General features: G+C 25.8%; 62 protein-coding genes and 1 pseudogene (1 of these 63 running past the window's edge). 13 read left to right on the top strand and 50 right to left on the bottom strand.

Features of this window, described 5'->3' with window-relative positions; all coding sequences use genetic code 11:
• The 4 genes from mnmH to gdhA form a co-directional block, all read right to left on the bottom strand.
• A protein-coding gene (gene mnmH, locus AC4FQW_RS00315) for a tRNA 2-selenouridine(34) synthase MnmH (RefSeq protein WP_303128372.1) crosses the window boundary here: on the bottom strand, positions 1–396 show its beginning. 642 nt of this gene lie to the left of the window's left edge; 396 of the gene's 1,038 nt are visible here — the first part of the coding sequence; its start codon is at positions 394–396; the stop codon falls past the left edge of the window.
• 116 nt (positions 397–512) lie between these two features.
• Entirely contained in the window at positions 513–1,010 is a 498-nt protein-coding gene (tpx, locus tag AC4FQW_RS00310; protein ID WP_491146748.1) for a thiol peroxidase, read from the bottom strand.
• 212 nt (positions 1,011–1,222) lie between these two features.
• Positions 1,223–2,611, bottom strand: coding sequence for a glycosyltransferase family 2 protein (locus tag AC4FQW_RS00305; protein ID WP_303128367.1), 1,389 nt, complete (start codon positions 2,609–2,611; stop codon positions 1,223–1,225).
• A 226-nt stretch (positions 2,612–2,837) separates the two neighbouring features.
• Complete coding sequence (gene gdhA / locus AC4FQW_RS00300; protein ID WP_491146747.1) at positions 2,838–4,184, bottom strand: NADP-specific glutamate dehydrogenase; 1,347 nt, start codon at positions 4,182–4,184, stop codon at positions 2,838–2,840.
• A gap of 161 nt (positions 4,185–4,345) precedes the next feature.
• On the opposite strand from gdhA, the gene uvsE reads away from it, so the two are divergent.
• On the top strand, positions 4,346–5,584 hold the full coding sequence (uvsE, locus tag AC4FQW_RS00295; protein WP_491146746.1) for a UV DNA damage repair endonuclease UvsE: 1,239 nt from the start codon (positions 4,346–4,348) through the stop codon (positions 5,582–5,584).
• Between the two features lie 30 nt (positions 5,585–5,614).
• On the opposite strand, the gene AC4FQW_RS00290 is transcribed toward uvsE, so the two are convergent.
• The 4 genes from AC4FQW_RS00290 to AC4FQW_RS00275 all read right to left on the bottom strand — a co-directional run bounded on the left by AC4FQW_RS00290 (position 5,615) and on the right by AC4FQW_RS00275 (position 9,602).
• On the bottom strand, positions 5,615–6,217 hold the full coding sequence (locus tag AC4FQW_RS00290; RefSeq protein WP_491146745.1) for a DUF2238 domain-containing protein: 603 nt from the start codon (positions 6,215–6,217) through the stop codon (positions 5,615–5,617).
• 16 nt (positions 6,218–6,233) lie between these two features.
• A complete protein-coding gene (locus AC4FQW_RS00285) occupies positions 6,234–7,202 on the bottom strand; it encodes a rhomboid family intramembrane serine protease (protein WP_303128357.1) in 969 nt (322 codons plus the stop codon).
• A 99-nt stretch (positions 7,203–7,301) separates the two neighbouring features.
• Positions 7,302–9,098 carry an oligoendopeptidase F gene (gene pepF / locus AC4FQW_RS00280; protein ID WP_491146744.1) on the bottom strand — a complete coding sequence of 599 codons (1,797 nt, stop codon included), beginning with the start codon at positions 9,096–9,098 and terminating at the stop codon, positions 7,302–7,304.
• Positions 9,099–9,197: 99 nt separating this feature from the next.
• Positions 9,198–9,602, bottom strand: a complete 405-nt coding sequence (locus AC4FQW_RS00275; RefSeq protein ID WP_491146743.1) for a DUF6762 family protein — start codon at positions 9,600–9,602, stop codon at positions 9,198–9,200.
• A 159-nt stretch (positions 9,603–9,761) separates the two neighbouring features.
• Here AC4FQW_RS00275 and AC4FQW_RS00270 point away from each other — a divergent pair, with 159 nt between their 5' ends.
• The 3 genes from AC4FQW_RS00270 to AC4FQW_RS00260 all read left to right on the top strand — a co-directional run bounded on the left by AC4FQW_RS00270 (position 9,762) and on the right by AC4FQW_RS00260 (position 11,697).
• Entirely contained in the window at positions 9,762–10,139 is a 378-nt protein-coding gene (locus AC4FQW_RS00270; RefSeq protein ID WP_491146742.1) for a hypothetical protein, read from the top strand.
• Positions 10,140–10,211: 72 nt separating this feature from the next.
• Entirely contained in the window at positions 10,212–10,886 is a 675-nt protein-coding gene (locus AC4FQW_RS00265; protein WP_491146741.1) for a metal ABC transporter ATP-binding protein, read from the top strand.
• Positions 10,887–10,902: 16 nt separating this feature from the next.
• Positions 10,903–11,697 carry a metal ABC transporter permease gene (locus tag AC4FQW_RS00260; protein ID WP_303128339.1) on the top strand — a complete coding sequence of 265 codons (795 nt, stop codon included), beginning with the start codon at positions 10,903–10,905 and terminating at the stop codon, positions 11,695–11,697.
• A 16-nt stretch (positions 11,698–11,713) separates the two neighbouring features.
• Here AC4FQW_RS00260 and AC4FQW_RS00255 read toward each other — a convergent pair whose 3' ends face one another.
• Positions 11,714–12,133, bottom strand: coding sequence for a Fur family transcriptional regulator (locus AC4FQW_RS00255; RefSeq protein WP_303128336.1), 420 nt, complete (start codon positions 12,131–12,133; stop codon positions 11,714–11,716).
• Positions 12,134–12,402: 269 nt separating this feature from the next.
• Between AC4FQW_RS00255 and AC4FQW_RS00250 the strand changes: the two genes are divergently transcribed.
• Entirely contained in the window at positions 12,403–13,620 is a 1,218-nt protein-coding gene (locus AC4FQW_RS00250; RefSeq protein WP_491146740.1) for a 6-phosphofructokinase, read from the top strand.
• 44 nt (positions 13,621–13,664) lie between these two features.
• Here AC4FQW_RS00250 and AC4FQW_RS00245 read toward each other — a convergent pair whose 3' ends face one another.
• Positions 13,665–13,931: a hypothetical protein gene (locus AC4FQW_RS00245; RefSeq protein WP_491146739.1), complete on the bottom strand. Its 267-nt coding sequence runs from the start codon at positions 13,929–13,931 to the stop codon at positions 13,665–13,667.
• 24 nt (positions 13,932–13,955) lie between these two features.
• Positions 13,956–15,260, bottom strand: coding sequence for an aminotransferase class V-fold PLP-dependent enzyme (locus AC4FQW_RS00240; protein WP_303128330.1), 1,305 nt, complete (start codon positions 15,258–15,260; stop codon positions 13,956–13,958).
• Between the two features lie 135 nt (positions 15,261–15,395).
• Here AC4FQW_RS00240 and AC4FQW_RS00235 point away from each other — a divergent pair, with 135 nt between their 5' ends.
• Positions 15,396–15,935, top strand: coding sequence for a hypothetical protein (locus AC4FQW_RS00235; protein ID WP_303128328.1), 540 nt, complete (start codon positions 15,396–15,398; stop codon positions 15,933–15,935).
• An 8-nt stretch (positions 15,936–15,943) separates the two neighbouring features.
• Positions 15,944–16,564: a DUF4397 domain-containing protein gene (locus AC4FQW_RS00230; protein ID WP_491146738.1), complete on the top strand. Its 621-nt coding sequence runs from the start codon at positions 15,944–15,946 to the stop codon at positions 16,562–16,564.
• Positions 16,565–16,607: 43 nt separating this feature from the next.
• Here the strand turns inward: AC4FQW_RS00230 and AC4FQW_RS00225 are convergent, their stop codons facing one another.
• Complete coding sequence (locus tag AC4FQW_RS00225; protein ID WP_303128317.1) at positions 16,608–17,213, bottom strand: TetR/AcrR family transcriptional regulator; 606 nt, start codon at positions 17,211–17,213, stop codon at positions 16,608–16,610.
• Between the two features lie 148 nt (positions 17,214–17,361).
• Between AC4FQW_RS00225 and AC4FQW_RS00220 the strand changes: the two genes are divergently transcribed.
• Complete coding sequence (locus tag AC4FQW_RS00220; protein WP_491146737.1) at positions 17,362–19,296, top strand: ABC-F family ATP-binding cassette domain-containing protein; 1,935 nt, start codon at positions 17,362–17,364, stop codon at positions 19,294–19,296.
• Between the two features lie 37 nt (positions 19,297–19,333).
• Here the strand turns inward: AC4FQW_RS00220 and AC4FQW_RS00215 are convergent, their stop codons facing one another.
• From AC4FQW_RS00215 to AC4FQW_RS00205, 3 genes are all read right to left on the bottom strand, one after another.
• Positions 19,334–19,810 carry a dUTP diphosphatase gene (locus AC4FQW_RS00215; protein ID WP_303128313.1) on the bottom strand — a complete coding sequence of 159 codons (477 nt, stop codon included), beginning with the start codon at positions 19,808–19,810 and terminating at the stop codon, positions 19,334–19,336.
• An 89-nt stretch (positions 19,811–19,899) separates the two neighbouring features.
• Complete coding sequence (locus AC4FQW_RS00210; RefSeq protein WP_491146736.1) at positions 19,900–20,280, bottom strand: SpaA isopeptide-forming pilin-related protein; 381 nt, start codon at positions 20,278–20,280, stop codon at positions 19,900–19,902.
• A 68-nt stretch (positions 20,281–20,348) separates the two neighbouring features.
• Entirely contained in the window at positions 20,349–21,614 is a 1,266-nt protein-coding gene (locus AC4FQW_RS00205; RefSeq protein WP_491146735.1) for a uracil-xanthine permease family protein, read from the bottom strand.
• A 349-nt stretch (positions 21,615–21,963) separates the two neighbouring features.
• Between AC4FQW_RS00205 and AC4FQW_RS00200 the strand changes: the two genes are divergently transcribed.
• On the top strand, positions 21,964–22,665 hold the full coding sequence (locus tag AC4FQW_RS00200; protein ID WP_303128306.1) for a polysaccharide deacetylase family protein: 702 nt from the start codon (positions 21,964–21,966) through the stop codon (positions 22,663–22,665).
• Between the two features lie 221 nt (positions 22,666–22,886).
• On the opposite strand, the gene AC4FQW_RS00195 is transcribed toward AC4FQW_RS00200, so the two are convergent.
• The 8 genes from AC4FQW_RS00195 to AC4FQW_RS00160 all read right to left on the bottom strand — a co-directional run bounded on the left by AC4FQW_RS00195 (position 22,887) and on the right by AC4FQW_RS00160 (position 28,483).
• Positions 22,887–23,009: a hypothetical protein gene (locus AC4FQW_RS00195; protein WP_303128305.1), complete on the bottom strand. Its 123-nt coding sequence runs from the start codon at positions 23,007–23,009 to the stop codon at positions 22,887–22,889.
• A gap of 121 nt (positions 23,010–23,130) precedes the next feature.
• A complete protein-coding gene (locus AC4FQW_RS00190) occupies positions 23,131–23,319 on the bottom strand; it encodes a DUF4250 domain-containing protein (protein WP_303128304.1) in 189 nt (62 codons plus the stop codon).
• A 21-nt stretch (positions 23,320–23,340) separates the two neighbouring features.
• Positions 23,341–24,096, bottom strand: coding sequence for a carbohydrate deacetylase (locus tag AC4FQW_RS00185; RefSeq protein ID WP_491146734.1), 756 nt, complete (start codon positions 24,094–24,096; stop codon positions 23,341–23,343).
• Positions 24,097–24,118: 22 nt separating this feature from the next.
• Positions 24,119–25,450 carry an MATE family efflux transporter gene (locus AC4FQW_RS00180; protein WP_303128296.1) on the bottom strand — a complete coding sequence of 444 codons (1,332 nt, stop codon included), beginning with the start codon at positions 25,448–25,450 and terminating at the stop codon, positions 24,119–24,121.
• A 239-nt stretch (positions 25,451–25,689) separates the two neighbouring features.
• The gene (locus AC4FQW_RS00175; protein WP_303128290.1) at positions 25,690–26,052 is read right to left on the bottom strand and encodes a C-GCAxxG-C-C family (seleno)protein; all 363 of its coding nucleotides are present in this window, start codon (positions 26,050–26,052) and stop codon (positions 25,690–25,692) included.
• A 318-nt stretch (positions 26,053–26,370) separates the two neighbouring features.
• Positions 26,371–27,237 carry a tRNA 2-thiocytidine biosynthesis TtcA family protein gene (locus AC4FQW_RS00170; protein WP_491146733.1) on the bottom strand — a complete coding sequence of 289 codons (867 nt, stop codon included), beginning with the start codon at positions 27,235–27,237 and terminating at the stop codon, positions 26,371–26,373.
• A gap of 84 nt (positions 27,238–27,321) precedes the next feature.
• Positions 27,322–27,888 carry a DUF3867 domain-containing protein gene (locus AC4FQW_RS00165; RefSeq protein WP_303128284.1) on the bottom strand — a complete coding sequence of 189 codons (567 nt, stop codon included), beginning with the start codon at positions 27,886–27,888 and terminating at the stop codon, positions 27,322–27,324.
• Positions 27,889–27,976: 88 nt separating this feature from the next.
• Positions 27,977–28,483 (bottom strand): hypothetical protein, encoded by a 507-nt coding sequence (locus tag AC4FQW_RS00160; RefSeq protein WP_491146732.1) that lies wholly within the window; start codon positions 28,481–28,483, stop codon positions 27,977–27,979.
• A 175-nt stretch (positions 28,484–28,658) separates the two neighbouring features.
• Here AC4FQW_RS00160 and AC4FQW_RS00155 point away from each other — a divergent pair, with 175 nt between their 5' ends.
• The gene (locus AC4FQW_RS00155) at positions 28,659–28,808 is read left to right on the top strand and encodes a hypothetical protein (RefSeq protein WP_491146731.1); all 150 of its coding nucleotides are present in this window, start codon (positions 28,659–28,661) and stop codon (positions 28,806–28,808) included.
• A gap of 30 nt (positions 28,809–28,838) precedes the next feature.
• Here AC4FQW_RS00155 and AC4FQW_RS00150 read toward each other — a convergent pair whose 3' ends face one another.
• The 12 genes from AC4FQW_RS00150 to AC4FQW_RS00095 form a co-directional block, all read right to left on the bottom strand.
• A complete protein-coding gene (locus AC4FQW_RS00150) occupies positions 28,839–29,600 on the bottom strand; it encodes a sirohydrochlorin cobaltochelatase (protein WP_491146730.1) in 762 nt (253 codons plus the stop codon).
• Between the two features lies 1 nt (position 29,601).
• Positions 29,602–30,888 carry a glutamate-1-semialdehyde 2,1-aminomutase gene (hemL, locus tag AC4FQW_RS00145; RefSeq protein ID WP_303128271.1) on the bottom strand — a complete coding sequence of 429 codons (1,287 nt, stop codon included), beginning with the start codon at positions 30,886–30,888 and terminating at the stop codon, positions 29,602–29,604.
• Between the two features lie 13 nt (positions 30,889–30,901).
• On the bottom strand, positions 30,902–31,867 hold the full coding sequence (hemB, locus tag AC4FQW_RS00140) for a porphobilinogen synthase (RefSeq protein ID WP_303128269.1): 966 nt from the start codon (positions 31,865–31,867) through the stop codon (positions 30,902–30,904).
• Position 31,868: 1 nt separating this feature from the next.
• Positions 31,869–33,341 (bottom strand): uroporphyrinogen-III C-methyltransferase, encoded by a 1,473-nt coding sequence (gene cobA / locus AC4FQW_RS00135; RefSeq protein ID WP_491146729.1) that lies wholly within the window; start codon positions 33,339–33,341, stop codon positions 31,869–31,871.
• Positions 33,342–33,358: 17 nt separating this feature from the next.
• Positions 33,359–34,228 carry a hydroxymethylbilane synthase gene (gene hemC, locus AC4FQW_RS00130; protein WP_303128265.1) on the bottom strand — a complete coding sequence of 290 codons (870 nt, stop codon included), beginning with the start codon at positions 34,226–34,228 and terminating at the stop codon, positions 33,359–33,361.
• Positions 34,229–34,237: 9 nt separating this feature from the next.
• Positions 34,238–34,912, bottom strand: a complete 675-nt coding sequence (locus AC4FQW_RS00125) for an NAD(P)-dependent oxidoreductase (RefSeq protein WP_491146728.1) — start codon at positions 34,910–34,912, stop codon at positions 34,238–34,240.
• Positions 34,870–36,066 carry a glutamyl-tRNA reductase gene (gene hemA, locus AC4FQW_RS00120; protein WP_491146727.1) on the bottom strand — a complete coding sequence of 399 codons (1,197 nt, stop codon included), beginning with the start codon at positions 36,064–36,066 and terminating at the stop codon, positions 34,870–34,872. Before hemA ends, AC4FQW_RS00125 begins: the two co-directional genes overlap by 43 nt.
• Before the next feature lie 244 nt (positions 36,067–36,310).
• Complete coding sequence (asrC, locus tag AC4FQW_RS00115; protein ID WP_303128249.1) at positions 36,311–37,282, bottom strand: sulfite reductase subunit C; 972 nt, start codon at positions 37,280–37,282, stop codon at positions 36,311–36,313.
• Positions 37,283–37,295: 13 nt separating this feature from the next.
• Positions 37,296–38,090 (bottom strand): anaerobic sulfite reductase subunit AsrB, encoded by a 795-nt coding sequence (gene asrB / locus AC4FQW_RS00110; protein ID WP_491146726.1) that lies wholly within the window; start codon positions 38,088–38,090, stop codon positions 37,296–37,298.
• Entirely contained in the window at positions 38,080–39,099 is a 1,020-nt protein-coding gene (gene asrA / locus AC4FQW_RS00105) for an anaerobic sulfite reductase subunit AsrA (protein ID WP_303128244.1), read from the bottom strand. The genes asrB and asrA overlap by 11 nt, the downstream gene beginning before the upstream one ends.
• A gap of 13 nt (positions 39,100–39,112) precedes the next feature.
• Positions 39,113–39,886: a formate/nitrite transporter family protein gene (locus AC4FQW_RS00100; RefSeq protein ID WP_303128241.1), complete on the bottom strand. Its 774-nt coding sequence runs from the start codon at positions 39,884–39,886 to the stop codon at positions 39,113–39,115.
• A 53-nt stretch (positions 39,887–39,939) separates the two neighbouring features.
• Positions 39,940–40,623, bottom strand: a complete 684-nt coding sequence (locus AC4FQW_RS00095) for a Crp/Fnr family transcriptional regulator (RefSeq protein ID WP_491146725.1) — start codon at positions 40,621–40,623, stop codon at positions 39,940–39,942.
• Positions 40,624–40,764: 141 nt separating this feature from the next.
• Between AC4FQW_RS00095 and AC4FQW_RS00090 the strand changes: the two genes are divergently transcribed.
• Complete coding sequence (locus AC4FQW_RS00090) at positions 40,765–41,406, top strand: undecaprenyl diphosphate synthase family protein (protein ID WP_491146724.1); 642 nt, start codon at positions 40,765–40,767, stop codon at positions 41,404–41,406.
• A gap of 69 nt (positions 41,407–41,475) precedes the next feature.
• On the opposite strand, the gene AC4FQW_RS00085 is transcribed toward AC4FQW_RS00090, so the two are convergent.
• The 3 genes from AC4FQW_RS00085 to AC4FQW_RS00075 form a co-directional block, all read right to left on the bottom strand.
• Complete coding sequence (locus AC4FQW_RS00085; RefSeq protein ID WP_491146723.1) at positions 41,476–42,828, bottom strand: sodium-dependent transporter; 1,353 nt, start codon at positions 42,826–42,828, stop codon at positions 41,476–41,478.
• A 283-nt stretch (positions 42,829–43,111) separates the two neighbouring features.
• A complete protein-coding gene (yidA, locus tag AC4FQW_RS00080) occupies positions 43,112–43,927 on the bottom strand; it encodes a sugar-phosphatase (RefSeq protein WP_303128225.1) in 816 nt (271 codons plus the stop codon).
• A gap of 49 nt (positions 43,928–43,976) precedes the next feature.
• Positions 43,977–44,531, bottom strand: coding sequence for a TVP38/TMEM64 family protein (locus tag AC4FQW_RS00075; RefSeq protein WP_491146722.1), 555 nt, complete (start codon positions 44,529–44,531; stop codon positions 43,977–43,979).
• A 214-nt stretch (positions 44,532–44,745) separates the two neighbouring features.
• Between AC4FQW_RS00075 and ytaF the strand changes: the two genes are divergently transcribed.
• Positions 44,746–45,366: a sporulation membrane protein YtaF gene (gene ytaF / locus AC4FQW_RS00070; RefSeq protein WP_303128220.1), complete on the top strand. Its 621-nt coding sequence runs from the start codon at positions 44,746–44,748 to the stop codon at positions 45,364–45,366.
• Between the two features lie 122 nt (positions 45,367–45,488).
• Here the strand turns inward: ytaF and AC4FQW_RS00065 are convergent, their stop codons facing one another.
• From AC4FQW_RS00065 to AC4FQW_RS00030, 8 genes are all read right to left on the bottom strand, one after another.
• Positions 45,489–45,905: a DUF3785 family protein gene (locus tag AC4FQW_RS00065; protein ID WP_303128211.1), complete on the bottom strand. Its 417-nt coding sequence runs from the start codon at positions 45,903–45,905 to the stop codon at positions 45,489–45,491.
• Between the two features lie 46 nt (positions 45,906–45,951).
• The gene (locus AC4FQW_RS00060) at positions 45,952–47,052 is read right to left on the bottom strand and encodes an iron-containing alcohol dehydrogenase family protein (RefSeq protein ID WP_491146721.1); all 1,101 of its coding nucleotides are present in this window, start codon (positions 47,050–47,052) and stop codon (positions 45,952–45,954) included.
• A gap of 116 nt (positions 47,053–47,168) precedes the next feature.
• Positions 47,169–48,596 carry a DEAD/DEAH box helicase gene (locus AC4FQW_RS00055; protein WP_491146720.1) on the bottom strand — a complete coding sequence of 476 codons (1,428 nt, stop codon included), beginning with the start codon at positions 48,594–48,596 and terminating at the stop codon, positions 47,169–47,171.
• Between the two features lie 103 nt (positions 48,597–48,699).
• Entirely contained in the window at positions 48,700–49,887 is a 1,188-nt protein-coding gene (gene hydF, locus AC4FQW_RS00050; protein ID WP_491146719.1) for a [FeFe] hydrogenase H-cluster maturation GTPase HydF, read from the bottom strand.
• Positions 49,888–49,905: 18 nt separating this feature from the next.
• Positions 49,906–51,285: a [FeFe] hydrogenase H-cluster radical SAM maturase HydG gene (hydG, locus tag AC4FQW_RS00045; protein ID WP_491146718.1), complete on the bottom strand. Its 1,380-nt coding sequence runs from the start codon at positions 51,283–51,285 to the stop codon at positions 49,906–49,908.
• A gap of 79 nt (positions 51,286–51,364) precedes the next feature.
• The gene (gene hydE, locus AC4FQW_RS00040; RefSeq protein WP_491146717.1) at positions 51,365–52,477 is read right to left on the bottom strand and encodes a [FeFe] hydrogenase H-cluster radical SAM maturase HydE; all 1,113 of its coding nucleotides are present in this window, start codon (positions 52,475–52,477) and stop codon (positions 51,365–51,367) included.
• 14 nt (positions 52,478–52,491) lie between these two features.
• A complete protein-coding gene (locus tag AC4FQW_RS00035; RefSeq protein ID WP_303128191.1) occupies positions 52,492–52,740 on the bottom strand; it encodes a TM1266 family iron-only hydrogenase system putative regulator in 249 nt (82 codons plus the stop codon).
• Between the two features lie 266 nt (positions 52,741–53,006).
• Positions 53,007–53,519: a hypothetical protein gene (locus AC4FQW_RS00030; RefSeq protein ID WP_491146716.1), complete on the bottom strand. Its 513-nt coding sequence runs from the start codon at positions 53,517–53,519 to the stop codon at positions 53,007–53,009.
• 182 nt (positions 53,520–53,701) lie between these two features.
• On the opposite strand from AC4FQW_RS00030, the gene AC4FQW_RS00025 reads away from it, so the two are divergent.
• A complete protein-coding gene (locus AC4FQW_RS00025) occupies positions 53,702–54,589 on the top strand; it encodes a GGDEF domain-containing protein (protein ID WP_491146715.1) in 888 nt (295 codons plus the stop codon).
• Between the two features lie 30 nt (positions 54,590–54,619).
• Here AC4FQW_RS00025 and AC4FQW_RS00020 read toward each other — a convergent pair whose 3' ends face one another.
• The 4 genes and pseudogenes from AC4FQW_RS00020 to AC4FQW_RS00005 form a co-directional block, all read right to left on the bottom strand.
• The gene (locus AC4FQW_RS00020; RefSeq protein WP_303128182.1) at positions 54,620–55,513 is read right to left on the bottom strand and encodes a DUF368 domain-containing protein; all 894 of its coding nucleotides are present in this window, start codon (positions 55,511–55,513) and stop codon (positions 54,620–54,622) included.
• 146 nt (positions 55,514–55,659) lie between these two features.
• Entirely contained in the window at positions 55,660–56,661 is a 1,002-nt protein-coding gene (locus tag AC4FQW_RS00015) for an inorganic phosphate transporter (protein ID WP_303128180.1), read from the bottom strand.
• Positions 56,654–57,280 carry a DUF47 domain-containing protein gene (locus AC4FQW_RS00010; RefSeq protein WP_303128178.1) on the bottom strand — a complete coding sequence of 209 codons (627 nt, stop codon included), beginning with the start codon at positions 57,278–57,280 and terminating at the stop codon, positions 56,654–56,656. Before AC4FQW_RS00010 ends, AC4FQW_RS00015 begins: the two co-directional genes overlap by 8 nt.
• A 277-nt stretch (positions 57,281–57,557) precedes the next feature.
• Positions 57,558–57,671: pseudogene (locus AC4FQW_RS00005) on the bottom strand (NADH peroxidase); the annotation flags it as partial.

Below are 57,671 nucleotides of genomic sequence, written 5' to 3'. Positions count from 1 at the left end.
TTCATTTATATAATTTCTATAAGCTTTGTATCCACCTCTTAATTTATATACCTTTATACCCAATGAATATAATAAAGAATATATACTTCCGCTTCTCATTCCACCCCTTGAGCAAAATACTATAATTTTTTTATTTCTTATCTTATATAAATCTTGCATCTTATTAAAAATTTCTGGAAGTCTCTTTGAAATAAATTCAATCCCTTTACTTCTTGCTTCTTCTACTGACTTTCTAACATAAAGAGTACCTACTTCTGCCCTTTCATCATCTAAAAGAACTGGTATATTTATTGCTCCCTTTATTGTTGATTTATTAAATTCACTTTCGCTTCTAACATCAACAAAAATACAATTTTTATCATCTGCTATTTTCTCGTAATCTATTATGTTAAACATATCAAAACTCCTATTCAAATTATTAACCATTCTATTCTATCACATTTTTATCAAATTAAAAAAGAAAAAAAGTCGTACATATGTTTGTACGACTTTTTTAAGTTAATATTAATTTATTATTTACTTAAGTTATCTAAAACCTTTAAAACTTTATCATAATTTGGATGATCACTTACATTTTCACAATATTCTGTATATATAACTTTATTATCTTCATCAACAACAAATACTGCTCTTGCTAAAAATCCTACTTCTTCTATGTATACACCATAGTTTTCTCCAAAACTTCTATCTTTATAGTCTGATAAAGTAATTACATTATCAACATCTTCAGATCCACACCATCTAGCTTGAGCAAATGGTAAATCTACTGAAACTACATATATTGTAGTATATTTATATTTTTCTGCTTCTTTATTAAATCTTTTAACCTCTAAATCACATACTGGTGTATCTATTGATGGAACAGTTAAAAATACTCTTTTACCTTTTGTATCTTTTAATGTAACTGGTTTTAAGTCAACGTTTGAAACTATAAAATCTGGTGCTTCTTGACCAACTCTAATTTCACTTCCTCTTAATGTTACCTTTTCTCCATTTAATTTTATATTCATATAAATCTCTCCTTCTCATATTTTTTATATAATATCTCTTTTTATTTAACAATCATTATTTATAAATATATTATACAATTAACCAAAATAATTTCAATATAAATTTTTTTAATATTTTATTAATTGAAAAATCTATAAACAACAATATTATTATTATCAAAACTATTTATTTTTATTAAAAAAAGATTTAAGGTAAAAAACCTTAAATCTTTTTATAAATCGCATATCTCAACATTTCTTACGTGTTTAGTATGGCTCCATTCTTTATTATTTTTATTTAGTATACCTTGAATTGTAATTGGAATCCAAGTTAAAGTATACAATCCATATAATAGGAATCTTATAAATAATATTAAACCACTTTTTCCTAAAGCAATAAATGTAATTATAAGCATAATTAAATTAAATAATGCAGTTACAATCCAAAAGGCAAACTGGCCATCTAACATGCTTGATAATATTGGTAATATAAATACATTCATTGAATATATAAATATTATCGCAAAGAATCCCATTGAAACTTTTTTCTCTAATTTTAAAACTAAAGGTGTTACTAAGAATTGACAAATTATAAATACTTTCCATCCAATATCACTAAATACATTACTTATTACAAATATATCTGATGTTCCAAAATTACCTTGAATTAATGTAAGTATAGCTGATGCCGCTAATAAAAGTGTTACAAATGGTTGTAATACATAAAGTGCACAATCAAACATATACCATTTTCTCTTTTTAATAGATTCTTTTATTAATTTAAAGAAATATCTTGATGATACATCAGCAAACCCTTGCATCCATCTTTTTCTTTGTGACCATGATTGCTTCAAAGTTAATGGTTTTTCATCAAATATTCTTGCATCATGTGCCCAACCAACCTTCTCTCCATGAGATACAAGTTTACAAGTAAACTCTAAATCTTCTGTAAGGCATGTTGCACCCCATCCTAATTTTTGTAACATATTTGTATCTATAGCAAATCCAGTACCACCTAATTGATTTGATAATCCAACATTATTTCTTGATAATTGGAACATTCTATTTTGTGACCAGAATGCTATTGAATATGAAGTTGCAATCCAAGAGTCATTTGGATTTTTACTATCTATATATCCTTGTACAACTTTATATCCTTCTAACATCTTTGAGTTTATTTCTTTTAAAAAGTCTTCATGAACTAGATTATCTGCATCAAATATACATATAGCGTCATATTTATCATCCATTTTAAAAAGTTTATCAAACATCCACTCAAGAGCGTATCCTTTACCTCTCTTGTCTTTATTAAAACGTTCAAAAACATTTGCACCATGTTTTCTTGATATTTCCGCAGTTTTATCTGTACAGTTATCAGCAATTACAAAAACATCATATAATTCTTTTGGATAATTTAGTTTTTGCATACTATCAATAAGTTTGCCTATAACTACTTCTTCATTATGTGCCGCTACAATCATAGCAAACTTTTTAGTTGGCGTATAATTTTTCTTTTCTTTTTTTCTGTATAGCCCAAAGAAAGCCAATACTAAATAATACATAGTTATGAAAAATACTAAGAATTGAAAAATTGCTGTTACGGCATAAATTATCTTTCCCATTAAATTCACTCCTAATGACAAATGGAAATTCTTCCCCATTCATTTTTCTATTTTCTCTAAAATACATCCTTTTAAATATAATTCAATATAACATAAAAATCAAGTATATAAAAATTAAATTTATTTAAGAATTTATAGTTAATTTTCCATTTTATAAATTTATGTTTGACTTTCTTATAATTATAAAAAATAGGTTTAGAATTTACTAAACCTATTCTTACATATATTATACTATTCCTTGTGTAACCATTGCTTCAGCAACTTTTAAAAATCCTGCTATATTTGCTCCCATTAATAAATTTCCTTCTTCTCCATACTCCTTAGCTGCATCTCTTGAGTTTATATATATATTTCTCATAATGTCTTTAAGTTTTTCTATAACTTCATCTTTAGTCCATGATAATCTCATACTATTTTGTGACATTTCAAGAGCTGAACATGCAACCCCTCCAGCATTTGCTGCTTTAGCAGGTCCAAACATTACATTATTATTTTGAAATACTTCTATAGCTTCCAAACTTGATGGCATATTAGCTCCTTCTGCAACTAACAATACTCCATTTTTAACAAGTATTTCTGCTGACTCTTTATTTATTTCTCCTTGCGTTGCACATGGAAGAGCTATATCACATTTTATTTTCCATATATTTCTGTGACCTTCTTCATATTTTGCAGTTTTAACATAATCTATATATTCTTTTATTCTACCTCTTTTAACTTCTTTTATTTCTTTTACAACATCTAAATTAATTCCATTTTCATCATATATGTATCCATTTGAATCACTAAGTGCAACAACTTTTCCACCTAATTCTTTTACCATTTCTGATGCATATATAGCAACATTTCCTGAGCCTGATATTACAACACTTTTATTTTTAAAACTATCTCCTTTATCTCTTAGCATTTCATCTACAAAATATACTAATCCATAACCTGTAGCTTCTTTTCTTCCAAGACTTCCACCGTAAGTTAAGCCTTTTCCTGTTAATACACCTTGCTCACTTAAATTTCTTATTTTTTTATAATATCCATACATGTATCCTATTTCTCTTGCTCCAACTCCAATATCTCCAGCTGGTACATCTATATCGCTGCCTATATGTCTACAAAGTTCTGACATAAAGCTTTGACAAAATCTCATGACTTCCATATCAGACTTTCCTTTTGGATCAAAATCTGATCCTCCCTTGCCACCACCTATTGGTAATCCTGTAAGTGAATTTTTAAATATTTGCTCAAAACCTAAAAACTTTATTATACTTTGATTTACTGATGGATGGAATCTAAGTCCTCCCTTGTATGGTCCTATTGCACTATTAAATTGAATTCTAAACCCTCTGTTAACTCTAACATTTCCTTCATCATCAACCCAAGGTACTCTAAAGAAAATTTGTCTTTCTGGTTCTACAATTCTTTCTAATATTCCATTTTTAATAAACTCTGGATTTTTATCTAATACAGGAACTAAAGAATTTAATACCTCTGTTACTGCATCTATAAATTCGTTTTCACCATAGTTTCTTTGCTTTACTAATTCTAATACATTTTCTACATATTTTTGTCCATTCATAATTTAAGCCCCCTTAAATATTTTATTTATATAATACAACTTTTCTATATAATTTTCCATATAATTATATATTTTTAAAAATTATTCCTTTAAATTCATGAATTTTTTCTATAATAGTTTCTAAAACTATATATAAAAATAAATATGCTTGGAGAGTAATTATGAAAATAGGTTATGCATGTATCCCTTTAAAAATACCAAATAGAACTAATAGAAGTTTTTCAATAAAAAACTATAATGAAACATTACTTATAGAAAAAATTAATTCAAACTTAGATGACCTTTTAAAAATTTTAAAATATAATATATCGAATGATATATATTTATTTAGAATCGCTTCTGATATTATACCTTTTGGCAGTCATCCTATAAACAATTTTAATTGGAGTTATGAATTTAAAGATAAACTAAAAATTATAGGTAATTTTATTAAAAAAAATAATATAAGAGTTTCTATGCATCCTGGTCAATACACAGTAATAAATAGCAATAACTCTGATACAGTAAAAAAATCTATAAAGGATTTAGAATATCATACTAAATTTCTAGATAGTTTTGACTTAGATAATAAACATAAAATAATTTTGCATATTGGTGGTATATATAATGATAAGCCCACAGCAATAAATAACTTTATAAATACTTACAACTCTCTTCCTTTAAATATAAAAAATAGATTAGTTATAGAAAATGATGAAAAAAACTATAGTATTGATGATTTAATATATATTAGTGAAAAATGTTCTATACCAATAGTTTATGATAATTTGCATAATTATTGCTTTAAGGGATTTTATGAAAATCCATGCTCAATTTTAAGTAAAATAAAACACTCTTGGAAATGTACTGATGGAAATATAAAAGTTCATTACAGCGAACAAGATATTAATAAAAAACAAGGTTCTCATTCTTTTACTATAACTTCTCAAAAAATATTAGATTATATTTTAGAAACTCAAAATTTTGATATAGATATAATGCTAGAAGTTAAAGATAAAGATTTTTCAGCAATAAAAGCTATTAATTTATTTAAAGAATATAATAAATTAACTAATATATTAGATATAAAAAATGAACTAACCACTTATGAATTTTATTTAAAAGAAAAAGATAAATTTGCTTATGAAAAAGGAGAATACTTATTAAATACTTATGGATTTAATAAATTCTATTCATTTATAGAAAGCCTTTATTATAAAACTTCAAATGAAGATACTTATATATTAGCATTGAAAGAAATATATTTTAAATTAGAACCTTTATTATCTAACTTTGAAATAAATCATTTTAATAAATTAATACAAAATAAGGACTTTATAAAAGGAAAAAATTATTTATATAAATTATGCCAAAAGAAAAATTTATATAATATGATTTCTATGTATTATTTTTATGTTTAAACAAAAAAGTAGGAGAAAAAACTCCTACTTTTAATCTTCTATTTCCTTAACTATTTTATCTAAAATTTTAAACTTCTTTCCTTTTGTATATAAATAAATCGGAATTGATACTATTATCCCACTTAAACTACCAAGTATAATATCATACATAGTATCATGTAACCCATTTTGTGCCATAAGTCCAAATAATTGATCTGTAGTAAACTCCCATATCTCCCACGCTCCTGCTGATGCAATAGAAAACATAATAGTAAATATTACAACAGCTATACTTTTTGAATTTTTATTTTTTATTCCAAATAAAAATACATAAAGTGCAAATCCAAATATACCTATTAGAAAGCCTGATGCAAAGTGAAGTATTTTATCATAGCCATTTATGGAATAAAAATCTAATACATTGGCTAGATACATTGAAAAGAATATAAAAATAATAACACAAACATAAAGCATTTTACATTTTTTTAAGAAAGTAAATTTAAATAGTAATTTAACCCCAATAACTGTAGCAATTATAAGTAATATTCTAGGAAATTTTACTCCACCTCTATATATAAAATCCCAGATACCTGTTATTGCTACTAAAACAATAAATCCATAAGTTATTATACTATCATAGCTTAACTTTTTCATCTTATTACTCTCCTTTCTAATCTCTATCTTTATATAAGAATATTGACAGTATAAATCCTCCTAAAAATCCGCCTATATGACCTAAATTATCTATACTTGTTGATGTAAATCCAATATAAAGATTTAAAACTATAACTGCTATAATATTTCCTAAAGTACCTCTTTGAAGATGTTTTCTTTCTTTAATTGCAAAATATAAGAAAGCTCCTAAAATACCAAATATAGCTCCTGATGCCCCAACTGATATAGTCATAGGTGCTAACATATAACTTAAAATACTTGATGTTAATGCTGATAATATATAAATACTAATGTATTTCTTCCAACCATATATCTTTTCAACAACTGTACCTACTATATATAAAGAATACATATTAAATAATATATGCATTATTCCTCCATGTAGAAATGCTGCTGTTAAAAGTCTAAAAATCTGTCCTTTATTTATTAAATAATTTACTTTTGCTCCACATTCAACTAAAACAATAGTATTTATATCAATAATACTTTTTGATAATATAGCTGTTATTATAAAGATAATTACATTAATTAATATAAGTATCATTGTAACAGGATATTCTTTAAATATTTTAACTCTTTTATTTATATCATTTTCTTTATCTATAATATTAATACATTCTTTAAGAGGAATAGCACTTTCACTACAAAACAAAACCTCTTTAGTAATAGTATTGTATACAATCTTGCTATATTTATTTTTATATGAGTTTATATAATTATCATTAACCAATACTAAAATATTTAACAAAAAATTTTTTCCTAAAGTTTTTAAATAATTATATGCTTCATCATAATCTATATCTTCTTCTGAATCTTTTGATATTATTACAGCATAAATACCACCTTCAACATCTTTTAATGCAATCCATAAGTTATCATTATGAAAATTACTATAATATTGATTCATATAAAATCCTTGTGTATTAGCAAGAAAAGAATAAATTTTATTTTTTAAATTTTTCATATCTCCTCCTAAAGTACATTCATAATATTACCATTATAAAAGATTATTATATAATAAGGCAATCTAATAAAATATATTTTAGATTGCCTCTTGTTAATATTATAAAGTTTTTTCTAACATTTCTAATAATTCGTTAAATCTATTTATTGTAGCTTCTAAAGGTTTTGATGTTGTCATATCTACACCAGCATTTTTAAGTAAATTTATAGGATAATCTTTTCCTCCACTTTTTAAGAATTCTATATATCTATTTACTGCATTTTCCTCTTTATTTAATATTGAATTTGCAAATGCTGATGCTGCTGCATATCCTGTTGCATATTGATATACGTAAAAATCTGAATAGAAATGTGGTATTCTAGCCCATTCAATATCAATTTCTTCATCAATTATTATATCATCACCAAAATATTTTTTATTTAATTCATGCCATTTATTTGAGTATTCAGAAGCTGTAAGTGGATTTCCACTTTCTATACTTTCATGAGAAAATAACTCAAATTCTGCAAACATTAATTGTCTAAATACTGTAGTTCTTATTTGCTCAAGCTCTTGATTTATTAAATATAATTTTTTATTTCTATCCGTTTCTTTTTCTATTAAATAGTGTATAAGTAATGCTTCATTTGTTGTTGAAGCTACTTCTGCACAAAATAAAGTGTATCCTGCATAAAAATAAGGTTGAGTCTTTCTTGAATAATATGAATGTATTGAATGACCCATTTCATGTACCAATGTAGATACATCATTTAATTCAAAATTATAGTTAAGAAGTACATAAGGCATTGTATCATATGAACCCCAAGAATATGCTCCCCCTCTTTTACCTTTATTTTGATATTTATCTATCCATCCTGAATTAATTCCTTCTTCAAATATATGAAGATATTCTTCTCCAAGTGGATTTAAACCCTCTTTTGCAATTTTTACACCTTCATCAAATTCTATATGCTCCTTTTCTATCTCAATAACTGGAACATATAAATCATACATATGCATTTCATCAAGACCAAGCATCTTTTTCTTTAAGGACACATATTTATGAAGAGATCCTAAATGTTTATTTATAGTGTTAACAGCCTCTTTATATACTTCTACAGGTATATTATTAGGTTTAAGTGAGGCTTCTAAACATGATTTATAATTTCTTACTTTAGCATTAAAATAGAAATTTTTTATTGATGATGTAAGAGTTGTTGCAAAAGTATTTTTTAATTTATTATATGAACCAAATAATGCTTTAAATGCTTCTTCTCTAACTTTTCTATCTTTAGATTTTATAAAACCAGAGTAGTTTCCTTCTGTAAGCTCTATAAGTTTTTTGTTTTCATCCTCTATTTCTGGAAAAGTCATATCTGCATTACTTAATATATTTTGAATTGAACTTGGAGCATCTAAACAATCTGATACTTTAGCCATAAGTTCTTCCATTTCTTTATTTAAAACATGATCTTTTTCACTTAAAATGCTTTCAAATATAAATTTATATTTTTTAAGCTCATCTTCTGTTTCCATAGCTGATTTAATATACTCTTCTCCAAGTGAAAGTATTTCTGGAACAAAATATGCTGTATAACTTGAAAATTCAGCCATATAACTATCAATTTTACTCATTCTAGCTTGATTTTCATTATTTGTAGTATCTTCATCACTTTTTAAATGGGCATATACATATAATTTTTCTGCAAATCTTGAAAGTTTTTCTGTTTCTTTTAAATAATCTACAATATTTTTAGGATTATTTAATTTTCCATTAAATTCTTTAAGTTTTGGTGCTTCCTTTTTTAAAAATTCAAACTCATCTTCCCATTTTTCTTTTGAATTATATATTTTTTCTATTTGCCATTTATCTTCTTCTTTTATTTCATTTCTATTTTTTAATATATCATTTGCCATTCTCTTTCCTCCTTTTATTATATTAATAGGTGAAGCTATATTTTGAGCTTCACCCGTTATGTTTTAGCACTAATTTTATTATATGTTTTAAAAAAAATTCTAATCTTCTTTATATTCTTCTTCTTTTCCTTTTATATTGTTAAATACAGCTTCCATTTCATTTGAAATTAAAGATAAAATTTCATTAACTTTATCTTGCATTTTATTATGGTCATCTACATAATCAAATTTTAAAATAAATGTAGGGTTATATTCATCTAAATCTTCTTCTACTTTATATCCCTTTTCCTCAAAAACATCTTTATTAAACAAATCATATATAGCTGAATATTCCCATTCTTCAACATCTTTATTAGTATCAAAATAAAGATTAACTTCTTCACCTTCTAAAAAAAACTTTTTTACAAATAAAGCACTTTCATCTACACTATAGCTTCCTAACTCCTTCTTTATAAAACCTGTTTCTTTATCTTTTTCCATTAAAACTAAACTTGAAAAATCCATAGTTTACATCCTTTCTATTCTGCCTAATTTATTATTTGTTTTTATTATAAACCATACTTACTAATTTATGAAATAATTTAATATAATATTCTTTACATATTTACTTTATGGTAAAATATGGTAATATTTTATTATAAGGTATTTTTTGGGGGAGATATTATGGGAAAAGCTAAAATAAAAAGAAATAGAAGACTTACTAGAAAAGAAAAATATATACGTATGCAAAAAAGAAGAAGAGCATTTTTTATTTTAATTTTATCAATTTCTTTAATTACTGTATTTACTACAAAAAAAGTATATGCCTATATAAAGTGTCAAGATATTTCTTCTGCTGTTGAATATATTATGACATCTAATATTGACAATGCATTACTAAGAGTTCAAACTATGAAACTTAAATTTTCAGATGGAAATTCTGCTGTTGTTGAGATTTCAGGCCTATCAAAAAATAAACCACATGAATCTCTGAAGGTTGAGTGCCATTTAAAATACTCTAATAATCACTGGAAATTAGAAAACTCATATTTATTAAAATAACCCTATTAAACTTGCAAATCATTTGCACAAAAGTGTATAATAAGGAGTAATTATTTTTTAGGAGATGATAATATGATTGATATAAATAATCTTACATTTTCATATACAAATAAACCTCCTTATCTTATAGATAATGTTAATTTAAAAATACCTAAGGGTGTTTATCTTTCGATAGTTGGAGAAAATGGTAGTGCAAAAACTACTTTATTAAAACTTATATTAGGTCTTTTAAAGCCAACCTCTGGAACTATAGATGTTAATGCTAAAGGAATAGCTTATGTTCCTCAAAAATTAGAAAGCTTTAACTCTCAATTCCCTATTTCTGTATACGAAATATTAAAAACTCATGGTAAATCAATTGGAGTATGTAACAAAAATGAAATTAAAAAAGTTCTAGATAAAGTTAATATGATAGAATTTACAAATAAATTAATAGGAAGTTTATCAGGTGGTCAACAACAAAGAATTTTTATTGCTAGAGCTCTTATGGGAAATCCTGAACTTATTATTTTAGATGAACCATCAACAGGAGTTGATTATAAAAATCAATCATCAATCTATTCTTTACTTCATAAATTAAATACAGAAAACGGTAAAACTATAATTTCAGTAGAACATAATATTGATATGGCTTTAAAATATTCAACTCATATACTTGAAGTAATAAATGGCTCTCCAACTTTATATACTAAAGAAGACTATTTAAAGCATAGAGCTTCATTTGACAAAAAAATTTTAAATCTATAATAGAAAGGAGCTTTTTATGTTTGAATTAGATTTTATGAGAAATGCCTTCATAGCTGGTTCTGTTATATCTATACTATGTCCTTTTATAGGATTATTTCTAGTTTTAAGAAGGTATTCAATGATTGGTGATACTCTGTCACACTCATCTTTTGCAGGAGTTGCAATAGGTCTTGTTATAGGGGTTAATCCAATTATAACAGCATTTTTATTTACTACACTTTGTGCAATAATAATAGAGTTTTTAAGAGATTATTATAAACGTTATGCAGAACTTGTAATGTCCATAGTACTTACACTTAGTTTAGGTATAGCTATAATTCTTATAAGTAGCGGAAAAGCATCTGCAAATGTTAATTCTTTTTTATTTGGAAGTATACTTACAGTAACTAAACAAGATATTATTTTAATACTTATAACAGGATTTATATGCTTAGCTATTCTTCTTTTAATATATAATAAACTGTTATATGTTACTTTTGATGAAGAAGGTGCTAAAACTTCTGGAATAAGAGTTAAACTTATAAACTATATTTTTACTATGCTAATAGGTGCAACTATATCAATGTCAATAAGAATAATGGGGATACTTGTTATATCTTCAATAATAGTAGTTCCAGTTGCAACAGCAATACAATTGAATAAAAATTTTAATAAAACACTTATTTTTTCAATATTATTTGGTTTATTTGATATAATGTTTGGACTAGTCTTATCTTATTATATAAATAGTGCACCAGGTGGTACTATTGCTATAGTGTCTGTATTTACTCTACTTTTAACAATTCTTATTAAAAATTTATTTTCTAAATAAAAAAACATCTCAAAATTTATTTTTGAGATGTTTTTTTACACTCTTCGCATATTCCTTTTATTTCAATATTATGCTCTGTTAATGTAAATCCTGTTTGTCTTTTTATTAACTCTTCTATTTGCCCTATAGGACATGGCATTTCAACTTCTTTATGACATATATCACATTCTAATAAATGGCTATGATTATGCTTATGAATTTTATAAGATGATACTCCATCTTCTAAAATATATTTATCAACAATTTTATTCTCATGAAAAGAATCTAAAGTTCTATATACTGTACTTAAATTTATATTTACCCCTTCATCTTTACATACTCCTAAAATTTCTTCAGCTGTTATGCCATCTTTTTTATCTAATAAGACTTTTAAAATTTCCATTCTAGCCTTAGTTACTTTTATTTTTTTACCTCTTAGTATCTTTTGAATATCCATTAAATATACTCCACCCTAAATTTAAAAGATTTTATATTTAAATATTAACACTTATTTATGTATTTTTAAAGGAATAGGTATGTAAAAATTTATTTTCTTTTAGTATATTCTATTTTAAAAATTAATTTAAAATAATATATTTTTTAATTTTTTTAATAAAAATACTTTATTTTATACATTTTTTATTGTATATTAATAAACAGAGTAGATTAATTTTTAAATAGTATATCACATATACTAAATATATGTTGTTCTAAAGGAGAGTATTTATGTCAAATTGTATTATAGCACAATCAGGAGGTCCAACTTCAGTAATTAATTCAAGTGTAGTTGGTTTAGTTAAAGCAAATGAGGAATTAAAATTATATGATAAAGTATATGGCGGATTAAACGGAATTGAAGGCATACTAAAAAATAATATTATAGAATTGTCCTCTAAAAGTTGTGATGAATTAAATACATTCACATACACTCCATCATCAGGATTAGGATCTTGTAGATATAAATTAAAGCCAATTGAAGATTCAACTGAAGAATATGATAAATTATTAGATATTTTATCTAAATTAGATATAGAAGCATTTTTCTATGTAGGCGGAAATGATTCAATGGATACAACTGCGAAGTTATCTAAATATGCTAAAGAAAATGGTTTAAACATAAAATTTATAGGAATTCCTAAAACAATAGATAATGATTTAATGTATACTGATCACACTCCTGGTTTTGCAAGTGCTGCAAAATTTATTTCAACTGTAGTTCTTGAAACTTATCTTGATGCATCAGTATATACTAATAACGGAATATTTATTATTGAAACAATGGGAAGAGATACTGGTTGGCTTGCAGCATCTGCATGTTGTGCAAAAATTAATGGTAGACAAGTTGCTGATTTTATTTATCTTCCTGAAGTAGCTTTTGATAAAGAAAAATTTTTAATTGATGTAAGAAAAAAATTTGAAGAACAAAATCAAGTATATATTGTCGTTTCAGAAGGATTAAAAGATGAAAATGGGAAATTTATAACTGAATTTAACTGTATCTCACAAGATACTTTTGGACATACCCAATTAGGTGGAGTAAGCGAATGCTTAAGAAACCTTATATTAACTGCTGGTATTACAACTAGAGTTAAAGCATTAGAACTTGGTGTACTTCAAAGATGTGCTATGCACTGTGCTTCAAAGGTTGATATCGAAGAAGCTTACCTTGCTGGATATGAAGCATTAAAGTATGCTATGGATAATAAAAATGGTTCTATGGTTGCTATAAAAAGAGAAAGTAATTCACCTTATAAAACATCATTTTTTGAGGTTGAAGCATCTAAAGTTGCCAATAATGTTAAATACTTTCCTAAAGAATGGATTAATAAAGATGGAAATAATTTAACTGAAGAAGCTTTTGAATATTTTTCACCATTATTTGAAGGAACTCCTTCTTTATGCTTGGAAAACAATCTTCCAAAGTATAAAGTTTTTTATAAATAATATATGACCATAATGTAAAAAAGCACAGCATCTTCGCTGTGCTTTTATTCATATGAATATAATAAAGGTCTTATTAAATCGATAAATAATATTACCCATAAAGCTATAAAGCTAAATTTAGTAATATATCTTATAGGAAATATTATTATTAAAACCGAAATTAAAATTAAGGTAGAATCTGCAAATAACTTAGATATTTTATTCACCTTTAACTCTTTAGTACAATAAGGACATTTTATTTTATTAATATCCTTTTGCTTTAATAAATATTTTATCTCTATTTCTCTATTACAATAGATACATCTTCTCATATTTAACTACTCTTTTCTATTTTATTAAATTTTTTTAGAATAATTTTTTGATATATATTCAAGTTCATTTAATAAATCATATATTTCATCTATTGTATTATATGGAGAAAGGCTAACTCTTACCATTCCATACATTTTCTTTGAATTATCCATAAGATACTCAGAAGCTTTAACCTCATCAATTCCCATAAGCCTTCTACAATATGGATGAGCGCAAAACCACCCATGTCTAACTGCTATTCCTTTGTGTTCTGCTAAAAGTTTTGCTACATCTCTATGATAAATACCTTTTATATTAAATACTTCTATACCTAATCTGTCTTGTATATTTTTACAGTCTCCATAAAGCACTATATTATTTATATTTTTAAGTCCTTCATTTAATACTCCTAATAACATTTTTTCCCTAGCAATAAGTTTATTAAAGCCTATTTTATCTAATTCTTCTAAAGCTTTAACTAAAGATGCTACACCAAAAAAATTAGGTGTTCCAGCTTCATTCTTTTCTGGAGTATTTAAATATTCTACATCAAAATCCTTTACTAATTCAACAGTCCCACCACCTTGCATATTAGGTTTCTTTGAATTAAATTCATCTTTTTTACATATTATTGCTCCTCCTCCAAAAGGAGCATATAATTTATGAGCTGAAAAAACTAAAAAATCTATATAATCATCTGAGCTTTTTCCACTCATATCTACCTTTACATGAGGAACTAATTGGGCTCCATCAACAATTATTTTTCCACCAGCTTTATGAATTAATTTACTAGCTTTATAAATTTCATTCATATAACCTGTTACGTTTGATGCACCAGTTATACTTAAAAATTTTATATTACCATTATATTCATTAATTTTTTCATTTAAAGAATTAAAATCTATTCTTCCAAGTTCATCAACCTCTACATAATCAACTTTAGAATTTTCTCTCCATGGAAGGTCATTTGAATGGTGTTCCATTCTTGTTGTTAATACTACATCTTTTTTATTTACTAATGTTTGAGCAATTTTATTTATTCCTTCTGTTGTGTTATGAACAAATATAACTGTATATTTATCTTTGTTTTTTATATTGAAAAAATCTAAAAGATATTCCCTTGCTTCATTATAAATTTTTGTTGTAAAACTTGCCTTCTGCCCTGTTCCTCTTCCTATAGATGCATAATAATTTGATAATAAATTTATATAATCAATCACGCTCTTTAATGGAGGTGTTGTGGCAGCATTATCAAAATTTATTTGACATGATTTATTACCATTTTTCAATGTAATTTTACTATCTAAACCTATAATCTTTTCTCTTAATTCATTTCGATACATTTCCATTTAAACAACCTCCCCACTATATAGTACTCACCCTAACTTATATTGTTCTATATAATAAAATTTAAGAATATGTATAAGTAACAACAATATTTTAAATTCATATATTTAATATATATTATTCTTTGGAGGTAAAAAATGAAACCAGATAAAAAATATATGTATTTTCTAGAAGAAGATGAGCCTATCTTTGAAACTTTTAATATAGATTCATCCTTTAGAAATTTAAGTTCAGGATTTAGTCCAAACGTTGATTCAATAAAATTAGATAATTTTTTAAACTTTGATAATAAACTTCCTGAAGGTTTTGGTTTTCAATTTGACTTAAGAAAACAAGCTATAGAAGATGCTTTAGGTAAAAATAATGAACTTTATTGTTATAACAAAGCAGTTAGTACTGAATTGGAAAATGAATTTAATGTTCCTATACCAACTGAAATTTTAAGAAATTTTGATATGGATTTAGATGAAAATGACCTTATAGATATTTGTAATGATAATAAATTTAGACCAGTACCTCAAAACAAATGTAATCCAAATGAAATATTCGAAAAAATTAGAGTTAATAATCCAATGATTTTAAAAACTATGCAATCTTATAGGATTCCATTTCCGATTGCTAAAACTCTAATAAAAAGAATTATAAAATTAACAAATATGTATTGTTATAGAGAGTAGGTGTTTAAATGTTTTTATTAAATTCTAATCTTCCTAACTTATCATGTAAAATTAGATTTATTCACGCAGTTTCAGGAGCCGAATCTTATGATATATATGCTAACGGTTCTTTATTAGCATCAAATGTTAAATTTGGTACATTAACTCAATATGTAAATATGGCTCCTGATACTTACTTAATAGAACTCTTTAAAGCTGGAACATACGATAATCCAATTTTAAAAGAAAATATAACTTTACTACCTTCTAACGTATATACTGTAAGTTTAGTAACTAATAATTCTAATCTTTCATTATTTAGCTTAAAAGATGCAGGTAGTAAAACTAACTCTGAAATATCTTTTTTAAGATTTATAAATTTATCTCAAAATTCTCCACTTCTTACATTATCACTTAAAAATTCTGATCCCCTATTTAATGAAGTTGAGTATTTAGAGACAACCGGCTATTATCCTCTATCCCCTGGAATATATGATTTTGATTTACTATTTTCAGATAGTAATATAACTACTAAGACATTAAATGACGTATCTTTAGTTCCTGGAGAATTTGAAACATTATATATTATAGGCTTATTAAAAGGTGAACCTCAACTTGGTTATATACTTGCAAAAGACGGTGATAAATAATTTAATTTTGGAGCTTATCTTGAAGTGATAGCTCCTTTCAAAATTATCTAAGCATACATCTAACCTTCTTAAATAAAATAGGTTTTATAACTTCTATATCTGCTGGCTCATTTAAAATTATTGAACTATAACATACACTTCCAACTAGCTCTAATATCATGAATAATGTTATTTCTCCTTCTTCTTTCTTAATCCCTTTTTTAGATAATTCTTCTAAAAATACATCTATTATTTCTTTTACTTCTTTATTACTCTCTAAAAGTTTAGAATCTTTATGTATAGCATAAGAGAAATTTTTATTTATAACCTTTAATAAAAGTTTGTCCCCCTTAAAATAATCTATTATATATTCTATAAAGTAAAATACCATATCTTCAAACTCTTTAAAATTTTTACTTTGAGTTTGCTGATAAGCTTTTTTTATTAACATTGAGCTTTTTAAGTTAATTAATTTATCTACAACATCATACTTATCTTTAAAATATAAATAAAATGTCCCCTTTGCAACCCCAGCTTTTTTTACTATTTCATCTATAGATGTATTATTAATCCCCTTGTTTTTAAAAAGCTCATAAGCCGAATTATACAAATCTAATTCTTTTTTTTTCTTTTTCAAAAGTAAAGTACTAACTATATTATTTTCCCTCATATTATCCTCCATAAAAATACTTATAATTATATTTATATTATCACCTATTAAAGGATATTAAAACCTCTATTTATGTAATAAATTGATATAAAACTTTATAAATAGTATAATAAAACAAGATTATAAAAATACGAGGCGAGGATAAAATATGATTGTTTTAAGTTGTAGAAATATAAAAAAAAGTTATGGTATACAAGATGTATTAAAAGATGTAACTGTATCTATAAATGAAGGTGATAAAGTTGGTTTAATTGGTCCTAATGGTGAGGGCAAATCTACTTTATTTAAAATATTATCTAAAAATTTAACGCCTGATTCAGGTGAAATATTTTTAGACAAAAATAAAACTATAGGTTATCTTGCTCAGCACTTAAACCTTGATTCAACAAATACAATATATGAAGAAGCATGTACTGTTTTTAATTCACTAATTCAATTAGAAAATAAAATAAAAAATTTAGAAATAAAAATGAATGAACCTTATGATGAGTCTAATTCTAGCTATCATGAAAAATTAATAAAAGATTATACAACAGCTCAAGACTTATATACTCATAGAGGTGGTTATACATATAAAGGGGACATAGCTAGAGTACTTAAAGGTTTAGGTTTTTTAGAAGAAGATTTTGATAGAAAAATTCAAACTTTAAGTGGTGGACAAAAAACTCGTGTTGCACTATGTAAATTACTTCTTCAATCTCCAGATATACTTTTATTAGATGAGCCTACAAACCACCTTGATTTAGAAGCAATTGAATGGCTTGAAGAATTTTTAAAAACATATAAAGGTACTCTTCTTGTAATATCCCATGATAGATTTTTCTTAGATGCTGTAACAAATAAAACATTTCAAGTTATAAATGGTCATGTTAACTGTTATAATGCACCTTATACAAAATATTTAGAACTTAGAAAGAAAGACTATGAATCTCAGCTTAAAGCTTATAATCTTCAACAAGCTGAAATAAAACGACAAGAAGAAATAATTCAAAAATTTAGATCTTTTAATAGAGAAAAGAGTGTAAGAAAAGCTGAAAGTAGAGAAAAGGCTTTAGAAAAAATGGAAAGATTAGATGCTCCAGATAAAGAAAAAGAAGCTTCTAAAATCTCTTTTGAAACAGCTATAAAAAGTGGTTATGATGTTCTTCACATAGAAAACTTATCAAAATCATTTGAAAATAATAAGCTATTTTCAGATATATCTTTTGATTTAAAACGTGGAGAAAAAGTTGCTTTAATTGGTGAAAATGGAAGGGGTAAAACAACTCTTCTTAATATAATTATGAAAAAAATTAATAGTGATAAAGGAAAGGTTGTACTTGGTACTAATGTAAATATAGGCTATTATGATCAAGAACAATCAGACCTTGATTATAATAAAACTATTTTAGATGAAGTATGGGATGCTTTTCCTGACCTTACTACTACAAAAATACGTAATGCTTTAGCTTCATTTTTATTTACTGGAGATGATGTATTCAAGAAAATTGAAAATTTAAGTGGTGGTGAAAAGTGTAGAATAAATTTATTAAAGCTTATGCTATCTAAATCGAACTTTTTACTTCTTGATGAACCTACAAACCACTTAGATATTCCATCTCGTGAAGCATTAGAAGATGCAATTTTAAGCTATGATGGAAGTATGCTTATAGTATCTCACGATAGATATTTCTTAAATAAAGTAATAAATAAAATCGTAGAACTTAAAGAAAATGGCATGAATGAATATCTTGGTAATTATAATTATTATATAGAGAAAAAAGAAAACCCTACAAGATTTAAAGAATTTGAAGATTTCTCTAATGGTAAAACAAAAACTCAAATAAAAGAAGAAAAGAAAAAAGTTAAACTTGCTCAAAAAGAAATTAGAATTAAACGTACAAGACTTAGGGAAATTGAAAGTGAAATATCTAATTCTGAAGAACTTTTAGAAAAACTTAATAATGACTTATGCTTAGAAGAAATCTATTCTAATCCTAAAGAATCAGAAAGAGTTAACAAAGAAATTTCTGAAACTGAAGCTAAAATAGAAAGTCTTTATGAAGAATGGGAAATTTTAAGTGAAGAATTAAATAATGATTAAAAAAAGACAAAAGCTTCAAAGCTTTTGTCTTTTTTTATTATCTTTTGCCTGTGCTTCCAAATCCACCACGATCAGAATTTCCAAATGATTCAACCTCTAAAAACTCAATTTCTGGCATAACTTCCATTATTCTAAACTGAGCTATTTTATCTCCTCTTTTAATCCAAGTTCCTTCAAACTTTTCATTTTTATCTAAATTTTTTTCATCTTTAAAATGTTTGCCTTCAAGACAATATACAGGCATATGCCACTGATCATTATCTCCTATATATGTATCATCAACAACACCTACTGAATTTGTTTGTATTATACCCCATGTTTTAAATGTTGAACTTCTTGGAGCTAAATGAGCTTCCCATCCACTCGGTAATTCTAAAGCAAATCCAAGTGGTATCATAGCTCTTTCATTGACAGGAACAAATACATCCTTATTTGAATATACATCAATCCAATTACCTTTTTCTATTTTTTTTAATCTAGTTGCACCTTCAAAATATTTAACTCTTATCTTCATAAGTGTATCTCCGTTTCTTCTATCTATTAAAGTTTTTATAAATTATATCATAAAACAAAGAAAAGAATCCAATTTAATGGATTCTCTTATTAACTTTTATATGTTTTCTTTTCTTTATTAATTATATATATAGTTTCTTCAGTGTAATTATTTGTAATATTTATTTCATTCCATTTTATATAAACTGGCTTATCATATTTACTTTTATCAATTATTTCTATGACTCTATAATTACCATTGTCTATGTTCAAAAATTCAACTTTTCCAAGCTTGTTTGTATAACAGCTTCTTTCAAGATGAGGAGAAATACCATTTATTCTATAAAGGTTAACTTTTATGTTTTCTAGTTTTTCTCCATCTAAACTATCTTTAAATGCATATACAGTTATTTTCCCAAGCTTTTCTTTCTCACATTCTTTACTAAATGTAGATTTCTTTTTGTCTTTATTCTCATAATTTCTTTTTCTCAAAATAAAAACCTCCAAATAATAATCCTATTACACAATATGATTATTACTTGAAGATTGTGATTAAATTACTATTTTCTTTTTATACCATTTAATAGTATATTAACTATAACTCCTACTATAGCTGCAAAGCTTAGTCCTGATATAGTTACGGCTTCTGTAACCTTAATTCCTATTATAAATCCAAAGTTTTGATCTAAATATGGATTTATATATGGTGCTATAAGTCCTACAAATAATATTGAAGCAATTACTATAATATTTTTCCAATTAAATTTAACTTTTTCGTTCTTAATTGTTTTAGCTCCAATTAACGCTATCATAGTAAACAACATTAAGCTTATCCCCCCCATTACTGGTTCAGGTATAGTTCTTATTACTGTTCCAAACTTAGCAATAAAACTAAGAGCTATAGCAAACAACGCTGTTATTCTTAATATTGAAGGATCATAATTTTTAGTTAATGCAAGTACCCCTGTATTTTCACCATATGTAGTATTAGCAGGTCCTCCTAGCATAGATGCTGTTAAAGTAGCTAGTCCATCTCCAAGTAGTGTTCTATTTAGACCTGGGTCTTCAATAAAATTTTTACCTACTACAGTTCCATTAGTTGTTATATCACCTATATGCTCCATAAAAACTGCAAGAACTACAGGTGCTATTATCATTATTGCTCCTATGTTAAACTTAGGTAATGTAAAGTTTGGAATTGCAAACATTGATGCTTCGCTTATTAATGCTGTATCTACAAATCCAGTTAAAAGTGCTACTGTATAACCTACTCCAACACCTATAAGTATAGCTATTTGCTTTGTAAATCCTCTTCCAAAAAATTTTATTAATAATGTTATGCCAAGAGTTAGTAGTCCAAGAATAATATTTTTACTTACCATTCCTGCTGCAGTTGGTAAAAGATTAAGTCCTATAACCATTATCATAGGTCCTACAACTTGAGCTGGTAAAACTTTTTTTACTTTTTCTACTCCAATTTTTTTAATTAAGAAAGATGTAAGAACATATATAAGTCCTGCAACGAACATTCCACCTTGTGCATATCTTAAATCACCATAATCTGTTTTTACTGCATTTATTACGGCAATAAAAGCAAATGATGATCCTAAAAATACTGGAACTTTTCCTTTTGTACATATATGAAATATTAAAGTTCCAACTCCAGCTGTAAATAATGCTACTGATGGGTCTAATCCTGTAAGCATTGGCACTAATATAGTTGCTCCAAACATAGCTATAAGATGTTGAAGTGCTAAAACGCATCTTAAGGCTTTAGCCTTTAAGTCTCTTTCTACTTTTAATTCACATGTTTCAAATAATTGCATAAAATATCACTCCTCATTATATTAAGGAGAAATTTAAAACTTCTCCTCTTTTCAGCCTCTCTGGACTGGATTAAAAAGGTTTTTATTTATAAAAAAAACTTCTTACTAACTAGTAAGAAGTGTATAAATACGACTTTAATATAAATATGGGCATAACTATACAAAGTTATACTATAATTATTTGACTTCTTACTAGCCTCTCTGGACTAACTTAAAGATTATTTTATTTTCTTGAAGTATATCACATCTTTTTATCATATTCAATACTTTTTTATTAGTGAATATAATTATCTTTTTTAGAAAAAATAATATTAAGTATTTATTACTGTTTTTTTAATGAGGTGTTTTTATGAAAAAATTTTTTATTTTAATGTTTAGCTTTATTTTAATTATTACTCTATTTCCAATAAAACCTTGTAATGCTATTGTCAAATCTGAAGAAAAAGTAATTTATCTAACTTTTGATGATGGACCATCAAAAAAAGTTCTTCCTAAAATATTAGATATTTTAAAAGAAAAAAATGTAAAGGCTACTTTCTTTATGATTGGCAAAGAAATTGATGGTAAAGAAAATATTCTTGAAAGAGTTTATAAAGAAGGGCACTCTATAGGATTACATAGCTTTTCACATGAAAGAAATAAACTTTATTCTTCTAATAAAAGCTTTTTAAATGAAATGATTAAAACTCAAGAATTAATTAATAAAACTATTGGAATATGTCCTAAAATTTTAAGGTTTCCTTTTGGAACTAATAATATGACATATAAACTTACTCCTAGTATGGTATCTCTTTTACATGATAATAATTTTAAAATATATGATTGGAATGTTGATAGTGGGGATGGAGCAAATCCTAATGGTTCTCCTTCTTCATATATAAAAAATTCTAAAAGCTCTAAAAATAATATTATTTTATTAATGCATTGCGCTGATATAAATAAAAATACAATTGATGCTCTTCCTTCAATAATAGATTATTACAAGTCTAATGATTATACCTTTAAGACTATAAATGAAAATACTAAAGAAGAATTCCATTATATGAAATAAAGCAGCCTTTAAAAGCTGCTTTATTTCATATAATAAAACTTTTTAATAAATACTTTAATAAAAAATTTCAATGAATTCTATAATTAATAGAAATTCTAATTTAATTAAATTTTAAAATTGTCAAGTTAAATATATAAAACTAGATAACTTTTAATACTTATTTTATAATAAATCTTTCAATAGATAAAAATAATATTATATTATTTTTTACTCAAACTTAATTATTCATTTTCATCCTTTTTTAAAGCTTGATCTTTTCTTTTTTTGTCATTAACTAATGATGCTACAAGAGCAGTTGTTGCTGCTAGTAAAACTGTTAATTTACCTGTTTTTTTGATGTTCATATTTAAAACCATCCTTTCAAATTCAAGCATTTATTCATATATTATAACCTATATTATACCATTTATTCTACAAATAATTCAAAATAAAAAGTATCTTATTTTAAGATACTTTTTATTTAAGTTATTTGAATTGATTTAATTCCTTATCGTATAAATAATTCGCCTCTTTTAGCTTATTTATTAATACATCTTTATCAATATCCATATCATAACATAAATTATCTAAATTTGAATAATAATCTCTTAACTTAAGATTTATTATACTTAAAAGTATATTTGAATCCATTTCTTTTATTTCTTCTGTTGTCATAACTTCACTTCCTATATATTATTATAAATCAGAAAAACTTATAACTTTTATATTATTTTTTAATAAATATTCTTTCATTTCATCTGATGTAAGTATTTCTAATTCTTTTTCTCTTATCGTATTATATGATGATATATTTTTAAGCTCTTCTCCATTATTGGATGGATGAGCCATAAATTCTATTGTATTATATTTATCTTTTAAATAATCCAATCTTTCTTTTAAATAATCTAAAGATATATTATTTAAATAAAATGAATTATCAAAATAATCCGGACAAACTACTCCTTTTTTTTCTAAAATATATTTATCTTCATTAAATGGACATCTCATAGGAACTCCTAATTCATCAGCTATATTTACTACTAAATTTAATATATCTTTATTAAATGCGTAAAAGTGATGGTGACTATCTATATGATTTATTTTCATTCCAGTCCTTTTAAACTTTTCTATTTGTGCTCTAATCTCTTTTTCAGCCTCTATAATACTTACATCTTTAGGTATAAGATTAGGCTTTCTATAGAAATTGCCATTTTCATCACATATACTTTTTACTTCTGAAAATTCACTTACAGGTCTTCCACATGTAAAATTTAAGTGAATTCCCATTTCATTTATTCCAGAATCAAAAGCAAGTTTTATAGCTTCTTCAAAAAATGGCATATTTGCCATAGCACTTGTATCACCCATTATACCTTCTTTTAAACATTTTATTATTCCTTCTGATACACCTTTTGATAATCCAAAATCATCACCATTAATTAATAAGTTCATCTTCCCACATCCCCTTTTGTTATTAATATATATTAATTTTATTTTTTACACTACTTACCAATAAAGTTGATATTATAAGAACTGAAAATTCAACTACTGGTATAGTCATCCAAACTCCATATAATCCAAGTAATTTTGAAAATATATTAAGTATTATAAATATCAATACTAATCCTCTCATTAAAGATAAAAAAATTGAAAACTTTGATCTTTCAATTGCTTGTAAAAACCCAATATTTACAATGTTTACACCTGCTGGTATAAATGCAACAAAATAAATCATAATACCTATTTTTGCAACTTCCATTAATTCATCTTTACTACTTGAAAATATACTTACTAAAATTTGTGGTTCTAATATTCCTATAAAGAAAAATATTGTACCTAAAATAAAAGAAATCTTAGTTCCAATTTTATATATAGAAATGACTCTATCAAATTTATTGGCCCCATAATTTGTTCCTAAAAGTGGTTGTATTCCTTGAGATATTCCACTAAATATTGCAATAAATATTAATGCAACATTTGCTATTATACTATAAGCTGATACAGCTATATCTCCACCTATCCTTAATAATGTCATGTTAAACATAAGTATTACTATGCCACCTGATATTTCTAAAATAAAACTTGCAAATCCATTTGTAATTATTCTTTTTATATATTTATAAGAAAATCGTTTTATATTAAGTTTTATTCTACATGATTTTTTGAAAAAATGAGTAAGTAAAACCATTACTCCAAAACATTGACCTATAGTTGTTGCTAGTGCCGCCCCTTTCATCCCCATATTTAATGGAAATATAAATATATAATCTAAAATTATATTTATAATATTTGTTACTATTATTGCCCACATAGAAACTTTAGGGTCATGATCATTTCTTACAAATACATTTAAACAATTAGATAATATGTACATAAAGCTTGCAAATAAAATAATTTTCAAATAATCCATTACTAATGGTAAAAGCTCATTAGATGCTCCTAAAAGTATGGCTATTTTTTTTAAATTCAAACTTCCTACAATAGAAAATATTATTCCTATACCAAAAGCTATAACTATTGATGTTGTAAATATTTCATTTAACACATTATACTTTTTTCTTCCAATATTTATAGAAAGCAACGTAGCTCCACCAACTCCAAATATTAAACCTGTTGCAGTAAATGTACTATACACTGGTAATGAAATATTAAGAGCTGCTAAACCATTATTTCCAATTCCTCTACCAATAAACATAGTGTCCAAAAATATACATAAAGATAATCCAATCATCCCTATTATACTTGGCAACATAAACTTTAAAACTAAACTAATTATATTATCATTTATTGGATCTAATTTTTTCATAAATAGATACCTCGTTATTAAGTAAAATTTACTAAATATCTTTAAGCCATTTAATGAGCTTATATAAACATCTATATATATAAAATACTTTTGAAATATATAAATGTCAAGATTAACTATTCATTCAAAATACTATAAAAAATAATTAATTTTTATCACAGTATTCAAATAAATTTTTATAATATAAAATTGAAACACTTTAAATATTTAACTAAGATTAAATATTTAAAGTGTTTCATTTATTTGCTTAATATATCCTTAAGTGCATCATATGAAAAATTTATTATTTCTCCACACCCTACTTTACTTTTCTTTAAGTCTAAACATATTTCTGAATTATACTTTTCTCTAATTCTATTCATAAGTTCTTTTGAATACATTCTTGCTTCATTTTTATCTAATCTATTTTCCCTTCCCTTTAAGTATCCAATTATTAACACTGCAGCATTAACCGCTCCACAAAGACTTCCAACAGCTACTCCTGTACCCATTCCACTTCCTAATGCTACTGGAATATCAGTATTATATTCCTCGTTATATGACTTTATTATAGATTCTGCACAATTATAACCTTGACTATGATATTCTGATGGTTTTATCATTATAAATTCTCCTTAACTACTTTTTATTTTCTATACTATTAATAATATATCAAATTTTTATTTTTTTCTATTTAATTATAATATTTAAATACTATTTAATCAAAATAAAGTATAATTTATTTGAATATTAAATAAATATAAACTATATTATATAAAAATTTCTACTTTTTAATAATTTATATAAATACCAATTAAATAAACTACTGTAAATAAATTATATATAAAATTTAAATCATTAAATATAATTAAATTCTATAGAGATAAATTTAATAAAATAAAAAAAGATGATTTTTAAAATCACCTTTTAATAATTGATACCTACTCTTCATCATAAAAATCTAAGTAAGAATGTTTTACTCCATCCTTTTCCCATCCTAAGATAGAATCAATAGAAACATTCTCTGCAGCTTTAAATATTGATTTATCAACACCATCAAAATTTTCTTTTAAGTTCTTTATTAATTCTTTTATTTCAAATCTCTTATTTCCAACTTTTTTAGCTGCAACCATACATGCACAATTAAGTGGCCATATACCACTATAGTTTATAAATCTTTTTATGTAATCTTCTTCTATAAGATACATTGGTCTTATAAGTTCTAAACCTTCAAAATTTTGTGATTTAAGTTTAGGAAGCATAGTTTTAAAATTGCCTGCATATAAAATATTTAAAAGTGTTGTTTCTATAACATCATTATAATGATGTCCAAGAGCTAACTTATTACATCCAAGCTCCTGTGCTTTTGCATATAATGATCCTCTTCTCATTCTTGCACAAAGATAACATGGATAATCACTAGCCTTTTCATCTATAACATTAAATATTCCTGATTCATAAATATGTGCAGGTATATTTAAGTAATTTAAATTATCTATTAATAATTCTTTTATTTGCTTATGATATCCTGGATCCATAGCAATAAATTCTAAATCAAAATTTATTTGACCATGCCTTTTAAGTTCTTGGAAAAGCTTTGCCATTAAAAGTGAATCTTTTCCACCAGAAATTGCAACAGCAATTTTATCTCCTTCTTCAACTAAATTATATTGCTTAATAGCCTTAATAAATTTAGACCAAATATTTTTTCTGTATCTTTTTACAATACTTCTTTCTATTTCTTTTAAAGGCTTTTTTTCTTCTTCTGGAATTAATCTTGGACATCCTTGTCCTGCTATATCGCTCATTTTATCACCTCATTCATCATGATATTATATCATCTTTTAAAAAAAAATAAAATTAAAAGCCAGAAAATAATCTGACTTTTAATTTTAATATTCATATATATTACTATTTTGACATATTGTAACTTTCAATGTATTTCCATCAACCATCTTTTTATATGAACATAAAAACTCATTTAATTCAGTATCATTTAAATCAATAGTTCTTTCACTTATTAATGTTACATATTCTTTATCTAAGTTTATTTTTACATCATTTATTTGATTTCTTATACAATATGTATCAATTGTTTTTGATTCTATTTTTTTATTATACTTTTCTTTAAAAGACATCTTTTTTCTCATTTTCTCATAATCCGGTTGAATATCTTCTAAACTCAAATCTAACCCCATACTCTTAAGATTCTCCTCCATACTAGAAGGATCAAAACCATATCTTTCCATAACCTTTTTTTGTATTTCAAAAAGTTTCTTTTGAGATATATTATTTTTTGCCATGTAGTCTGCAATATTAGTTGAAAAATCACTTAAATTCATTTCACCAGTTTGTGTTTTATAATATAAATCATAAATATAATTTTCAAATTTATCTATATCTTTCTCATTAACTCTATTTTTTAATTCATTAAAATCAATTATTCTATCATCACTCATAAATTTCAGCTCCTTAAAAAAATTTATGTCCCCTTAAATCATATTATATATCAAAATAGGATACCAAAAAAGTGGTATCCTAAATATTTTATCTTCCATTACTTAAAGATATATTTGTTTTAATATTTTTATTATTTTCAATTATTTCTTTGTCTGCTGCTTTTAATAACTTGAATTGTCCATAAAGGTTTATTAAATACATTGGTATTACTAAAATTGATAAAAAAGGAATCATACTAACTATTAATGATGCTGCTCCGATAGCAATAGGAATTATACTAACATTATATTTTTTACATATTACAAAATACATGTAAACTGAATATACAGTATATATAGCCATTGCAATATCACCAATTAAGCCTGTACTAAACATTGCAACTACCAAAGTAAATACAAAACCAATATTACCTTTTCCTAAGCTAATTAATATGTATGCATTACCAACTGGTATCCATGCAAGCCAAGGCTTATTTAATTTTTCCTTCTTAGCTATTTTATAAAGAGCTAGCGAAACAATAATATAGTTTATAAGTGAAAAGATAGTCATCACAATAAATATTGTACTTAATGATTTTATTAATTCTTCTGGCATTCTATTCCCCCTAATAAACAATTTAGTTTTATATATATTTTATCATAAAATAAAATATTTTAAACTATTTTGTAAATTTTTTAGATATTTAATGAATTTTATTTTTACTTTTTATGAATAATGATTATATATATACATAAACTAATGATTATTGTAAGGAGGTTTTTATTAAAATATGAATAAAAAAAATAAGAAAATAAAAAAAGTAAATATTAATTCACCTGAACCTAATGATGGAACATTTATAAACAGAAGTCCTAAAGATAGTTTTTCAGCTGAGGAAACTGTTAGATATGGTGAAGAAACCGATGTAGATGATATTTAAAAAATAAAGAGGTAATTTTTAATTACCTCTTTATTTTTGCTCTATAATCATATTATCAAATATATCTAAAACTATATTTCTAAATAATTTATTTTGTGATAATACTTTATCTATTATTTCTACTTTTATATTCATAGATTTAAGCTTACTTAATATACTATCATCTTTGTCAGATATAATATCTATATTAAAGTGATATCCCTTTGTTATAAGAATAGGAACTATAGCTATCTCTTTTATATTATCTTTCTTTATATCTTCTAACAAATATTTATAAGCCTCTTTATTATTAATTAAAGCTATATAGATTTTATCTAGCTTTTTATTAATTTCTATAGCTTTATTTATATATTTTTCTTCAAAGTTATCTTTACTTCCTAATATTCCATGACAAATAAATAATATATTTTTATATTTATTTATGTAAAAATCTATTAAGTCTTCTCTCTCTTCCATTAAAGGTTTTGTAACTTTAATTTTCTCAAAGTACTTTTTATATTCTTCTGTAGCTTCTAATACCTTTAAGTACTCTTTTCCTCTGGATAAATACAGAGCTTCTACATAAACTATTTTATAATTATTATTTTTAAGTTCTTCTAAAGTTTGTTTATAACCCTTTATATCTAAAGATAACTTACTAAGCATTTTTTCACTGGTTAAAGAAAAGAAATAATCATATTCTTTTCCATACTTATCTTTTACATCTTTTAAAAATGGTAATAAGTACTTATTAAACCCTTCATCTTTTGCTGTTCCAAAAGCTACAATAACAACAGCTTTTTTAATATTCAACTTACTTCACTTCACTTTTTGCAAATTCTTCAAAACTAGCTAAAAATTTATCTATATGTTCTTCTTCATGTTTTACTGATAAAAATAATGCTTCAAATTGTGAAGGTGGTATATTAAATCCATCATTTATCATATGAAGGAAGTATCTTTTAAATCTATCTCCATCACACTTCTTAACATCTTCATAGTATTCAACTTTTTCTGCATCAGTAAAGAATACTGTCATCATTCCACCAACTCTATTTACAACAGTTCCAATTCCATACTTATTTGAAATTTCTTTTATACCATTTTCAAACTTTTGTCCTAATTTTTCTATATGATCATACCAATTTAAATTATTTTTAAGTTTAGTTAAAGTCGCAAGACCTGCTGCCATAACAATAGGATTACCTGACATAGTTCCTGCTTGATATACTCCCCCAAGAGGTGAAAGATTTTCCATTATTTCTTTCTTTCCACCATAAGCTCCTGATGGAAGACCACCGCCCATTATTTTAGCATAAGTTACTAAATCTGGCTTATCCTCAAAAAGACTTTGTGCTCCTTTAAATGCAGCTCTGAATCCGCTCATTACTTCATCAAATATTAAAAGTGCTCCATATTCATCACACAGTCTTCTCAATGTTTTTATAAAACTATCTTTAGCTTTTATAACTCCCATATTACCTGCAACTGGCTCTATAATTACACAAGCAATATCATCACCATATTTTGAAAATAATTCTTCCATACTATTTTCATCATTATATATGCCTATTAATGTATTTTTTATACTACCTTCTGGTATACCTAATGAGCCTGCTATTCCTTCTGTAAGAACCCCTGACCCTGCTTCAACTAAGAAACCATCAAAGTGACCATGATAACATCCAGCAAATTTCACTATTTTATTTTTCTTAGTGTATCCTCTTGCAAGTTTTATAGCACTCATAGTAGCTTCTGTTCCTGAATTAACCATTCTAATCATATCTACTGTATCTAGATTTTCACACATAAATTTGCTCATTTCAAGTTCAAGCTTAGTTGGTGCTCCAAAAGCTAATGCTCTTTTTGACTCATCATTTATTGCATTAACAACATCTTTATCACAATGTCCAAGTATCAATGGTCCCCATGCTAAAACAAAATCTATATACTCATTATCATCTTCATCTTTAATAATAACTCCTTCTCCACTTTTTATTACTGGAGGAGTTATTCCCATATCCTTAAAAGATCTAACTGGACTATTTACACCACCTGGCATATAAATTTTTGATTCTTCAAATATTTTTTTATTCATCATAATTAATATCTCCTTACTTTCTTAAAAGCTTAGAAGCTTCTAATGCATGATAAGTAATTATTATATCTGCTCCTGCTCTTTTCATTGATGTTAAGGTTTCAAGTATTATTCTATTTTCATCTATTAGTCCCATTTTTCCAGCAGCTTTTATCATAGCATACTCTCCACTTACATTATAAACACATACAGGAAGATTAACTGTGTCTCTAACTTCCCTTACTATATCTAAATAAGAAAGAGCTGGTTTTACCATTACAATATCTGCTCCTTCTTCTATATCATATAAAACTTCCTTTATAGCTTCTCTTCTATTTGCTGGATCCATTTGATATGTTTTTCTATCACCAAATGAAGGTGCTGAATTTGCAGCTGCTCTAAATGGTCCATAATAAGCTGAACAATATTTTGCTGAATAGCTCATTATTGAAACATTTTTAAATCCTTCTTTATCAAGAGCTTCTCTGATTCTATAAACTCTTCCATCCATCATATCAGATGGCGCTATAACTTCTGCTCCAGCTTTAGCATGTGATACAGCTATTTTACATAAATAATCTAATGTTTCGTCATTATCTACATCATGATTATGTATTATTCCACAATGACCATGATCTGTATATTCACACATACAAACATCTGTAACTATTAAAATATCTTTTGTTATTTCTTTTATCTTTCTTATAGCTTTTTGAACAATTCCATCTTCTGCAAATGATTCACTACCACAAGAATCTTTATGATCTGGTATACCAAATAAAATTACTCCTTTTATTCCAAGCGTTACAGCTTCATTTATAACTCCATCTAACATATCTATTGAATAATGATATACATCAGGTAAAGATTCTATTTCTTTTTTTATTCCATTACCTTCAACAACAAATAATGGTAATATAAAATCTTCAGGAGCTAATGAAGTTTCTCTTACTAAACTCCTCATATTTTCATTTACTCTTAATCTTCTTCCTCTTTTTATCATTTTAATGCACTTCCTTTAATATATCCTTTATCTCTTTTAAAAATCCTTCTTGTGAATGTTCCTTACAAACAAATGAATTTACTCCACTTTCATTTAATGCTTTATTTGTTATAGGTCCTATTGATATACAAATTTTTTCTTTTATTTTATCAAGACCAACCATTTCTTTCATATTTTCAAAAGTTGATGGTGATGTAAATAATATTGCATCAACTTCATCAAAAGCTTTAGTATTTTTAACTTCACCTTTTGTTACATCATAAACATTTATTTTTGTAACTATAGCTCCTAAATTTTTAAGTTCTTCAGCTAAGAAAGGTCTGCTTTTTGATGATGAAGGTATAAGGATTCTGTCCCCTTCCTTTATAAAAGGTTTTATAGTATCAAAAAGTTTTTCTCCAACAAATTCTCTTGAAGTTTTAAAAGGAATTATTCCTCTCATTTCTAAAGCTTTAGTTGTTGCTTTTCCAATAGATGATACTTTCGCTTTTATATTTCTAACATCAATCTTTTCTTTAACTAAATAATCAAAAAATTTATTAACTCCGTTTACAGAAGTAAATAATATATGGTCAAATGTACTTAAATCATCTTTAATATTATCTAGTTTATCTGATGTATCTTTTATAACTATAGAATTTATTTCTGTAACTTCAGCACCTAATTTTTTAAGTTCAATCTTTAAATCCTTAGATTGTTCCTTTGAACGTGTTATACATATATTTTTCCCAAATAAAGGTTTATTTTCATACCATGATAATTCATTTTCTAAAGATACAACATCTCCAATTACTATTATACATGGAGATTGTAAATTTGCTTCTCTAGCTTTATCACCTATATTCTCTAAATTCCCAATAACTTTTTTCTGTTTTGAAGAAGTTCCTCTCATAACTACAGCAGCTTTAGTATTTCTATCTTTTCCATATTTTATAAGCTCACTTGTAATTCTATCAATATTTGAAAGTCCCATCATAAATACTAAAGTTCCATTTTCTTTAGCTAATGCTTCATAATTTACATTTAAATCTTTAGCTGACATTCCAGTTACAATATGAAAACTTTGTGCTATTCCCCTATGTGTTATTGGAATTCCAGCATAATTTAATACAGCTATAGGTGATGTAACTCCTGATATAACTTCAAATTCTATACCAGCTTCTCTACATGCTATAACTTCTTCTCCCCCTCTTCCAAATACATATGGATCTCCACCTTTTATTCTTCCTACAATATGACCTTCTTTTGCAAGTTTTACAATCATATCATTTATTTCTTCTTGTGTTTTATAATGAGCTCCTGGCTCTTTTCCACAATAATAAATTTCACAATCTTCATTTAAATAATTTAAAACATTATTTGAAACTAATCTATCATAAAGTACTGCTGTACATTCATTTATTACTCTCTTCGCTTTTAAAGTTAAAAGTTCCTCATCTCCTGGTCCTGTACCTATAATATAAGCTTTACTCATAAGTTTCCTCCTAAATCCTACTCACTTAATATTTTCTTTGCTAAAGTTTTTCCTAATTCTTCACCATTATTTTTATGTCCTAATATGTCTTTTTTAACTACTTTCCCATTAACTAAAAAAGTTCCTATCATATATAAATTATCATCTTGAATTTCAGAGTAAACTCCAATCATGCTATGGCAATCTCCACCTAAAGCTCTCATAAAGCTTCTTTCCGCTAATACTTGTAATCTAACTTCTTTATTATCAAGTTTCTTTAAAACTTCTTTATTCTCTAAGCTTTCAAGACACTCTATCCCAAGGGCACCTTGTCCAACTGCTGGTAAAAATTCTTTAGGATTAAAATAATCTGTTATTATATCTTCCATGTTTAATCTTTTAAGTCCCGCTGCAGCAAGTATTATTCCATCCATATTTTCGTCTTTCATTTTTTTAAGTCTTGTTTGCACATTACCTCTTATCGGAACAATATTTAAATCTGGTCTAAGTTCTTTAAGCATAACCTCTCTTCTTAAACTACTTGTTCCAATTACTGCACCTTTTTTTAATTCATTAAAATGAATACCATTTGCTGATACAAACACATCTCTTATGTCTTCTCTTTCAGGTATACATATAAGTTCAAAACCTTCAGGAAGTTCATGTGGTACATCTTTCATACTATGTACAGCTATATGAGCTTCTTTTTCTATCATTTTCTGCTCTATTTCCTTAACAAATAAACCTTTTCCACCTATTTTATTTAAAGTTATATCTAATCTTCTATCTCCTTCAGTTATAACTAGAAGTTTTTCACCTTCTACATTAACTGTCTTTAACAAATCTATAAATCTATCTGCTTGAACTTGTGCCAGCATAGATTTTCTTGTTGCTACTACAAATTTCATTTTTTCACCCTACCTAATATAAAATAATTTATCTACTAAATCATTATCATAAAAAAGATTTAATAAAATCTTCTCCTTACCTTTATCTACAGCTAATTTAAAATCATCACTTATTATAAAATCTAATATTTCATTTTTATTACAATCAATATTTTTTAAATTATTTCTAATTATAGAAGTTACTTTTATAAATTCATCTAAATTTTTAGCTTCATTTAATATTTTATTTGATACAAACCTTGCCCCCTTAGGATTTCCTCTTAAAGTATTAATACCTATAATAATTTCATTAGAATTTATATTCATAGGTATCATTCCCATACTTTTTGTTGTATCATTACAATTTATATATATTTTATCTTCAGATTTACAATCTTCTATTATATTATACATAACATATTCATTATCTATTGCAATAATAATTATATGTTTCCCTTTTAAATATGTTTTATTATATTCATCTTTTATTATTTTTAAATTTTCATATTTTACTTTATAAAAATCTTCACTTATATCTTTTCCAACAACAACAACTTTACTTCCACTTTTTAAAAAAGTATTTGCTTTAATAAAAGCTGCTCTTCCAGCACCAATTACTAATACATTTAAACTTTCTGGTAAAAGTGAAAGCATTAATCTGTTTAAACTTCCTCTATGAATATTTTCTCTAAAATCCTCATGCATTCATTACCACGACCTTTTATAGTTTCTTCTTTCAAAACTTCTATAGCCTTATTTACATAAGCATCAGATGTACTTTTCATAAGCATTTTTACTAGCTTATCTTCTTTACTTTCTTTATTTTTAAATGTTTCATACCTTTTCTTATAAATTAAATCTCCGTGCTTTTTAAAATTTATTATATATGGCGTTACTTCTCTAAGTCTTCTCCAATTATTATAAACTTCTATGTACTCATCTATTAAATAATAAAATTCTTTCATTCTTTGAACTCTAAGTTCTTTATTTATGTCATCTACTTTGCTAATTTCATCTATGTTATAAACAGTAACCCTATTTATATTTTTAACTTCTTCACTAACATCTCTTGGAAGTGCTAAATCAAATATTATAATATCATTACCTTCAATATTTATTTCTTTTTCTGTAATTACTGTATGAGGTGCTGAAGTACAAGATATTATACAATCAACACTATTTATGTACTTCTCTCTATCATTAAAACTTATTACTTTAATATTTTCTTCTTCGTAGCTTAAAGAACTTACATTTCTTACTGCTATAATTATCTCTTTAACATTGTGAGATAACAAATGCTTCACAACAAGCTGCCCTACATCCCCGTGTCCTAAAACCATAAATTTTTCACAATTACTCTCAATAGCCTTATTAACAGCAATTGATGCTGATGACACTGGTATTTCATAAAGCTTAGCCTCATTTCTAAATTTCTTACCACATGTTATTCCCTCTTGAAATAATCTTTGAAGTTCTAAATTTATTGATTTTGCTTCTAACGCATACATATACGCATCTTTCACTTGACCTAAAATCTGATCTTCTCCTAATATTTTAGAATGGAAACCACATATTACTTTAAATAAATGTATTGCTGCTTCATCACCTTCTATATAGAAAATATATTCTCTTAATTCATCTTCCCAATCTAATGCTTTAAATATTTTTTCTAAAGCCTCTTTTTTAGATAAAGAATGATTAAAATATATTTCTGTCCTATTACAAGTACTTAATATAACTACTTCTTCAAGGCTTCCCTTTAGTTCCTTTGTTGCTTTTTCTCTAAGGGTTTGCTTTATAGAAAATTTTTCCCTTATGTGCAATGGAATATGTTTTCGTATTCCTAAAACTGCTATCATCGTCTCACTCCATTAATTAATTTATATAAATTTATAAAATATTATTTATAACTATCTTTAACATTATACAACGATTTATATTTATCTTCTATTTTATTTTTTTATTATATTTTATTAAATAAAAATATCACTAGAAATTTGACTTTCAATATAAATTGTAAATCAGATTCTAGTGATATTCAAATAACTTTTTATTATATTTTATATAAACTCGTAGTTATATGAGATTTAGAACTAAAAATTATTAAAGATTAGGATATTTTATTCCACTCCAGTAAACATTATTTTTCATTATAGCTTCATCTGAAAGAGTAACTCCTTCTAAAGCCCATTTTTTCCATTCCATAAAGCCTGTTCTATCAATAATATATCCAATATGCTCTTTTCCACCTGGTGCATCTTTTGCTATATATTCTTTTACGTATTTATAAGTATTTTCTATAATTTTAACTATACTATCTTCATCAGCCCAAATTAAAAAGTCTTCTCCAAGTCTTGGATTTTTCTTTCCTGTTCTTCCCATTATTGAAAGTCTATAATATTTTTCTTTACTTCTAGTCCAAGCTCTTGTAGGACATGACATTACACATTCTCCACAACCTATACATTTACTAGCATCTCTTTTTACTTTATAATTTTCAAAAGTTAATGCCCCTGTTGCTTTCTTCTTACAAGCTTTAACACAAGCTCCACAACTTACACATCTGTAATAATCATATTGTGGTTTTGTCATCCCTATTATTCCAAAATCGTGCATTCTAGCCTTTATACAATCATTTGGACATCCAGTAAGAGCTATTTTAAAATGAAGATCATTTGGGAATATTGCTTCTTCTATTCTTTTTGCAAAATTAGTTGTGTTATAATTTGCAAAAGGACAAACATTATTTCCTATACAAGCTGCAACGTTTCTTGTTCCAGCTGCTGTATATCCTTCTCCCTTAACTTCTTGATTTATTTGAAGTCCCTCTATTATAGGTTGAAGCATTTTGTTTACTTCATCAATATTTTCAAATTTAATTCCTGGAATTTCAAATCCTTGTCTTGTTGTTATATGAACAGATCCATTACCATACTTATCTGCAATTTCTTGAATCATTCCTAAATATTTTGAGTCTAAGTGTCCACCTGGTACTCTAACTCTTGAAGCTGTAACTCCTCTTGTTTTAGTTACTCTGAACGCATTTTTCTTAAGCTTCTTTGTATTCATATCCATAAAAACGTTCCTCCTAATCTATTAAAAGTTTACCTTTTGTATAATTAAATACTGGACCATCTAAACATATATATGTATCATCTATCTTACAATGTCCACATTTTCCAAGTCCACAACACATTTTTCTTTCTTGAGAAATCCATATATTTTCTTCTTTTATTCCAAGTTTTAAAAACTCCATTAAAGTAAACTTCATCATCATAGGTGGTCCGACAACTATAACTTGAACATTTTCTTTATCTTTAATCTCAAGTTCAGGTATGAACTTAGTTACAAGACCAGTATGTCCAGTATATCCTTCTTCTGCTGAATCAACTGTAACTATTAAGTTCATTTTATCTTCCCAAGCTTTTAAATCATCTTTAAAAAGCATATCTTTTGGGCTCTTAAATCCTGTAATTAAAGTTAAACCATTAGTTTCTGAAGAATTATTAGCAAAATAACTTACAACTCCTCTAACTGGTGAAAGTCCTGTTCCTCCAGCTACAACTATTAATTCTTTATTTTTATAATTATCCACATCGAATCCATTTCCATATGGTCCTCTCATGAATAACTTGTCTCCAACATAATTTTTAAATATTTCATTTGTAACTTTACCAACTCTTCTTATTGTTAAATCAACAAAATTTTCACCTATTCCACTTACTGATATTGGAGCTTCACCATATCTTGGAATTGATACTTCAAAGAATTGTCCTGGTTTTACATCGCCCTTAAATTCCATTCTAAATGTATATTCTATATCTGTATGTTCAATTACTTCTAATATTTTTGAAGGAAATGGTATATAATCATTATTTATCATTTGCGTTCACCTCATCCATTGCATCTTGTAATTTATTTATACATCCTGATACACTTATGTACTCTGGACATATGTCATCACATCTTCCACATCCAACACACATATGGTATCCCCATCTCTTTTTATAATCATATACTTTATGCATGATCTTGAATCTCATCTTTTCACCATTTGATTTTCTAAACTCATGTCCACCAGCCATTGTAGTATATCCTGGAACTTGGCATGAAGCCCAAACTCTTCTTCTTTCTCCTACATTTTCATTATCGCTGTAATATATGTCTTGCATTGAATTACAAGTACAAGTTGGACAAACAAATGTACATCTTCCACAAGCTATACATCTTTCTGAATATTCATCCCACATTTTTGATTTAAATATATTTATATTTAAATTTTCTGGTATATTAACACTTACCTTATTTTCTAAAACAAAATCTGGTTTTATTTCTTCTTCTTTTTTAGGAATATCATTAAAATAGCCATTAAGTTCTTCATCTTTTATATCTAAGTATGCATATTCATCTGTAACTTTTAAATAAGCATCATAGTTTTCTGATTTATTTGTTCCCATATCAACACAATAACAGCTATCAAAGCTATTTTCACATCCCATAAGAACAAACTTTACATTATCTCTTATTCTTTTATAATAAGGATCTTCAAAGCCATTTCTTAAATAAATATCATCTAATCTTTTAACAGCATGTAAATCACAGCTTCTTAAGAATATTATTTGTGGCTTTTCTTTATAGTCTGGTACTTTATATTCATCTTGGTTAAAAAATAATATTGTTTCTGTTATAGGAATTAATGCTTCCTTATATGAATAATCTGATTTCTTATTAAATTCAATATCCTCTACTTTTTTAACTACATCGTATCTCACAACATCTGTTTCTGATGATCTTCCAGCCCCTTCTATAACAGTTGGTGCCATAATCTTATAACTTTTTGATAAGTTTTCAAAAACATCGTTTAAATCTTTAGTTCTAATTTTAAATCCCATAATAAACTCCTTCCTAATGAGCTCTTTTATTTGTTGAAATTATATAATAAGGGATTGCTACAAATACTACTCCTCCTACAATATTTCCTAATGTTACAAATAATAAGTTATACAAACTTCCTATTATATTAACATCTCCATAAGGTACTAAATTTCCAATAGTAAGTAATGACATATTTGCTATACTATGCTCAAAACCTGTTGTAAAGAATACATATACACAAAGTGTAATCATTAGAATTTTTCCTAACTCATCCTTCATTCTGTAACAACACCATACAGCTAAACAAACTAATATATTGCAGAGAATTCCTCTTATAAACAATTCTCCTGGAATAACATTAATTTTATTCATAGCATATTCTGCCATATATTCACCTGAAATACCTCTCCAAAGCCCTGATGCATAATAAAGTATCGCTATTAAAACTGACCCAATAAAATTACCAAAGTAACTAACTCCCCATATTTTTATTAAATCATTAAATTTAATTTCTTCACCTAAGCATCCTGATGTCATAACTAAAGCATTACTCGTAAAAAGTTCTGCTCCTGCAAAAATAACTAAGCTTAACGCTACTGAAAACGAAAGTCCCATAACTATTTTTGTAAATGGCGATCCAGCTTCATTTAGTGTACCTCCAACTGTATAAGAAAGTATTACTCCAAATCCCACAAAAAGACCTGCAAGAATAGCACTAACAAAATAACCTCTTAAATTATTAGTTAATAGGTTAGTTTTCTTTCTAGATAGTGCTACAATCTTATTAAAATCTTCTAAATACATTTTTAATTCCCCCTAATTATATTCCCTTTCTTTTTTCTTATCTGTGATAATTATCACAAACCTTTAAAATAATTAGACAAATTGTCTCTATTAATTATAATAACTTTTTTATTTTCTCTTCTTATAAGCCCCTCCTTCTCTAATATTTTTATAGCTCTTGAGATAGTTTCTCTTGGCATTCCAAACATATCTGAAAGATATGTAATGCTTATTTTTAAATTAATTAAAGTTTCAGTTCCACACTCTACCCCATAATCCTTAGATAGCTTCCACAGCTTAGCTGCAAGCCTTTTCTCAATTTTAAGAGGAGTAGAATTTTTCATTTGTCTATATAATCTTCTAACCTTTAAAGATAATGAATCTAAAACTTTTTTTGCTAATTCAAAATCTTCACTCATAATTTTTATAAAGTTATTTCTATCAAAAACATATATATATCCTTCGTCAAACATTTCACAACTTATTGACGCCTTCATTCTTTCTAATATAACTTCATTTAATATATTTCCTTCTCCTAATATAAATATTATTTTTTTATGTGCAGCTTCATTTAATTTGTATAAAGATACTTTTCCACTTTGCACTATATAAATCTCATCTATATAATCTTTATCTCTAAATACATGTTGTTCTTTCTTAAAGTGAACCTTTTTACCTATTTCACATAATTTTCTTAACGTTAATTCATTAATACCTTTAAACATTTTACATGCTTTCAATTCATTTAAATTTATCATTTTATCACCTATTCGTGTTTATTTCTATCTTACTATACTTTACATTATATATATATTTCAACTGTTTTATAAATTTATATTTGGATAATTTTTATTAATATGGAAATAATAAAAATATTAAAATTTTAGGAGGAAAATAGTATGAGAATTCCAAATCATATTGGTATAATTCCAGATGGAAATAGAAGATATGCTACATCAGTAGGTTTAACCAAAGACAAAGGATACTCTCTTGGAATACTACCAGGACTTATATTATTTAAACAGTGCCAAAAACTAGGTATTAAAGAACTAACTTATTATGGATTTACAATTGATAATACAAAAAGACCTTCTGAACAAAAAAAAGCATTTATAAATGCTTGTATAGAATCAGTAAAATTACTACAAAAAGAAGACTGTGAAATATTAGTTATAGGAAATAAAGATTCTAAAAACTTTCCAAAAGAACTAATCCCTTACACAAAGCGTAAAGTATTTGGAAAAGGTGGAATAAAGGTAAACTTCTTAATTAATTACGGGTGGGAATGGGATCTTTACTCATTAAAAAATAGTAATAATAAATATAAAAATATAATTAATTATATACAATCAAATGACATCTCTAGAATAGATTTAATAATTCGTTGGGGAGGTAGAAGAAGACTAAGTGGATTTTTACCTGTTCAATCAGTTTATTCAGACTTTTATGTTATAGATGATTTATGGCCTAATTTTAATGAAAATCATTTATTCCAAGCACTAAACTGGTATAACAAACAGGATATAACTTTAGGTGGATAGAGTTTATAATCTAAATAATAAAATAGCAATAAGTTTTCTTCTTATTGCTATTTTTATATAATGGCTTTTCTAAATAAATGTTTTTATAAAAACTATAAATATTAAAGCCGGAGTTATGTATCTAACTAAGAATGTAATAAACTTAACCAATCCTTCATTCTTTAATGTTCCATTATTAGTTAACTGAGAAACATATATTTTATTACTTACAATATGTCCCATTAATATAGTTACTAAAAATCCATTTATAGGTAATAAAACATTTGATATAAGATCATTATAAAAATCAAAAAATGTTAATCCAAATATAGTATTATGTGCTAAAATTCCATTTGGGTTAGCTGATAATGCAGCTAATGAACCAAATATTAAAATAACAATTATACAAATTATTATAGATTTTTTTCTTTCTATTTTAAATTGTTCTGTAAGCATAGCTACTATTACTTCTAATATTGATATCATAGCCATTGTTGCAGCTATTGCAGTAAGTAAAAAGAATACTACTCCAAGTATTGAGCCACCTGGTATTTTTGAGAATATTAAAGGTACAGTATTAAATAAAAGTCCTGGCCCTCCTTCTGGTTTCTGTCCAAATGAAAATACCGCTGGAAATATTGCTGTTCCTGCAATTAATGACACAAAAGTATCTGATAAAGCAACCTTTGTTCCAGTTGATATTAAGTTAGTATCATCTGTAAAATAGCTACTATATGTAATCATTGATCCTGTACCAACTGAAAGTTTAAAAAATGCTAATCCAAGGGCAGATAAAAATACTGAAAATGTTACCTTTGAAAAATCAGGTTTAAATAAAAATTTAACTCCTTCTATTGAATTTGGTAAAGTTAAACTTCTACCTGCACAAAAAAGAAGTAAAATTATAAGTATTGGCATTAATACTTTAGTCATTTTTTCAATACCACTTTTAACACCCATTGTAAGTATAATTCCACCAACAATTAATGCTAAAAGTTGCCATAATATAGGACTTAATGGACCAATACTTGTTTGATTAAACATATTTGTTAAAGTTTGTGCATTAGCACCTGCAAATTGTCCTGTAATTGCTTTTACAACATATGAATATACCCATCCAGTAACTACTGTATAGAAAAATAACATACAGAAAGATGATGTTACTCCAATTATCCCAATTATCCTAAAAAACTTTTTATCTGTTATACTTGCTACTGCACCATAAACATTTTTCTTTGTTTCTCTTCCCAATGCAAATTCACTAATAAGTGCTGGTATTCCAATTACTAGAATACACGCTAAATAAATAATTATAAATGCTGCTCCTCCATTTTCTCCAACAACATAAGGAAACATCCATATATTCCCTAGTCCTACACAAGAACTTAAAGTTGCGAAAAATATAGCTAAGCCTGATGAAAATTTTTCTCTATTTTCTTCCATCTTATCCTCTCCATCCTGCTAAATGTATTACTAATTGATTATATACTTTTAATTATTATTTTTTCAATATATTAATATTTAAATTTGATATTTTTTTATTTTATCTGTCATTTATTTCAATTTTCACTCAATTTTTATCCTAATTTTGTTATTTAAATAAATTTTATACAATAACCTATTATAATATTTTTATTATATATAAATTTATCCTTTATACTAATTTAAAGAAAATTAGATATTAAATAAAAAAAGTGCTGAATTAATCAGCACTTTAAATTAAATTTTATATTCTATCTTTTATTACAAATTCCTCTATAACCTTACCAACACCATCATTATTATTTGTATCAGTTATATAATTTGCTATTTCTTTTATTTTATCACATGCATTTCCCATAGCTACTCCAAGACCTGCATATTCTATCATTGGGAAATCATTCATTTCATCTCCCATTGTAATTATTTCTTCTCTCTTTATTCCTAAGTGTTCAGCTAATAACTTAACACCTTCTCCTTTATTTGCTTTCTTATTAAAGAATTCTAAGAAAAATGGTGCACTTTTAGCTACACTATACTTTTCATATATTTCTTTAGGTAACTTTTTCATTCCTTCCTCTAATATTTCTGGTTCATCAATCATCATTACCTTTATTATTTCTTCGTCATCTTTTATATCACTAAAATCATTTATATAAAAATCTATTCCATTATGATACGCTTCATAACTTGTATATGTATTTTCCTTAGGAGTTATTAATCCTTTTTCCTTTGAGAAAGCATGAATATTAAGTCCTGCTTCATCAGCTAATCTTTTTAAATACTTAAGATCTTTACCTGTTATTGTAACATCACAAACAACATCTCTACTTTTTGTTTTTTGAACTAAACATCCATTGTAACTAAGAACATAATCATTGTCTCCTAAAAGATCAAGTTCATCTAAGAATTTTAATAATCCATCTATAGGTCTACCTGATGCTAAAACAACATATACACCAAGTTCTTTAGCCTTTTTTATTGCTTCTCTATTTCTTTCTGTTATTTTTTTCTCTTCATTTAAAAGAGTTCCATCCATATCTAGTGCTATTAACTTATACATTCTATACTCCCCTTTAATGTTTTAATTAAACTTTATCAGATTTATTATATCATACTTTTTTACTCTTTATTGACTTATAAATAAAGTAAATTGCTATGATTGTAATTGCTAACTTTATTGACTTTTCACCTGAAGATACTATACCATAACTTACTAAAACCTCTAATAATATAGAAGGAATCTTTCCAAAAAATGTAGCTATATTATATCTAAAATCATCTATTTCGCTAACAGATGCTGCTAGTGTTACAAAACCAGATGGTATAAAAGGTATTATTCTACCTTGAAATATTAAAAAGGCTGCTCTATTTCCTTTGCTATTTGATATTTCCTTTAAAACTTTATGTTTATTAGTTAAATTATTGAATCCTTTTTTAAATCCCTTTCTATATAACTTAAATGTAATAAATCCACCAATTGTTTCACCAATTAAAGATATAAAAAAACCTGAAATAGGTCCAAAGAATAATATATTAGCTCCTGTTAAAAAAACAGATGGTATAACTCCAGAAATTGCAATTATTATACTTATTATTAAACTTATGAAAATGGCAAATTCACTATAATTATTTAATACATTTAAAAACCAATCTACATTTAACATAATTTCCCCACTTTTTTTATATTTGTAATTTATTATATGATAAAAATCTATGTAAAACTACATTTTATTAATCTATAATTATTAAATATTTTATTTCAAGTTATAAAATAATTTAAAATATGTATAATATTTAAAAACTTCATATACTAAATCACACTTGTAGAAATTTGTCATAATATAATATAGCATATAAAATTTTTCGAGGTAAAGTTTTATGGAAATACTGATTTTAGTTTTTTCTCTTGTAATAGATTCTTTTGTAGCCAGTATAGCCTATGGCGCTGATAAAATAAAAATTCCTAATCTATCTGTAATTATAATAAATGTAGTATCATGTGCTATGCTCGCCATTTCTCTTCTACTTGGTAACTATTTAGAAAATATAATGCCTAAATTTTTACCTAAATATATTAGCTTTTTTATTTTTGTATGTTTAGGTATTTATAAATTATTTGAAGTTTTTTTCAAAAAATATATTAGTAACTTTTCAAAGCTTGATAAACCTCTTACTTTTAAATTATTTGACTTTAAATTTGCTCTTACAGTTTATATAGATGAAACTAAAGCAGATTTTGATAAATCAAAAAAAATATCAATAAAAGAATCAATTTATTTAGCATTAGCTTTATCTATAGATAGTTTAGCAGTAGGTTTTGGAGCAAGTTTTCTAAGCATTAGTCCTTTATTGCTTTTAATTGCATGTTTTTTACTTGGAATACTTGCTATTAAATTAGGATGTTATATAGGTAGTAATGTTCTCAAAAAGCAAACAAACACAGATCTTTCTTGGCTTTCAGGAATATGCTTATTATTAATTGCTTTTTTAAAATTATAAATAAATGTATTCCATAAGTTAAATAAATTTAACTTAAATAATACTTTAATAATTTATATTAAATATAAATTTATACTTTTATATAAAAAAGAGGCTATCTTATAGATAACCTCTGTATTTTATTATACTTCTAACTGTTCTATTTGAATTATATATTCACTACAATTTGCACAAACAATAATAGTTACAATATAGCTATTATCAACCTTTCCTTCTAATTCTAACCTATTAAAGGTTAACCCTTCATATTCCTTTGAAATATCACTTATAATATATTTCCCATTTTTAGAATAAACATAAAAGTAATATTCTAAATATTCACTTATACTCTTTTTTTCTTTAAAATTTTCATTACATATTTCACAAGGTGTATCATAATAAGCTTTTTGAAAATCAACTTCCTTACTTTCATTTAAAAGTTCTAATATTTTATCTACATTTAAACCTTCTATTGGGTTTTCTTCATCATTTATTAATTCAATTATGTTTTCATTATTTAATTCATAATTTTTATCTTCATATTTAAACTCGTATTTCATAAAATCTCCTCTTTTCTTAAATAATATATAATTAGTATATCATATATTATTTCTCTATTAAGCTTTTATAATATATATTATATAAGTCATCATATGTTATGTTTTCAATATGATTTTTTAACTTTTCTTTATTTTTAAATACTTCATCTGTATAACTTTTAATTTCTTCTTTTGTAACATTTATATCAATTTCTATTAATTTACTTATAAACTTTTTTAAATCCTTTAATGAAGTAAATCCTAATATATTTACTATATTGTTTATTTTGTTTTTATTTTTAAATGAATCCAAATATTCATTATACAAACATAAATTTGCTATTCCATGTGGAATATTCTTATAATATGTTAATGGGTAACCCATACCATGAGGAAGAGATGTACCAGTTTTTGATATTATAGCTCCCCCAATAGTTGATGCTACCATAAGTTTTTCTCTATCCTCGTCAGTTAATGTTCCATCTAATAAATCATCAGAAGCTTCTGACCATATTTTTAAAGCTTCTAAAGCCAATCTATCTGTATATTCTGTAGAATTACTATTTAAATATCCTTCTACTATATGAGAAAAGGAATCCATCGCTGTATTTCTGCTTATTTCTATATTTAATCCTTTTGTATATTTAGGGTCTATAAATGCAATTTTAGGATAAATATCTTGTCCTAAATTTCTTTTACATCTTTTATCGTTATCAGTTATTATTGAATATTGAGTTACTTCACTTCCTGTTCCTGCTGTAGTTGGAACTGCAATTACAGGTAAACTATCTAACTTTTTTTGATTAAATATATTATCTTTATTTACATTTAAATTTTTTATCATAAAGGCAATTGCCTTGGATGCATCTATTGCCGAACCTCCTCCAATTCCTATAATAAAATCTGCTTTTATCGTTCTACCTAAATTGCTAGCTGATTCTATTGTTTCAATTGAAGGATTTTCCTCAACTTTATCAAATATATAATATTCTTTATTATAAGCATCTAAAGCACTTAATATATCACGAAGCGCCCCATTTATTTTTGCTGATTTTTTACCAATAACTATTAAAGCTATTTCTCCTAAATTTTCAAACTTTTTATAATTATTTTTTATTATGTCTTTATCAAATAAAATCTCTGTTGGAACTTTTAAATCTAAATCCAAGTATATCACTCCTATTATACCCTTTTACTAATATATTTATTTTATACTTTTAACTTTATTCCTGTTAAAACAGAAAATAGATGTAATAAAAAATATTTATCACATCTATTTTTAATTTATTTTTTAGCTATTTCTACTCTTAGCTTTTTTCCCTTTATAGTTTTTTCTTTTAATTTAGAAATTACTTTTCTTCCTTTATTATTAAGTATCTCAACAGTTGATCCATTGTCTTGAATATCAATTATACCTACATCTTCTTTTTCAATACCTTCTATACTCATTATAGTTCCAACTATATCTATTACTCTTATTTTTTTCTTCTTTCCACCATTTAAATATATTTTAGTTATATTTTTATTTAATTTCTTTGTACTCTTTTTAATTTGAGGTCTACTTTTTAAAATTTTTATACTTTCATCTATATTTATATTTTCACATTCTTTATAATCTTCTATTTTAAATCCTATATACTCTTCTATTCTTTCTAAATATTTATTTTCAAAAGGAGTCATAATAGTTATAGATTTACCACTTTTTCCTTTTCTTCCCGTTCTACCAATTCTATGAACATAAGCCTCTTTTTCAACAGGTATATCTATATTTATTACATGAGTTACATTATCTACATCAATTCCTCTTGATGCTATATCAGTAGCAATTAATATTCTAAATTTTCCTTCTTTAAATTCGTCCATCTTTTTTGTTCTATCTTTTTGCAACATATCACCATGTATTTTATCTATTGAATATCCCTTTTTCTTAAAATATTCAAATGCTAACTCCACATTATCTTTTGTTCTACAAAAAACAATTGCAGTTTCTGGTTTTTCTTTTATTAAAATCTCATTTACTTTATTAAGTTTTTCTTTTCCCTCTACTTTTACTAAACCATGAGTTATCGTATCAGTTACTAAACCTTGTTTTTTTATACTTATTTCTACTGGTCTATCCATATATTTTTTACTTAGTTCTTTAATATTTTCATTAATTGTAGCAGAGAATAACATAGTTACACGCTTTTTACTTATTCTTCTAAACACCCCTTCAACTTGCCCAATAAAACCCATATTAAACATTTCGTCAGCTTCATCTATAACAAAATATTTTAGCAGTTTTCCATTTAAAGTCCCTTGGTCTAAATGATCCAAAACCCTACCTGGAGTTCCAACTACAAAATGAACTTTACCTTTTAACTTTTTTTCTTGCTCTTTAAATGATTCTTTTCCAACCAATGCTACTGCATTAATTCTTTTATATCTTCCTATATTTAAAATATCATCTCTTATCTGCATAGCTAGCTCTCTAGTTGGAGCTAATATTAAAGCTTGAGGTTTATTTTCTTCCCAATCTATTTTTTCACATATAGGAATTAAAAATGCAGCAGTTTTTCCACTTCCAGTTTGAGATTTAACTATTAAATCTTTTTTTAAAAGCCCTTCTTTAATTACTAAATCCTGAACATTTGTAGGTTTTATATATCCTAAATCATTTAATGCATTTATTATTTCTTTACTTAATTTAAACTTTTCAAATTGATTTTTCATAAGTTCTCTCCATTGTTTTTTATTTTACTTATTTAATATAACATAAATAAGTTTGTTTAAACAAAAAAAGAATGGTTATATAACCATTCTTTTTATAGAAATATTATATTAAATTCTCTGTAGATCTATCTAATATTCCAGTTAAAAATGCAAGAACAACACCATAATTTGTTATAGGTACTTCTTTATCACTACAAATTTTAACTCTATTTAAAACAGTTTTTCTATTTATCATACAAGCACCGCAATGAATTATTAAATCATATTTTTGTATATTTTCTGGGAAATCATGTCCTACTCTAAATTCAAAGTTTAATTTTCCACCAACATACTTTTCTAAAAGCTTTGGAATTTTAATTCTTCCTATATCTTCATGAGATACATTATGAGTACAACTCTCAGATATTAATATATTTGCTCCAGGTTTTAATAATCTTATTTTATTAACTCCATCTATAAATGATTTTAAATCACCTTTTTGCCTTGCAAATAATATAGAGAAACTTGTAAGCTTAATATCTTTTGGAACTATTTTACTAACACTTTTAAAAGCTTGTGAATCTGTTATAACTAAATCTATATCTTTTAAATCAGATAATGCACTTAAAAGCTCTGTGTCTCTAACTACATAACTCTTAATACCATTATCTAAACAATCTCTTATAACTTGAACTTGTGGAAGTATAAGTCTTCCTTTTGGTGCTTCTGAATCTATAGGTACAACTAAAATAACTTTACCACCATAAGGCACTAAATCTCCAATTAGTGATTTTTCTTCATCTTCTTTTTCTAATATATTTACTAAAGCTTCCTTTATTTCATTAATTCCTATATTTGCAACTGTAGATGTACATATAACTTCTTTATACTTAGTTTTTAATGTTTCTACAATTTCTTTACTTGCAACTTCAGCTTTATTTGCAGCAACTATAAAAGGAATATTATATTTTAAAGCTTCAACTTTCCATTTATCAAAAGATTCAAAATCAGGACTTGATGCATCAAGAACAAATATAGCAATATCTGTTTTCTTTAATACTTCCATTGTTTTTTGCATTCTAAGGTTTCCAAGTTCTGATTTATCTTCAAGACCTGCCGTATCTATTAAAAGAACTGGTCCAACTGGTATAAGCTCCATAGCTTTTTGCACTGGATCTGTAGTTGTTCCCATAACTTCTGATACTAAAGACATTTCTTGACCTAATATTCTATTCATAAGTGAAGATTTACCACTATTTGTATTGCCAAAAATAGCAATATGTTTTCTATTTGCATTAGGTGTATTGTTCATATTAGTCATCTCCTATTTTTACATGAAAAGATCTCTCTTTCCTTCTTTTAGTTTCTTAATATTATTTAAAACTATATTTTTAGTCTTTTCATTTTTTATAGCATTTGCAACAATCTCTGCATTTTTTAAAGCTTTTTCTTTAAACTCATCATCACCATAATCTAAAGCATATTCTACAAGAGTTGTTATAGCATTTGGCTCACATACATTTTGTATTTCACCAGATTTTGCAAGTTTCATAAATCTATCTCCAGTTCTTCCTGTTCTATAACATGCAGTACAATAACTTGGTATATATCCATCATCTAATAATTCTTTTATAACTTCAAGTGGTGTTCTTTCATCAGCAGTCTCAAATTGTCTATCATCATTTCCATTTTCTTCTCTTTCTTTGTATCCTCCAACTCCTGTACTTGAGCCTGCTGATACTTGTGATACTCCATATCTTAATACTTCTTTTCTCATAGCAGCAGATTCTCTTGTTGAAAGAATTATACCAGTAAATGGCACTGCAATTCTAAGTACTGCAACTAATCTTTTAAACATATCATCTGTTAAAAGATATGGGAACTTTTCCATTGTTACTCCACTTGCCTTTTTAAGTCTTGGAACTGATATTGTATGGAATCCAACCCCAAATTTTTCTTCTAAATGAGCATTGTGCATCATAAGGCCTAAAACTTCAAACTTATAATCATAAAGCCCAAATAAAGCTCCTCCACCAACATCATCTATTCCAGCTTCCATCGCTCTATCAAAAGCTGTTAAATGATATTCATAATCTCCCTTTAATGAATTTGGATGCATTGCATCATATGTTGGTTTATGGTAAGTTTCTTGGAATAATATATATGTACCAATTCCTGCTTCTTTTAATTTTTTATAATTTTCTACAGTTGTTGCAGCAATATTTACATTTACTCTTCTTATTTCTCCATTTTCATTTTGTGTATCATATATTGTTTTTAAACAATCTAATACATATTCAATAGGTGCATTAACTGGATCTTCTCCAAGCTCTAATGCTAATCTTTTATGACCCATTTTTTCTAATATTTTAACTTCTTCTCTAACTTCTTCTTGTGTTAATTTTCTTCTTGAAAATTTATTACATCTTTGATAACCACAGTAAACACAATTATTTACGCAATAATCACTTACATAAAGAGGCGCAAACATAACTATTCTCTTTCCATATATGCTCTCTTTTATTTCTCCAGCTAACTTATATATAGAAGAAACAATTTCCTCATCTTCTATTGATAAAAGTATTGCTATATCTCTATAACTTAATTTTTCCTTTTTTCTTGCTCTTTCTATTACATCTTTTGCTTCTTCTATACTTGGATTTTTTGTTTCCTCTAAAATTTTGTAAATTAGTTCGTGATTTATAAACATTATACTCCTCCTAAGTGATATTTTAAACTATTATTAAAAAAGATATTTTTTAAGTTTTTAACCTTTTTCATTAATAATTTTAATTTAATGATAAATATTTTTTTGAATTCAAATTATTAGACGAATCATCATTACATTTATTTTCTTTAAGCCAAGTTACATTATCTCCCCTGCTTACTTCAACTTCATATCCAAAGTTTCTCATTCTCTTTTCTATACAAAGTCTACATTCTGCTGCTTCATCACCAGTACATATTTTTCCATCATATAATGCATACTTATCCCTAACTTCTGTTGGAGAAAGATTTGGCATTACAACATTCCCACCTGCTTTTATTCCTTTTTCACGACCTAATGGGTCTATACTACCAAGAGCAGTAGTTGCAGGTAACAATACATCAGGTAATAACAATCTTACAATAGAAAGCATTATTACTGTTTTTTCTAATGTCCCACCTTTTTCATCACCTAAAGGTGTATCTTTTTGTGGAATAAATGGACCAATTCCACACATATCAGGTTTAAATTCTTTTACAAATAATAAATCATTTACTAAATCTTCATTTGTTTGTTCTGGAAGTCCTACCATGAATCCAGCTCCAACTTGATATCCAATTTCTTTTAATTCTCTTAAACATTTACGTCTTTCTTCAAAAGATGCACCTGGATGAAGTTTATTGTACAATTCTTTTGTAGCTGTTTCATGTCTTAATAAATATCTGTCTGCTCCAGCTTCAAACATTTTCTTATATGACTCATAACTTCTTTCACCCAAAGATAAAGTTATTGCATTATTTGGATATCTCTTCTTTATCTCTTTTATAATTTCTACCATTTTATCATCTGTAAAATACGCATCTTCTCCACCTTGTAATACATAAGTCTTATATCCTAGTTTATCTCCTAAATCAACACATTCCATAATTTGATCAAAAGTTAATCTATATCTATCAGCATTTTTATTACTTCTTCTTATTCCACAATAAGCACAATCTTTTTTACAGTAATTAGTAAACTCTATAAGTCCTCTCATATAAACCTTATTACTATAGTTCTCTAACCTAATCTCATTTGCCTTTTCACATAAATATTCCTGTTCTTTTAAGGTTATATTATTTAACAAGTATAAAAGCTCATCTCTTGTGGCATTATGTTCCTTATATAATTTATCAATAATGTCTTTTACTTTCATTCTTCTCCCTTTCTTTATATCTCTTTTTTTGCTATAGCTGTCTTTACAGTTACTCCTTTTATATTTCCAAGCTTTCCAGTTAAACTATTTATATCATTAATGTCACCTGTAACTGTTAATGATATAACTGAAATTCCTTCATCAAAAGGTATTCCCATTCTCCCCCTAATACTTCCTCTAAACTCTGATACTATAGAGTTAAATTTTTCTTGGCATAGCTTTGGTTCTTCAAGAATTGCACTTATTACTGCTATTTTATTCACTTATTTTACCTCCTAAATAACTAAAAGCTGATTTATCTAAAATAAATAGAAAAATCAGCTTAAAATATGTACTCCAATAATAGGTATTAAAACTATTTATAAAATGCCTATATTATTTATACTAAATATTTAGTTAGCCTCTTTCTTCTAGATTAGATTACTCTTTTCTATTAGATAACTTTTAACTTAAAACAAACAAATATAAAAAGATGAAGCTCTCTTAATATTTGAATTACTTAACTATTATAATATATTTTTCTAAAATTTTATATACCTAATTTAACTAAAACACTATCTATTATTTGTTTTCTTTTTTCTGTTAAATATTCTCCATAATAATCTTTTTCTTCATTTATATTATCTATATACACTAAAAAGAAATTATCAAATTCCCACTTATAAGTCTTTTCTATCTCTTCAACTATTTCTCTAAATATTTCAATAGAATTATTCTTTTTAAATTTTCTTATTTTACTCTCTAATGATGTATTATATTGTTTTATTTTTGATACTATTCTTTGTATCATTTGTCTCTTATTTTTTAAGAAATATTTTTCAAAATCTATTTTTAAAGAAATTAACTCTGAGATTTCATATCTTCTTCCTTCTATGTTTATATTAGCTTTCCCTTTAATAAACAAATTGCTTAATATATCTTCAACAAAATTTTCTAAACCTTCTATATTATTTAAATACTCCTTGCCTCCAACAATCTCTATAGCTTTTCTTAAATTTTTAATTGATTCTTCTATTTTTCTATCTTTTAACTCAATAATCATATTTTTCTCTCCTAATTATTAAAATAATATACTATATATTATAATTACGAAGAAAAGCCTTGTCTATAAATGCTTTACATTAAATTGTTTTAATATAATATATGTACATAATATAATTTTATAGTATAATATGTAATAAAATTATTTTTAAATTTAATCTTATAATTAATAAGAGGTTATTTATGGATTTACTTGACAAAATAAAAAATAAATTATCACACTTTAAAAACTTTTATGATGTAATTAGAATTATAGATCCTATTAGCTCAAATGTAATAAATACATCAACTAATGGTGATAAAAACTCTATTGAGCCTATATTATGTTATAAATTTTGGAATAAAAATGAAAAATGTAAAAATTGTATTGCTCTTAATGCATATTTAAAAAAGGACACATTTATAAAAATAGAATTAAAAGAAAATAAAATCTTTTTAATAATTGCAACTCCAGTAGAGTACAATAACAAATTATATATTGTAGAACTTCTTAAAGATATATCAACAAATATTTTCTTAACAGATAACTCTAATAATATAACAGCTAAAGAATTAATGTCTACTATAAATGAAAGCTTATATAAAGACGAACTTACAGGAGCATATAATAAGCGTTTAATTTATGAAAAACTAAATAAATTATTATTAAAAGAAACTAATAATCTACCAATTTCATTATTAGTTATTGATTTAGACTATTTTAAAGATATTAATGACTTATATGGTCATATCATAGGAGATAATGTACTTAAAGATTTTTCCTCTGTTGTTTTTTCTTGTCTTAGAGAAAGTGATTTATTTGGAAGATTTGGTGGAGAGGAATTTGTGGTAATATTAGATAATTCACCAATAAAAAATGCAAAAAAAATCGCTGAAAGAATACGAAAAACTGTAGAGGCTCATTTGTTTGAATATAATGGTTTAACTATAAATTTAACATGTAGTATAGGCGGATATACAATATATGATAAAAAAATATCTGATAATGAATTTTTAACTTTAGCAGATAAAAACTTATACATTGCTAAAAACTCTGGAAGAAATACATCTTTAATTACTTCTGAAAAATAAAACTACTGCAAAATGCAGTAGTTTTATTTTTTATTTTCTATTTTTATTTTCTAATTTAACTTTCAATCTTTCTAAGAAAACTATTATAGCTCCACCTATTATAAAGTAAAAAATACTAAATGTATTCATATTCATTGGTGCTTTAGGAATCTCTAATGATGTAGGTCCCATAAAAACAGCATATAAAGAACCTATCATAAGACCTAATATACAATAAATAGTTTGAGATCTATAATGAGAAAGGGCATATTTAACTCCTTTTATAGTAACAGCAATTCCTGTTAAAACTCCAAGTCCAAATATTATTACTACTGGCAAATAATCAAAATTAAACTTTAAAACTTGCTTAATAGCTCCAAGAACAGGTGCATAAAGTCCAAATATTAAAAGTATAGTTGAACCTGATATTCCTGGTAAAACCATAGCTGATATTGCTATCATAGCAGAAATAAAAATATATATTGAAATACCTATATTCAAGCTTTCTACTGATACTGTAATTCCTGAACCACCTGCTGCTGGATTAAAATATGTAATTCCTACAACAATAAGTATACCTATTATTAAAAATATTATATTTTTATATTGTCCAATAACACTTTCTTTTTCTTCTTTAAATATTATTGGTATAGCAACAATTATAAATCCTATAAACAATGAACTGATTTCATAAATATGATCATTAAATACTGAAGTTATAAATAATACAGATAAAATAAAGCCTGTTATCCACCCAATTCCTAGTTTAATTAAAAATTTAATAGCTTCTATTCTTTTTTCTTTATTTCCTAATACAACATCATTTAATGAGTTTATAAATTTATCATAAAACCCCAAAATAAACGCTATAGTTCCACCAGAAACTCCTGGAACACTATCTGCTAGCGCCATACAAAACCCTCTTATAAAGTTTATAATATACATTTAATCTCTCCTCTTATAATTAGTATTTTTGTTATTCTTATTTGCACAAGTTATATTTTACATTTTTTTCTTACAAAAATCTACTTTTTTAAATTATTCTTAACAAAGAAAAAGAGATAGAATTTCTCTATCTCATTTTTTCTTTATTAAACTATAATCTTTAAAATCTCTACTACTATTCCTGCTATTATAGCACTTAAAGGCACTGTTAAAATCCAAGCCCATATAATATTTTTTGCAACGCCCCATTTAACAGACTTTATATTCTTTGAAGCACCAACTCCCATTATAGTTGTTGTTATAACTTGAGTAGTACTTACAGGTGCATCAAATATTGTTGCTCCAAGTATTGAAGTAGCTGCTCCCATTTGGGCTGCAAATCCACCTACTGGAGTAAGTTTAGCCATTCCACTTCCCATTGTTTTTATTATCTTTTTACCACCTACTGATGTACCAAGAGCCATAGCAAGTGCACATGCTCCTATTACCCATATTGGAACATCAAATGTACTTATAAGACCTCCACTTAAAAGAGCCATAGTTATAATACCCATTGATTTCTGTGCATCATTGGCTCCATGGTTAAGCGCCATAAAAGCAGATGCTAATATTTGAAGCTTTTGAAATAATCTATTAACTCCTCTTGGTTTAAATGGTTTAAGTATCCAATTTAATATAACCATTACTATGTATCCTAAAACAAATCCTATGGCAGGTCCAAGAACTAACCATACTATTACATGATCAAATACATTTGCCCATTGAACAACATGAAAAGATCTATTATATACTATTCCACCACCAATAAGAGAACCTATAAGAGCATGAGATGAACTACTTGGTATTCCAAAATACCATGTTATTATATTCCATACTATACACGCAATTAATACTCCAATTAATACCCATTGTGGCATATAATTATGACTTACTATATCATCACCAACTGTTTTTGCAACTGCTGTTCCCATAAATGCTCCTAAAAAGTTAAATGTAGCACAAAGAAGTATTGCAGTTTTTGGCTTTAAGGCTCTTGTTGTTATTGTTGTTGCAACCGCTGTTGCAGTATCATGGAATCCATTTATAAAATCAAAAGATAAAGCTAAAATAACTATAGCTATCGTAATTATAACTGCTGTACTAGGCATTCTTCATTACAACTCCTTCAACTATTGCTGCAACTTTTTCACAATAATCTAAAGTATTTTCTAAAAGTGTAACTATTTCTTTCCATTTTATTATTTCTAATACATCTTCGCCACTTTTAAATAAGTTTGTTATTGTTTCTCTATAAAGTAAATCTCCATTATGCTCTATAGAATTTATCTTTTTTATCTTTTCTACTATTCTATTGTTTTTCTTGCCTATTTTCTTAAGCTCTTCCATTAATCTAACAACTTCCTCAGTTGCCATTTCAATCATTTCACATAATTTGATTACTTCTTTTTTGCTTGTTTTTACATCATACATTATAAGTCTACTTCCTGCTGAATCAATTGAATCTAATATATTATCCATTTTCTTTATTAACTTATAAATATCTTCTCTATCTATAGGTGTTATGAAAGCATCTTCAAGCTCAACTATACTATCATGAACTATTTTATCTCCCTTATGCTCTAGACTTCCAATTTCTTTAGAAATTTTTTCTTTGTCTTCTAATTCAACAAATCCTCTTTTTAATAATTTACCAGCTTCATGAATATTTTTAGCTTCTTCAACAAACATCTCAAAAAATTTATCTTCTCTTGGATTTAAATTGAACATCTCTGTCACTCCTTATTAACATATATGGTTTGAACCCATTCCTTAATAAGTATAATCGTTACTTTTTTTTATTTAAATGCTTTACCCTTTTTGTTAACGTATTGTTTTATTTTTTAACCTAAATTTAATATAACTTCATTTTTATTAAAATTTGAAAACATTTACTATTATTATTTTTTTAATTATTTCCATATAAAAAAGTTACATTAAGTATACTACTTAATGTAACTTTGATGATTCATTATAGGAAGTTTATAAGTTTTTATGATGTTTGTTATTATCCAAAGTATCTATCTAATACACCTTTGAATGCTTGACCATGTCTTGCTTCATCTTTACACATTTCGTGTACTGTGTCATGGATTGCATCTAGGTTTAATTGTTTAGCTAA

This window comes from Clostridium sp. TJA085 (genome assembly GCF_058310235.1).
This window is presented reverse-complemented; position numbering and strand designations above follow the sequence as displayed.

Bases quoted from the DNA above. Each gene is read 5' to 3' on its own strand.
- AC4FQW_RS00230 (WP_491146738.1), top strand. From the start codon at position 15,944: ATGTTTTTATTAAATTCTAATCTTCCTAACTTATCATGTAAAATTAGA.
- hydE (WP_491146717.1), bottom strand. From the start codon at position 52,477: ATGAAAGTAAAAGACATTATTGATAAATTATATAAGGAACATAATGCC.
- AC4FQW_RS00200 (WP_303128306.1), top strand. From the start codon at position 21,964: ATGAAAAAATTTTTTATTTTAATGTTTAGCTTTATTTTAATTATTACT.
- AC4FQW_RS00095 (WP_491146725.1), bottom strand. From the start codon at position 40,623: ATGATAAATTTAAATGAATTGAAAGCATGTAAAATGTTTAAAGGTATT.
- hemL (WP_303128271.1), bottom strand. From the start codon at position 30,888: ATGATGAATAAAAAAATATTTGAAGAATCAAAAATTTATATGCCAGGT.
- AC4FQW_RS00030 (WP_491146716.1), bottom strand. From the start codon at position 53,519: ATGATTATTGAGTTAAAAGATAGAAAAATAGAAGAATCAATTAAAAAT.
- AC4FQW_RS00245 (WP_491146739.1), bottom strand. From the start codon at position 13,931: ATGAGAAGATGTATCTATTGTAATAGAGAAATAGAGATAAAATATTTA.
- pepF (WP_491146744.1), bottom strand. From the start codon at position 9,098: ATGGCAAATGATATATTAAAAAATAGAAATGAAATAAAAGAAGAAGAT.
- AC4FQW_RS00275 (WP_491146743.1), bottom strand. From the start codon at position 9,602: ATGGATTTTTCAAGTTTAGTTTTAATGGAAAAAGATAAAGAAACAGGT.
- AC4FQW_RS00250 (WP_491146740.1), top strand. From the start codon at position 12,403: ATGTCAAATTGTATTATAGCACAATCAGGAGGTCCAACTTCAGTAATT.
- hemC (WP_303128265.1), bottom strand. From the start codon at position 34,228: ATGAAATTTGTAGTAGCAACAAGAAAATCTATGCTGGCACAAGTTCAA.
- ytaF (WP_303128220.1), top strand. From the start codon at position 44,746: ATGGAAATACTGATTTTAGTTTTTTCTCTTGTAATAGATTCTTTTGTA.
- AC4FQW_RS00055 (WP_491146720.1), bottom strand. From the start codon at position 48,596: ATGAAAAATCAATTTGAAAAGTTTAAATTAAGTAAAGAAATAATAAAT.
- AC4FQW_RS00265 (WP_491146741.1), top strand. From the start codon at position 10,212: ATGATTGATATAAATAATCTTACATTTTCATATACAAATAAACCTCCT.
- AC4FQW_RS00125 (WP_491146728.1), bottom strand. From the start codon at position 34,912: ATGCATGAGGATTTTAGAGAAAATATTCATAGAGGAAGTTTAAACAGA.
- AC4FQW_RS00065 (WP_303128211.1), bottom strand. From the start codon at position 45,905: ATGAAATACGAGTTTAAATATGAAGATAAAAATTATGAATTAAATAAT.
- asrC (WP_303128249.1), bottom strand. From the start codon at position 37,282: ATGGATATGAATACAAAGAAGCTTAAGAAAAATGCGTTCAGAGTAACT.
- AC4FQW_RS00260 (WP_303128339.1), top strand. From the start codon at position 10,903: ATGTTTGAATTAGATTTTATGAGAAATGCCTTCATAGCTGGTTCTGTT.
- hydG (WP_491146718.1), bottom strand. From the start codon at position 51,285: ATGTTTATAAATCACGAACTAATTTACAAAATTTTAGAGGAAACAAAA.
- hemA (WP_491146727.1), bottom strand. From the start codon at position 36,066: ATGATAGCAGTTTTAGGAATACGAAAACATATTCCATTGCACATAAGG.
- AC4FQW_RS00175 (WP_303128290.1), bottom strand. From the start codon at position 26,052: ATGATAAAACCATCAGAATATCATAGTCAAGGTTATAATTGTGCAGAA.
- AC4FQW_RS00285 (WP_303128357.1), bottom strand. From the start codon at position 7,202: ATGAAAAATTTAAAAAATAAAATTTATTCTTTTCTTGCTAATACACAA.
- hemB (WP_303128269.1), bottom strand. From the start codon at position 31,867: ATGATAAAAAGAGGAAGAAGATTAAGAGTAAATGAAAATATGAGGAGT.
- AC4FQW_RS00165 (WP_303128284.1), bottom strand. From the start codon at position 27,888: ATGAGTGATGATAGAATAATTGATTTTAATGAATTAAAAAATAGAGTT.
- AC4FQW_RS00220 (WP_491146737.1), top strand. From the start codon at position 17,362: ATGATTGTTTTAAGTTGTAGAAATATAAAAAAAAGTTATGGTATACAA.
- gdhA (WP_491146747.1), bottom strand. From the start codon at position 4,184: ATGAATGGACAAAAATATGTAGAAAATGTATTAGAATTAGTAAAGCAA.
- AC4FQW_RS00155 (WP_491146731.1), top strand. From the start codon at position 28,659: ATGAATAAAAAAAATAAGAAAATAAAAAAAGTAAATATTAATTCACCT.
- AC4FQW_RS00255 (WP_303128336.1), bottom strand. From the start codon at position 12,133: ATGGATATTCAAAAGATACTAAGAGGTAAAAAAATAAAAGTAACTAAG.
- AC4FQW_RS00100 (WP_303128241.1), bottom strand. From the start codon at position 39,886: ATGTATTTAGAAGATTTTAATAAGATTGTAGCACTATCTAGAAAGAAA.
- AC4FQW_RS00240 (WP_303128330.1), bottom strand. From the start codon at position 15,260: ATGGAAATGTATCGAAATGAATTAAGAGAAAAGATTATAGGTTTAGAT.
- AC4FQW_RS00305 (WP_303128367.1), bottom strand. From the start codon at position 2,611: ATGGGAAAGATAATTTATGCCGTAACAGCAATTTTTCAATTCTTAGTA.
- AC4FQW_RS00185 (WP_491146734.1), bottom strand. From the start codon at position 24,096: ATGAACTTATTAATTAATGGTGATGATTTTGGATTATCAAAAGGTGTA.
- AC4FQW_RS00180 (WP_303128296.1), bottom strand. From the start codon at position 25,450: ATGAAAAAATTAGATCCAATAAATGATAATATAATTAGTTTAGTTTTA.
- AC4FQW_RS00195 (WP_303128305.1), bottom strand. From the start codon at position 23,009: ATGAACATCAAAAAAACAGGTAAATTAACAGTTTTACTAGCAGCAACA.
- AC4FQW_RS00290 (WP_491146745.1), bottom strand. From the start codon at position 6,217: ATGAAAAAGTTAAGCTATGATAGTATAATAACTTATGGATTTATTGTT.
- AC4FQW_RS00160 (WP_491146732.1), bottom strand. From the start codon at position 28,483: ATGCCAGAAGAATTAATAAAATCATTAAGTACAATATTTATTGTGATG.
- AC4FQW_RS00075 (WP_491146722.1), bottom strand. From the start codon at position 44,531: ATGTTAAATGTAGATTGGTTTTTAAATGTATTAAATAATTATAGTGAA.
- tpx (WP_491146748.1), bottom strand. From the start codon at position 1,010: ATGAATATAAAATTAAATGGAGAAAAGGTAACATTAAGAGGAAGTGAA.
- hydF (WP_491146719.1), bottom strand. From the start codon at position 49,887: ATGAACAATACACCTAATGCAAATAGAAAACATATTGCTATTTTTGGC.
- AC4FQW_RS00235 (WP_303128328.1), top strand. From the start codon at position 15,396: ATGAAACCAGATAAAAAATATATGTATTTTCTAGAAGAAGATGAGCCT.
- AC4FQW_RS00010 (WP_303128178.1), bottom strand. From the start codon at position 57,280: ATGTTCAATTTAAATCCAAGAGAAGATAAATTTTTTGAGATGTTTGTT.
- AC4FQW_RS00090 (WP_491146724.1), top strand. From the start codon at position 40,765: ATGAGAATTCCAAATCATATTGGTATAATTCCAGATGGAAATAGAAGA.
- asrB (WP_491146726.1), bottom strand. From the start codon at position 38,090: ATGATAAATAATGATTATATACCATTTCCTTCAAAAATATTAGAAGTA.
- AC4FQW_RS00225 (WP_303128317.1), bottom strand. From the start codon at position 17,213: ATGAGGGAAAATAATATAGTTAGTACTTTACTTTTGAAAAAGAAAAAA.
- AC4FQW_RS00015 (WP_303128180.1), bottom strand. From the start codon at position 56,661: ATGCCTAGTACAGCAGTTATAATTACGATAGCTATAGTTATTTTAGCT.
- AC4FQW_RS00270 (WP_491146742.1), top strand. From the start codon at position 9,762: ATGGGAAAAGCTAAAATAAAAAGAAATAGAAGACTTACTAGAAAAGAA.
- asrA (WP_303128244.1), bottom strand. From the start codon at position 39,099: ATGGGATTTAAAATTAGAACTAAAGATTTAAACGATGTTTTTGAAAAC.
- yidA (WP_303128225.1), bottom strand. From the start codon at position 43,927: ATGTATAAGTTAATAGCACTAGATATGGATGGAACTCTTTTAAATGAA.
- AC4FQW_RS00215 (WP_303128313.1), bottom strand. From the start codon at position 19,810: ATGAAGATAAGAGTTAAATATTTTGAAGGTGCAACTAGATTAAAAAAA.
- AC4FQW_RS00020 (WP_303128182.1), bottom strand. From the start codon at position 55,513: ATGTATATTATAAACTTTATAAGAGGGTTTTGTATGGCGCTAGCAGAT.
- AC4FQW_RS00205 (WP_491146735.1), bottom strand. From the start codon at position 21,614: ATGCAATTATTTGAAACATGTGAATTAAAAGTAGAAAGAGACTTAAAG.
- AC4FQW_RS00085 (WP_491146723.1), bottom strand. From the start codon at position 42,828: ATGGAAGAAAATAGAGAAAAATTTTCATCAGGCTTAGCTATATTTTTC.
- AC4FQW_RS00190 (WP_303128304.1), bottom strand. From the start codon at position 23,319: ATGACAACAGAAGAAATAAAAGAAATGGATTCAAATATACTTTTAAGT.
- AC4FQW_RS00170 (WP_491146733.1), bottom strand. From the start codon at position 27,237: ATGAGCGATATAGCAGGACAAGGATGTCCAAGATTAATTCCAGAAGAA.
- uvsE (WP_491146746.1), top strand. From the start codon at position 4,346: ATGAAAATAGGTTATGCATGTATCCCTTTAAAAATACCAAATAGAACT.
- AC4FQW_RS00025 (WP_491146715.1), top strand. From the start codon at position 53,702: ATGGATTTACTTGACAAAATAAAAAATAAATTATCACACTTTAAAAAC.
- cobA (WP_491146729.1), bottom strand. From the start codon at position 33,341: ATGAGTAAAGCTTATATTATAGGTACAGGACCAGGAGATGAGGAACTT.